Annotated in this window: 55 protein-coding genes and 1 riboswitch (2 of these 56 only partly in view); of the genes, 19 read left to right on the top strand and 36 right to left on the bottom strand. The window is 41.2% G+C overall.

Translation table 11 applies throughout. The features are described 5' to 3' along the window. Window positions 1–385, top strand: partial view of a S8 family peptidase gene (locus AAEM60_RS02225; RefSeq protein WP_299741388.1) — the final stretch only. 578 nt of this gene lie to the left of the window's left edge; 385 of the gene's 963 nt are visible here — the last part of the coding sequence; the start codon falls outside the window, past its left edge; it ends in the stop codon at window positions 383–385. 239 nt (window positions 386–624) lie between these two features. Here AAEM60_RS02225 and AAEM60_RS02220 read toward each other — a convergent pair whose 3' ends face one another. Further along, a complete protein-coding gene (locus AAEM60_RS02220) occupies window positions 625–870 on the bottom strand; it encodes a YkuS family protein (protein ID WP_044339096.1) in 246 nt (81 codons plus the stop codon). A gap of 61 nt (window positions 871–931) precedes the next feature. Beyond that, window positions 932–1087, bottom strand: a complete 156-nt coding sequence (locus AAEM60_RS02215; protein ID WP_172655736.1) for a hypothetical protein — start codon at window positions 1085–1087, stop codon at window positions 932–934. Window positions 1088–1235: 148 nt separating this feature from the next. Here AAEM60_RS02215 and AAEM60_RS02210 point away from each other — a divergent pair, with 148 nt between their 5' ends. Continuing rightward, window positions 1236–1673: a ferritin-like domain-containing protein gene (locus AAEM60_RS02210; RefSeq protein WP_299741387.1), complete on the top strand. Its 438-nt coding sequence runs from the start codon at window positions 1236–1238 to the stop codon at window positions 1671–1673. Between the two features lie 36 nt (window positions 1674–1709). On the opposite strand, the gene AAEM60_RS02205 is transcribed toward AAEM60_RS02210, so the two are convergent. Next, the gene (locus AAEM60_RS02205) at window positions 1710–3971 is read right to left on the bottom strand and encodes an ATP-dependent DNA helicase (protein WP_299741386.1); all 2262 of its coding nucleotides are present in this window, start codon (window positions 3969–3971) and stop codon (window positions 1710–1712) included. 102 nt (window positions 3972–4073) lie between these two features. Between AAEM60_RS02205 and AAEM60_RS02200 the strand changes: the two genes are divergently transcribed. Next, window positions 4074–4673, top strand: coding sequence for a hypothetical protein (locus tag AAEM60_RS02200; RefSeq protein ID WP_299741385.1), 600 nt, complete (start codon window positions 4074–4076; stop codon window positions 4671–4673). A gap of 56 nt (window positions 4674–4729) precedes the next feature. Here AAEM60_RS02200 and AAEM60_RS02195 read toward each other — a convergent pair whose 3' ends face one another. Together AAEM60_RS02195 and AAEM60_RS02190 are read right to left on the bottom strand one after the other, a co-directional pair. Continuing rightward, window positions 4730–6040, bottom strand: a complete 1311-nt coding sequence (locus AAEM60_RS02195; RefSeq protein WP_341357298.1) for an ATP-binding protein — start codon at window positions 6038–6040, stop codon at window positions 4730–4732. 184 nt (window positions 6041–6224) lie between these two features. After that, window positions 6225–7274, bottom strand: coding sequence for a hypothetical protein (locus AAEM60_RS02190; protein WP_341357297.1), 1050 nt, complete (start codon window positions 7272–7274; stop codon window positions 6225–6227). 286 nt (window positions 7275–7560) lie between these two features. On the opposite strand from AAEM60_RS02190, the gene AAEM60_RS02185 reads away from it, so the two are divergent. The 3 genes from AAEM60_RS02185 (at window position 7561) to AAEM60_RS02175 (ending at window position 10197) form a co-directional block, all read left to right on the top strand. Continuing rightward, a complete protein-coding gene (locus AAEM60_RS02185; protein WP_299741382.1) occupies window positions 7561–8502 on the top strand; it encodes a glycerophosphodiester phosphodiesterase in 942 nt (313 codons plus the stop codon). A gap of 180 nt (window positions 8503–8682) precedes the next feature. After that, the gene (locus tag AAEM60_RS02180) at window positions 8683–9009 is read left to right on the top strand and encodes a cyclic-phosphate processing receiver domain-containing protein (protein WP_341357296.1); all 327 of its coding nucleotides are present in this window, start codon (window positions 8683–8685) and stop codon (window positions 9007–9009) included. A 117-nt stretch (window positions 9010–9126) separates the two neighbouring features. After that, on the top strand, window positions 9127–10197 hold the full coding sequence (locus AAEM60_RS02175) for an aromatic acid exporter family protein (protein WP_341357295.1): 1071 nt from the start codon (window positions 9127–9129) through the stop codon (window positions 10195–10197). A gap of 51 nt (window positions 10198–10248) precedes the next feature. Here AAEM60_RS02175 and AAEM60_RS02170 read toward each other — a convergent pair whose 3' ends face one another. Continuing rightward, entirely contained in the window at window positions 10249–11415 is a 1167-nt protein-coding gene (locus AAEM60_RS02170; protein WP_341357294.1) for an acyl-CoA dehydrogenase family protein, read from the bottom strand. Window positions 11416–12247: 832 nt separating this feature from the next. Continuing rightward, the gene (locus tag AAEM60_RS02165; RefSeq protein WP_299742618.1) at window positions 12248–13657 is read right to left on the bottom strand and encodes an alanine/glycine:cation symporter family protein; all 1410 of its coding nucleotides are present in this window, start codon (window positions 13655–13657) and stop codon (window positions 12248–12250) included. A 226-nt stretch (window positions 13658–13883) separates the two neighbouring features. On the opposite strand from AAEM60_RS02165, the gene AAEM60_RS02160 reads away from it, so the two are divergent. Beyond that, on the top strand, window positions 13884–14132 hold the full coding sequence (locus AAEM60_RS02160) for an alpha/beta-type small acid-soluble spore protein (RefSeq protein WP_299741379.1): 249 nt from the start codon (window positions 13884–13886) through the stop codon (window positions 14130–14132). A 28-nt stretch (window positions 14133–14160) separates the two neighbouring features. Here AAEM60_RS02160 and AAEM60_RS02155 read toward each other — a convergent pair whose 3' ends face one another. Further along, the gene (locus tag AAEM60_RS02155) at window positions 14161–14817 is read right to left on the bottom strand and encodes a uracil-DNA glycosylase (protein WP_299742615.1); all 657 of its coding nucleotides are present in this window, start codon (window positions 14815–14817) and stop codon (window positions 14161–14163) included. A gap of 127 nt (window positions 14818–14944) precedes the next feature. On the opposite strand from AAEM60_RS02155, the gene AAEM60_RS02150 reads away from it, so the two are divergent. After that, window positions 14945–15367, top strand: a complete 423-nt coding sequence (locus AAEM60_RS02150) for a pyridoxamine 5'-phosphate oxidase family protein (protein ID WP_341357293.1) — start codon at window positions 14945–14947, stop codon at window positions 15365–15367. Window positions 15368–15937: 570 nt separating this feature from the next. Here the strand turns inward: AAEM60_RS02150 and AAEM60_RS02145 are convergent. The 10 genes from AAEM60_RS02145 to AAEM60_RS02100 form a co-directional block, all read right to left on the bottom strand. After that, entirely contained in the window at window positions 15938–17719 is a 1782-nt protein-coding gene (locus tag AAEM60_RS02145) for an ABC transporter ATP-binding protein (protein WP_341357292.1), read from the bottom strand. After that, window positions 17712–19400, bottom strand: a complete 1689-nt coding sequence (locus AAEM60_RS02140) for an ABC transporter ATP-binding protein (protein WP_341357961.1) — start codon at window positions 19398–19400, stop codon at window positions 17712–17714. The genes AAEM60_RS02145 and AAEM60_RS02140 overlap by 8 nt, the downstream gene beginning before the upstream one ends. A 227-nt stretch (window positions 19401–19627) precedes the next feature. Next, window positions 19628–21196 carry a mechanosensitive ion channel gene (locus AAEM60_RS02135; protein ID WP_341357291.1) on the bottom strand — a complete coding sequence of 523 codons (1569 nt, stop codon included), beginning with the start codon at window positions 21194–21196 and terminating at the stop codon, window positions 19628–19630. A gap of 159 nt (window positions 21197–21355) precedes the next feature. After that, window positions 21356–23545 carry a beta-propeller domain-containing protein gene (locus AAEM60_RS02130; RefSeq protein ID WP_341357290.1) on the bottom strand — a complete coding sequence of 730 codons (2190 nt, stop codon included), beginning with the start codon at window positions 23543–23545 and terminating at the stop codon, window positions 21356–21358. 160 nt (window positions 23546–23705) lie between these two features. Beyond that, complete coding sequence (locus AAEM60_RS02125; RefSeq protein ID WP_299741374.1) at window positions 23706–24161, bottom strand: threonine/serine exporter family protein; 456 nt, start codon at window positions 24159–24161, stop codon at window positions 23706–23708. A 46-nt stretch (window positions 24162–24207) separates the two neighbouring features. Further along, entirely contained in the window at window positions 24208–24957 is a 750-nt protein-coding gene (locus tag AAEM60_RS02120; RefSeq protein WP_044339230.1) for a threonine/serine exporter family protein, read from the bottom strand. Window positions 24958–25083: 126 nt separating this feature from the next. Continuing rightward, window positions 25084–25731 carry a VTT domain-containing protein gene (locus tag AAEM60_RS02115; RefSeq protein WP_299741373.1) on the bottom strand — a complete coding sequence of 216 codons (648 nt, stop codon included), beginning with the start codon at window positions 25729–25731 and terminating at the stop codon, window positions 25084–25086. 148 nt (window positions 25732–25879) lie between these two features. Beyond that, window positions 25880–26476, bottom strand: a complete 597-nt coding sequence (gene thiT, locus AAEM60_RS02110) for an energy-coupled thiamine transporter ThiT (protein WP_299741372.1) — start codon at window positions 26474–26476, stop codon at window positions 25880–25882. A gap of 69 nt (window positions 26477–26545) precedes the next feature. Next, window positions 26546–26644: riboswitch (TPP riboswitch) on the bottom strand. An 83-nt stretch (window positions 26645–26727) separates the two neighbouring features. Then, the gene (locus AAEM60_RS02105) at window positions 26728–27027 is read right to left on the bottom strand and encodes a hypothetical protein (RefSeq protein ID WP_299741371.1); all 300 of its coding nucleotides are present in this window, start codon (window positions 27025–27027) and stop codon (window positions 26728–26730) included. Between the two features lie 230 nt (window positions 27028–27257). Then, complete coding sequence (locus AAEM60_RS02100; protein WP_299741370.1) at window positions 27258–27584, bottom strand: thioredoxin family protein; 327 nt, start codon at window positions 27582–27584, stop codon at window positions 27258–27260. Window positions 27585–27716: 132 nt separating this feature from the next. On the opposite strand from AAEM60_RS02100, the gene AAEM60_RS02095 reads away from it, so the two are divergent. Beyond that, complete coding sequence (locus AAEM60_RS02095) at window positions 27717–28040, top strand: general stress protein (RefSeq protein WP_299741369.1); 324 nt, start codon at window positions 27717–27719, stop codon at window positions 28038–28040. A 36-nt stretch (window positions 28041–28076) separates the two neighbouring features. Here the strand turns inward: AAEM60_RS02095 and AAEM60_RS02090 are convergent, their stop codons facing one another. After that, entirely contained in the window at window positions 28077–28619 is a 543-nt protein-coding gene (locus AAEM60_RS02090; protein WP_299741368.1) for a histidine phosphatase family protein, read from the bottom strand. Window positions 28620–28698: 79 nt separating this feature from the next. Beyond that, the gene (locus tag AAEM60_RS02085) at window positions 28699–29514 is read right to left on the bottom strand and encodes a ZIP family metal transporter (protein WP_299741367.1); all 816 of its coding nucleotides are present in this window, start codon (window positions 29512–29514) and stop codon (window positions 28699–28701) included. A 316-nt stretch (window positions 29515–29830) separates the two neighbouring features. Between AAEM60_RS02085 and AAEM60_RS02080 the strand changes: the two genes are divergently transcribed. The 4 genes from AAEM60_RS02080 (at window position 29831) to AAEM60_RS02065 (ending at window position 33613) form a co-directional block, all read left to right on the top strand. After that, a complete protein-coding gene (locus tag AAEM60_RS02080; RefSeq protein ID WP_299741366.1) occupies window positions 29831–30226 on the top strand; it encodes a GntR family transcriptional regulator in 396 nt (131 codons plus the stop codon). Further along, a complete protein-coding gene (locus AAEM60_RS02075; RefSeq protein WP_299741365.1) occupies window positions 30213–31115 on the top strand; it encodes an ABC transporter ATP-binding protein in 903 nt (300 codons plus the stop codon). The genes AAEM60_RS02080 and AAEM60_RS02075 overlap by 14 nt, the downstream gene beginning before the upstream one ends. Then, entirely contained in the window at window positions 31087–33060 is a 1974-nt protein-coding gene (locus AAEM60_RS02070; protein ID WP_299741364.1) for a DUF6449 domain-containing protein, read from the top strand. Before AAEM60_RS02075 ends, AAEM60_RS02070 begins: the two co-directional genes overlap by 29 nt. A 64-nt stretch (window positions 33061–33124) precedes the next feature. Beyond that, entirely contained in the window at window positions 33125–33613 is a 489-nt protein-coding gene (locus AAEM60_RS02065; protein ID WP_299741363.1) for an RNA polymerase sigma factor, read from the top strand. Between the two features lie 202 nt (window positions 33614–33815). Here AAEM60_RS02065 and AAEM60_RS02060 read toward each other — a convergent pair whose 3' ends face one another. From AAEM60_RS02060 to AAEM60_RS02050, 3 genes are all read right to left on the bottom strand, one after another. After that, window positions 33816–34538 (bottom strand): amino acid ABC transporter ATP-binding protein, encoded by a 723-nt coding sequence (locus AAEM60_RS02060; RefSeq protein ID WP_299741362.1) that lies wholly within the window; start codon window positions 34536–34538, stop codon window positions 33816–33818. Beyond that, the gene (locus tag AAEM60_RS02055) at window positions 34535–35191 is read right to left on the bottom strand and encodes an amino acid ABC transporter permease (RefSeq protein WP_044339227.1); all 657 of its coding nucleotides are present in this window, start codon (window positions 35189–35191) and stop codon (window positions 34535–34537) included. The genes AAEM60_RS02060 and AAEM60_RS02055 overlap by 4 nt, the downstream gene beginning before the upstream one ends. 158 nt (window positions 35192–35349) lie before the next feature. Beyond that, window positions 35350–36120, bottom strand: a complete 771-nt coding sequence (locus AAEM60_RS02050; protein ID WP_299742602.1) for a basic amino acid ABC transporter substrate-binding protein — start codon at window positions 36118–36120, stop codon at window positions 35350–35352. A 333-nt stretch (window positions 36121–36453) separates the two neighbouring features. Here AAEM60_RS02050 and AAEM60_RS02045 point away from each other — a divergent pair, with 333 nt between their 5' ends. Continuing rightward, entirely contained in the window at window positions 36454–37317 is an 864-nt protein-coding gene (locus AAEM60_RS02045; RefSeq protein WP_299741361.1) for an STAS domain-containing protein, read from the top strand. 725 nt (window positions 37318–38042) lie between these two features. Here the strand turns inward: AAEM60_RS02045 and AAEM60_RS02040 are convergent. Beyond that, window positions 38043–40787: a GTP-binding protein gene (locus AAEM60_RS02040; RefSeq protein ID WP_299741360.1), complete on the bottom strand. Its 2745-nt coding sequence runs from the start codon at window positions 40785–40787 to the stop codon at window positions 38043–38045. 247 nt (window positions 40788–41034) lie between these two features. Further along, window positions 41035–42228 carry an MFS transporter gene (locus tag AAEM60_RS02035; RefSeq protein WP_299741359.1) on the bottom strand — a complete coding sequence of 398 codons (1194 nt, stop codon included), beginning with the start codon at window positions 42226–42228 and terminating at the stop codon, window positions 41035–41037. 537 nt (window positions 42229–42765) lie between these two features. Between AAEM60_RS02035 and pxpB the strand changes: the two genes are divergently transcribed. From pxpB to AAEM60_RS02020, 3 genes are all read left to right on the top strand, one after another. Further along, window positions 42766–43485 carry a 5-oxoprolinase subunit PxpB gene (gene pxpB / locus AAEM60_RS02030; protein ID WP_299741358.1) on the top strand — a complete coding sequence of 240 codons (720 nt, stop codon included), beginning with the start codon at window positions 42766–42768 and terminating at the stop codon, window positions 43483–43485. Further along, on the top strand, window positions 43482–44483 hold the full coding sequence (locus tag AAEM60_RS02025) for a biotin-dependent carboxyltransferase family protein (RefSeq protein ID WP_299741357.1): 1002 nt from the start codon (window positions 43482–43484) through the stop codon (window positions 44481–44483). Before pxpB ends, AAEM60_RS02025 begins: the two co-directional genes overlap by 4 nt. Window positions 44484–44566: 83 nt before the next feature. Continuing rightward, the gene (locus tag AAEM60_RS02020) at window positions 44567–45709 is read left to right on the top strand and encodes an NRAMP family divalent metal transporter (RefSeq protein WP_299742599.1); all 1143 of its coding nucleotides are present in this window, start codon (window positions 44567–44569) and stop codon (window positions 45707–45709) included. Window positions 45710–45930: 221 nt separating this feature from the next. On the opposite strand, the gene AAEM60_RS02015 is transcribed toward AAEM60_RS02020, so the two are convergent. The 10 genes from AAEM60_RS02015 to AAEM60_RS01970 all read right to left on the bottom strand — a co-directional run bounded on the left by AAEM60_RS02015 (window position 45931) and on the right by AAEM60_RS01970 (window position 55979). Beyond that, window positions 45931–47613: a M20/M25/M40 family metallo-hydrolase gene (locus AAEM60_RS02015; RefSeq protein WP_341357289.1), complete on the bottom strand. Its 1683-nt coding sequence runs from the start codon at window positions 47611–47613 to the stop codon at window positions 45931–45933. A 28-nt stretch (window positions 47614–47641) separates the two neighbouring features. Then, on the bottom strand, window positions 47642–49597 hold the full coding sequence (locus AAEM60_RS02010) for a sigma 54-interacting transcriptional regulator (RefSeq protein ID WP_341357288.1): 1956 nt from the start codon (window positions 49595–49597) through the stop codon (window positions 47642–47644). Between the two features lie 144 nt (window positions 49598–49741). After that, window positions 49742–50929 carry a beta-aspartyl-peptidase gene (iadA, locus tag AAEM60_RS02005; protein WP_341357287.1) on the bottom strand — a complete coding sequence of 396 codons (1188 nt, stop codon included), beginning with the start codon at window positions 50927–50929 and terminating at the stop codon, window positions 49742–49744. A 17-nt stretch (window positions 50930–50946) separates the two neighbouring features. Then, window positions 50947–52398, bottom strand: coding sequence for a Na+/H+ antiporter NhaC (gene nhaC / locus AAEM60_RS02000; protein ID WP_341357286.1), 1452 nt, complete (start codon window positions 52396–52398; stop codon window positions 50947–50949). 460 nt (window positions 52399–52858) lie between these two features. Next, window positions 52859–53053, bottom strand: a complete 195-nt coding sequence (locus AAEM60_RS01995; protein ID WP_299741356.1) for a YwbE family protein — start codon at window positions 53051–53053, stop codon at window positions 52859–52861. 36 nt (window positions 53054–53089) lie between these two features. Continuing rightward, a complete protein-coding gene (locus tag AAEM60_RS01990; RefSeq protein WP_299741355.1) occupies window positions 53090–53320 on the bottom strand; it encodes a helix-turn-helix domain-containing protein in 231 nt (76 codons plus the stop codon). A gap of 16 nt (window positions 53321–53336) precedes the next feature. Beyond that, window positions 53337–54713: a 23S rRNA (uracil(1939)-C(5))-methyltransferase RlmD gene (gene rlmD / locus AAEM60_RS01985; protein WP_299741354.1), complete on the bottom strand. Its 1377-nt coding sequence runs from the start codon at window positions 54711–54713 to the stop codon at window positions 53337–53339. Between the two features lie 137 nt (window positions 54714–54850). Continuing rightward, the gene (locus tag AAEM60_RS01980) at window positions 54851–55222 is read right to left on the bottom strand and encodes a hypothetical protein (RefSeq protein ID WP_299741353.1); all 372 of its coding nucleotides are present in this window, start codon (window positions 55220–55222) and stop codon (window positions 54851–54853) included. Next, the gene (locus AAEM60_RS01975) at window positions 55222–55527 is read right to left on the bottom strand and encodes an antibiotic biosynthesis monooxygenase family protein (protein WP_299741352.1); all 306 of its coding nucleotides are present in this window, start codon (window positions 55525–55527) and stop codon (window positions 55222–55224) included. Before AAEM60_RS01975 ends, AAEM60_RS01980 begins: the two co-directional genes overlap by 1 nt. Before the next feature lie 95 nt (window positions 55528–55622). Then, entirely contained in the window at window positions 55623–55979 is a 357-nt protein-coding gene (locus tag AAEM60_RS01970) for a helix-turn-helix domain-containing protein (RefSeq protein WP_341357285.1), read from the bottom strand. Window positions 55980–56175: 196 nt separating this feature from the next. Between AAEM60_RS01970 and AAEM60_RS01965 the strand changes: the two genes are divergently transcribed. Both AAEM60_RS01965 and AAEM60_RS01960 read left to right on the top strand, forming a co-directional pair. Next, the gene (locus tag AAEM60_RS01965; protein WP_341357284.1) at window positions 56176–56970 is read left to right on the top strand and encodes an SDR family oxidoreductase; all 795 of its coding nucleotides are present in this window, start codon (window positions 56176–56178) and stop codon (window positions 56968–56970) included. Between the two features lie 133 nt (window positions 56971–57103). Then, complete coding sequence (locus tag AAEM60_RS01960; RefSeq protein WP_299741349.1) at window positions 57104–57454, top strand: hypothetical protein; 351 nt, start codon at window positions 57104–57106, stop codon at window positions 57452–57454. 49 nt (window positions 57455–57503) lie between these two features. Here AAEM60_RS01960 and AAEM60_RS01955 read toward each other — a convergent pair whose 3' ends face one another. Continuing rightward, window positions 57504–57671 carry the 3' end of a diacylglycerol kinase gene (locus AAEM60_RS01955; RefSeq protein WP_299741348.1) on the bottom strand. 747 nt of this gene lie beyond the right edge of the window, so only the last 168 of its 915 coding nucleotides appear in the window; its start codon lies beyond the right edge, outside the window; the stop codon is at window positions 57504–57506.

Raw genomic sequence — 57671 nt, 5'->3', positions numbered from 1 at the left:
TGCTTGTTACAATGAAGTGATTTCTGTAGGAGCCATCGACCTTCAAAGAAAATCTTCTTACTTTACGAATTCTAATAATGAAGTTGACTTAGTGGCACCTGGTGAACAAATTTTGTCTACCATTCCTGGTGAAAAGTATGCTAAGCTCAGCGGTACCTCCATGTCGGCTCCACACGTGTCCGGCGCATTAGCCCTCATCAAAGAATTGGAGCAAATATCTTTTGACCGTAAACTTTCAGAAACCGAAGTGTATGCACAACTCATTAAACGCACCGTTCCACTCGGATTCCCAAAAACATTGGAAGGAAATGGTCTATTGTTTTTAACAGCACCTGACTTACTGAGAGAGCATTTAAGAAATCAGCCGTTAGCTCAGATTGGGTGATGGACTTTAGACTGGTTGATTTTTGGCTCATTTCTGCCTGAATGAAAAGAACCCCCAGCATAAATGCATTTATGCTGGGGGTTCTTTTCATTCAGGCGACCTTTCAGCTTTGCTCAAAGGCGAGTGAAACGTACGTTTCACTCGAATGAGCCAAAAATCGTGCACTCACTCTTCTTATTACTATACTGAAAAAGAACAGCCATTACTGACTGTTCTTATTGTACTACACAGCTTTTCTACTATTGTAGTCTGCTCTCAACTTGCTGACACACTTCATCAGCACTTAATCCGCTTGCTTCAATAACAGATCCTTGGGTAGCCACGTTTTGAATACCCATTACATTGGAATCCATTCCTGTCACTACGCAGCAGTCACAGCCATTTGCATCTGATTCCTGCTTAAGTTCAACAACGTCATGCCCCTTTTCACGTAAGGCTTGTACAACGTTCTGCAGGGATTGTTCAACACCAATTCTTCTTGTCATGCCTTTACACCTCCTGGTTCTACATATAGGTTTTTCTTTCAGGGAAAAAGATATTCGTCATTTATTTTTTATTTACTTGTTTGCCACTTTTTTTCTGACTTTGACTTTTTGAATTCCCTACCTGGATATCAGATCCGAATTCCACGTCATTCTTGGCTTTTTGCTTAGCCAACTGTTCAGATGTTTGGTCCATACTCTTCTTTCCTTGTTTAGACATTCTCATCCCTCCTCTGACTTTTATAGAATTAGAATCCCCATTTCCAGGCAAAATATTTGAGGAGCATTCGATTCATTTCTGAATGTTTATTTTTTCTCTTGTCTGGGTAAATAGCCTATATAACAACACACAAAAGGGTGGTATTTTAATGGATGAAGCAAAATTAAAAGAGTTAATTGATGGACTAAATGAAGATTTAGCTAATGAGTATGCTGCAGTTATTCTTTATACAAACTACGCTGCTGTTGTGAGCGGTTTATATCGTCAAATACTAAAACCGTTCTTCGAAGAGGAAATTCCTGATGAGCAGGGACATGCTTTATACTTAGCTGAAAAAATTAAAACATTAGGCGGAGATCCTACAACAACTCCGGCTTCTGTTAAGCAAACAGATAATGTGAAGGAAATGTTAGAGGAAGGCCGTAAAGCCGAGGCTGATACAATCGAGCGTTATAAGAAGCGTAAAGAACAAGCAGAAGAATTGGGTCTCGTCGAGCTCAGCATCAAGCTTGACGATATGATTGCAGATGAAACCCATCATCTTGAAGAATTCGATCGCTTACTAAAAGATCCTTCTTTTAACTGATATACGAAAAAAGGCCGCTATATGAGCGGTCTTTTTTCATGTGATGATTTGATAATCCTTCCATTCTTCAAGCAGTAATGACTGATATTTCTGTGACAGATAGCGGTCGTCAATCAATCTGAGGACTCCCGTATCCACCTCTGAACGGATGAGTCTCCCTCCGGATTGAAATACTTTATTTAACCCCGGGTATACATAGGCATAGTCGAATCCATTCAACCCCCGTTCATTAAAATAGTCCTTAATGATTTCATGATCCCTGCTTGGCTGAGGCAGACCTACTCCTACAACAATTACACCCTTTAATCGATCTCCTCTCAGATCGATACCCTCTGAGAAAATCCCTCCCAATACGGCAAATCCAATAACCGGGCGGTCTCTGCCGCTTCGATACTCATTTAGAAATTCCTCTCTGTCCACTTCTTTCATATTAGGCTCCTGAATGATGAAATCTGCATTCATTGCATCCTGATTCATTTCCTCGAAGGCTTCCTGCATATAGGCGTAAGATGAAAAAAAGACTAGATAGTTTCCTTTTTTCTCATTGAACGCTTCTGTAATGGAACGTGTAATCGAGGAAAGGGTACGATCTCTATCCTTAAATCGAGTTGAAATCGGATGGATCCCCACCTGCCATTGTTCTCTTTCAAATGGGGAAGGAATCAGAAACCGATAATCGTCTTCACTTCCACCTAATTGCTGAAAATAATATGAAAAAGGGTGAAGGGTAGCTGAGAAAAAGATCGATGAGTGAAAAGACTTGGTTATATGTTTAATAAGCTTTGAAGGGTCTATGCAAAAGAGCTTCACCTCTATTTCATTAGAGCTTTTAGTAATCACAAAGCGGTGCTCGTCAGAAAAGAGGTTGGCAATCCTCACAAAGCTTAACGCATCAAAGTATAACTGAAGAAAGCCTTCAGACCAATCTCCATCTGCTTCTCCCAAGCATTTTTCTGATGCCTCAACAAAACTTTCCACCGCATCGACTAATTGTGCATCCAGTTCAATCCGCATGTCTCCTTCTTGTTCATTTTTCAAACGGAGAAATTGTTTGTTGACCGTTGTCAAGCTCTGCTTTAACGCAACTTGCTCAGGATACATTCTTTTAATTTCTAAAAAAGCGGATTTTTTCAGGGTTGCTGAATACATTTCCCGTCCCCGGCCAACAAGATTATGTGCTTCATCAATGAGAAGAGTGGTCTTTTTCTTACTTTCTTCGCTTATTCTTTTTAAAGAAACTTTAGGGTCGAAAATGTAGTTATAATCACAGATGACACCGTCTGCCAAATAGGAAAGGTCGATTGAATATTCGAATGGGCACACCTTGTGCTTCCTAGCATACGATTCAACAATTGGACGTGTGATGGTGGTTTCACAGGTCAATATATCAATGAGCGCCCCATTAATTCGATCATAATAGCCATTGGCAAATTCACAATACTCTTTCTGACAAATCGTTTCTTCTTTAAAGCAGATTTTGTCTTTTGCCGTAATCGTAACGGTACGCTGTGACAAACCTTCCCTTTCTAATAGGAGTAGCGCTTCTTCTGCCACCGTACGGGTAATCGTTTTTGCCGTGACATAAAACCATTTCCCGCTCATTGCTTTAATGGTCGGGAATAAGGTTGAAATGGTTTTTCCTGTCCCCGTCGGTGCATTCGCATACAGGGATTTGGATTCAGCGACCGTTTTATAGACAGCACCAGCGAGCTTTTTCTGGCCTTTTCGATACACAGGATACGGAAAGCTTAGGTCTGCAATGCTCTTTAATCGACTATCCTGGTTTGTCAGTAACATGGAAGCAAATGGACTATAGGCAGCCAGGGTCTCGTCAACGATATGCTCCAGCTCTTCAAGGGTGTACGTGCGGATGAATGACTTCGTTTTTTCCGATTCAACCTCTATATACGTGAGCTGTACGCTAATATGGGTGAGCTGCTTTTCTTTCGCCAATAAGTAAGCGTAGCATTCTCCTTGTGCCCAGTGGACACGGGATCCTTCTTCAATCTGGGACAGGGTTCTTGCCGTTGACTTAATTTCTTCGACAATGACTTCTTTATTTTTATAGTGGATTCCATCACACCGGCCTTCAAGTTGATAGAGAATATCCTCAGCCACTCTTTCTCCCTTCAGAAAGACTTCTTTCTCATCACCTTCTTTGTATTCTTTTTGCAGTTTTTGATGTAGCTTTGTTCCGATGGTCATGGAGGAGCGGGCTTGAAACCTGACATCTATGCTCCCTTCTTTATACACAAACTCAACTAATTCCCTGATTGAGATCTTGACGCTTTTCATCATGTGACGTTTCACCTCGGGCTTTCTCACATAAATTATCATTCTAACTTTTTTTCAGTGAACATATATATTAGACAAGCTTTTTTTGGAACGGAGGATTCTGGAATGAAGGCAAGATTCATCTTTTACTGTATAGGATTACTATCGCTATCATTAGGTGTGTCCCTGATTATTAAAGGAGATTTGGGAGCGGCTCCGTGGGATGCACTTGCCGTAGGGGAGTCTACCTTGTTCCACCTTTCGATCGGGACATGCATCTTCATCAATGGATGTATTCTCATCTGTATAAACGCATTGTTATTAAAAGAACCCATTCAATGGTTAGCTGCGCTCTCGATCTTTGTGATTGGAATGATGGTTGATTATTGGATTTCGGTTGGCCTTAAAACACTTGAACCGGTAGGGTTTATTCAACAGTTGTCTCTCGTACTGACTGGCATTTTGCTATTGGGTATCGGAATCTCCATTTACCTTCAAGCCAAGCTTCCTTCAAGTCCGATGGATACCTTCATGGTGGCCATTCATCGCAGGTTCGGTTTGAATTTACGCAATTCACGTTTATTAAACGAAGCAATTGCCATTACGCTTGCCATGGTGTTTCATGGCGCTGTTGGCATTGGAACAGTGATTGTCGCCTGTACATTAGGTTTTATCATTCATATCTTCTATCCTATCATGGAACGTATGTACGGGAAATGGAGATGAAAGATTTTATTTTCCCTTATTTCTTAATTAAATCAAAAAAACACTTAGATGATTTCCTAAGCGTTTTGATTGTTCATATGCGTGTTTGCAAGATGCGAATCAAATTTTGCAACCTTGTCTCTGTTCAAAGGAAGATTGATTGTAACGACCGTTCCCTTATTAACAATGCTAGAATAATGAATATGGCCACCCATGGCTTCAATAATCCTCAGGGACACTGAGGTTCCTAAGCCAGTACCGTGGTCTTTTGTTGTAAAGAATAGTGTTCCAAGTCTGGCGATTTGTTCTTTTGTCATCCCTTTTCCTGTGTCTTCTACCGTAATGACTGCTTGGGTATGGGTGACTTCTAAATTTACGGCTACGTTTCCTTGAGGGGGAGTGGCCTCAATGGCATTCTTAATGATGTTGACGAAAGCCTGCTTTAATTTATTCCGATCCGTTAATAGAAAACCATCCTCTTTCAGGGCAGCATCAAGGTATACACCATCTTTCAGGGCATATGCGTTTAGGAGAACCGTAACATCTGAGAGAACATCTTTCACATTTACTTTCTCTAACTTTTCGAATTCCGGCTTGGCAAAATTCAAGTAATCATTGATGATCTCTTCCGCCCTTCCTAACTCACTTAATACAATCTTCAAATACTCATCATGATCCCCTGTCGCCTGTTTCTTCATTAATTGAAGAAACCCCTTGACGACGGTTAGAGGGTTCCGAACTTCATGAGCAATCGAAGCAGCCAGCTCTCCCAATGTGTTGAGCTTTTCAGATTTCAAAATTTCTTCCCGCAGCAATCGTTTCTCGATCATCCACTCATTGAGCTGTGCTGCAACTCCAACCCCTAACACCTGAATCCCACCGAATATAAGAACATAGATGCCCATTTCTTTATTACCTGAAACAGGAACACCCGAAATGAGAGCGAAGGAAAGAAGAATCCCTAACATCACCAGGGCAGGCCAGAATCCAAGTAACACGGCAAAAGTCACCCGTTTCTTTGGAGGAAACGTCCAGAAGCGGTTTGAAATAAGAAAAGGCAGGGTTCCTGCTAAAAACGCACTGATAAAACCGAAAATGATGGCGTCCCCGCCGTTAATCACCCGAGCGGTTAAAATAAAGATGAGTACAATGACCCCTGCTTTTCGCCCTCCATATAACATCGAAAGAACCAGAGGAATGTAACGGAAATCCCAATACAACCCGAAGCTTTCATAAGCAAAGATCAAGCACATAAACGCGGCGATCCCGTGTAATACACCGATAAAAACAGGAGATTTCCCTAGCCTATGGTTTTCAAGGAGTGAGGTTTGAATAAGAACGGGAGCCAATATAATCAACACATGTAATAATAATTTCTCGATAATCATCGAATTGTCTCCCACTAAATAAAGTCATTACTTTACACATACGACAAATTTCTAGAAAATCCTCTTTCCTCCTACACAAAATTAAGAAAAAAGTAATGGCAAAGGGACGGACCTAAGACATTTCTGCCGAGGCCCGCCCCTATGCGATCTTCATTTACATGAATGGGATCTGGAGGTCCGTCCCTCAGTTCAGTTTCCCTTTGTAGGTTAGGTCAGTTGGTTTGATGTGGTTGTAGTTGCCTTGGAGTATTTTTTGGATGTCTTGGATGGTGTCTTGGATATGGACGGTTTGGCCTTTTGTCTTGGTGAATTCTTCTGCTACGTAGAATGGCTGACTCAAGTAGGCTTCCAATCGCTCTCCTATATGAAAAAGTTCGAGATCTGCTTCAGGTATTTTATCTTTACCAATCGTATTCATGAGGACGCGTATTTCTTTGTAACGCCTTAGTAGTTTCTTTGCTTTCTTGTGAATAGCCGTGTGGCTTGCGTCCAGGGCATCGTCTTCTATTAATATCGATGTAGATTGTACGGGATGTATGGCTGGATAAATGCCCCTGGTAGCCAGATCTATGTCGAAGTAACATAAGGTGTCGAGTGGACCGAACGGATCATCTTCATCGACCGCTTCTCCACTTGGGTCAAACAAAATCGTGGTGATTTCAGGGTAGTTCTCTGCTTCGAATCGTTCTCTTAATTCATATAAGTCCCCTGACACGATAAAAGAACGATCAATATATAGAAGGATGCTCTCTTTGTCCTCAACAAGGGCTACTTCTGCAAAGACATCGTCTATCGTGTGGCATTTCGAATCGACGAATCCTTCAAGATCACTCAACCCGGGAAACGATTTACTTGATGTCAATAAAATCGATTGGTAGCCTTTGTCTTTCAGTACTTTCGTTAATTCTGCCAGTACAACAAATTGACCAACTTGTGATCTGGCCACAAATCCATTCGTACCACCTTGAACAATGGGAGCAAACAAATCAAGTGGTTTAATCCCCGTTTCAATCATACTTAATTTCCCTCCTTGAATAATTAATTCGTCCAGCGTGCAGTTGGCTAAATTCGCTAACGTTACCATCGTTTTCACCTCGGCGCGACCTACAGAAATTTTTCCGGTACACAAGTTCGATACCGTCGCAGCCCTTAGCCCTACCGTTTTGGCAGCTGACGTTAAATTGGGTACACGGCTCCTAAGCAACGATACATTCAACCTTAAATTCTCTTTCATGGTAAATATCCCCTCCTTACTTTAAAGAGTAATCTATTTTACTTCTAAAAGCAATAGTTATTTATCATTCAAACGTAATTTTTTTACTCTTAAAGGTAAATTATATTTCATAAGGCTTTTTTAGAAGGCTGCTTTCGTACACATTGCAGCTATTTTCACAGAAAAAGCAGTCGTTTATTTCCGCTACAGGACGCTCGAACAAATTACCCTAATTTATTGTCCTAAATAAACCAGGTCGTACTTATAATAGAAAATAAGAATCTTCCCGAAAAAAGGATGACAGTTTATGAAAAATACGAATCCCGAAGTCTTAAAACCTTCTAAAAAACAGCGTCAAATCGTCATAACGATGGTCGCTGCTTTCCTTATGATATTTTCTACTTTCGTCTACTGGCTCCCCGTTAATAAAGTGAATCCACCACCATTCCTGCAAAAAGAAAATGGGGAGCCCCTTGTCATCGCTCACCAAGGCGGAAAACTTCTTGCACCCGGTAACACAATCGAAGCATTTCAGACTGCCGTTGATTTAGGAGTGGACGTCATCGAAACGGATATACATATTACGAAAGACGGCCATTTGGTAACGATTCATGATCCAACCGTTGATGCCACAACGGACGGCAGTGGATTTGTTAAAGATTACACGCTGAAGGAGCTTCAGCGACTTGATGCTGCTTACACCTTTCAAGATCTGAATGGTGAATACTCATTCCGCGGAAAGAATGTATACGTTCCTACTCTTGAGGAAGTGTTTCAACGGTTCCCAAACATGAGGGTTAACATTGAAATTAAAGACGACAATCCTGATAAAAGGATGGAGGAAATCGTACAGAAATTATTGAAGCTCATCCAGGAATATGATATGGAAGAAAATGTTCTCATCGCTTCATTCGATCAGAACATTATTAATCTATTTGAATCATACTCAAAAGGTAGAGTGGCCACTCAAGGAGGGAAACAAGAAGCGAAAAAATTCGTCCTCCTTCATACTTTTTTTCTGAGAAACCTTTACAACCCCACTGTCGATGCCTTCCAGCTTCCCCTTCAAGAAAGGAATATTGACTTAACCCGGCCCACATTGATCGAGGGAGCCCATCGTAAAGGCATTCACATTCATTATTGGACGATTAATGACAAAGAAACCATGGAAATGCTCGTAATAAGGGGAGCAGACGGTATAATCACAGATCGCCCTGATTTATTAATGGAAGTACTAAATAGGAGGTGAAAATCCCCTGTAAAAAATAGTCATTTCCCTCTATCATTCAGAAAGCGCATAAAGATTAACCCCCATAAATCAACAAAATAATTACAATTATATTTGTAATAATCATACTATTTACCTATATAGAAAAAAGTCAAACTCTGTTAGGCTTAAATTAAGTCAAATGACGAAAGAAGAATTAATATGACAGTAAATGTATTTTTAGACGATTATCGCCACTGTCCTCAAGGGTACATTCTCGCGAAAGACATCGATGAATGTATTGACCTGCTCCTGAATTTTTCTATCGCTCATCTTTCATTGGATCATGACTTAGAAAGCAAGACCCGTAATGGATTAATGCTCGTACACTATATGGTTGAAAAGCAGCTATTTGCAGAACGGATCACGATTCATTCCGCCAACTCTGTAGCAGGCAAACAAATGTTCAAGTATTTAAAAGAGGCTCAGAGTGAACACAAGATGCCTAAATCAATCAAGATTATTTTACGACCTTTACCTCTAAGATGAGTTATCATATAAAAAAGGACTGTTCCGGGAACAGTTCTTTTTTTGTCCATTTATTTCAATTGGGTTTTTCTTACTTTATAATGAAGGCGACAGCCATTTATAAAAGAGGGTTAAATTATGGAGTTTCTCAAAAAAATTCAATTTGTCGGAGGTAGAATTGCCAAGACCGGTATTGCCGTTTTTTTAACGGCTCTTGTGTGTGAGCTTTTAGATTGGCCAGCGACTTTTGCCGTCATTACAGCCATAGTCACCATCGAGCCCACAGCCGCCAATTCAATCAAGAAAGCATTCATTCGTTTTCCCGCTTCAGCTATAGGAGCACTATTTGCGGTGATCATTGCTTCCACATTCGGGGATCACCCCATTACATATGCACTGGTGGCACTGCTCACAATCATCACCTGCCACAAACTTCATTTAGGGGCAGGCATTCTGGTCGCAACATTAACAGGGATTGCCATGATCCCCACCATACACGATCACTATGTAGCTACCTTTTTCATTCGACTGGGCACGACCACGATCGGGCTGATTGTGTCTACATTAGTGAACTTGTGGATCCTTCCACCAAAATACTCGAAAACGATCACGACCAAGATTCATAATCTCTATTTCAAAACGGGCAATTTATTAGAAAAAAGAGGATCTGAAGTTCTACAGAATCACTCTCTTCACCGGGATACAAAAATGATCTTCAACGATATTTTAAGAGACATAGAATCGACGGACACCCTTTGCGAATATCAAAAGGAAGAATGGAAGCTTCACCGCTCCAGTCGTGAGGAATTGCGTTATTTCCATTATGAGTACAAAAAACTTAACCTTTTAAGGCAGATCCTTTTTCATATTGGGAACTTAATTTACTTACCGGTTCAGTATTCATTCAGTGAGGAAGAGAAAGATCGCATCTTACATGCCACCCAATCGTTAAAAAGCATCATGCATCATCCGTCGTTTCACATACCTGAACAACATTTCACTCTCATGAAAGATCTCCTGGAGGAATTCTGGGAAGATCAAGAGGGGCTTCATACGAAACCTTTTCAGTCCATGAAGCATCATTTTTCCTGTGAAACGGTCATGCTATACGAACTACTATCCATTCATGACCTGATAGAGGAGCTTAGTGAAATACATGTGTTAGAAGCTCAGCATCAAACTGTACTGGAGAAAACGTTACACCCATAGACACTCATAAAGGTATAGACAAATACTGTCTATACCTTTTCTATTGAAATCTTATTTTAATGCGTTATTCGCTAACATTCCAATCACCATATCATCCATGGGCGGATTGTGAAGGCCTGCCCTCACATCACGATAATAACGCTGCATCGGGTTCGAGAGGAACAGACTTTTTGCTCCAACGATCCTCATGGCGATGTCCACAATGTGAAAGGCGCTGTTCGTCACAACATGTTTTACAGAAGCAAGCTCTAAAGCCATATCTTTCCGTTTTTGAGGCTCCATCACCCACTTGTCAGCTACTGAATAGAGAATTTGCCTGGCCTTAAATAGTTCTAATTCTATTTCACCAATTTTCCGTTGAACTTCAGGTACATCCTTGATCGGTCCCGGTAAACTGTTTGGTGAATAGTCCTTCGCAAATTGGATGGCATAGTTGCGTGCTGCAATCGCAACTCCTATATAGCAAGCCGGAATGTGCAGGAGCCATGCTTTAGGAAGATCATTCTTCCCTCTTGGATTTGCACGATCACGTTCTACCAGGGCAGAAGATGGAAGAAGGACATCTGTTAGGACGAGATCATCACTGCCCGTTCCCTTCATGGAAATCGTGTCCCATGTTTCTTCCAAACTTACTCCTTCCAGATCATGATTCACCAAGAAGAATCCTTTTTCTTGGGTGTCACCGATTGTTGCCGATACTAAAGAATAATCCAGAATTCTCGCCATAGAAGTAAAAGATTTCCTGCCGCTTACTTTCCATCCTTCTTCCGTTTTCACTGCTTTGGTTTCGGGAAGTCCTCCACGAGTGGGGCTCCCCGTTGCCGGTTCAGATGCTGCCCGGTTAATAAGAGCATTGTTCACTATAATCTCCTCACAAAGCTCCTTAAACACCCCTTCATCCCACGTCCGGGTTTCCGTCAGTTCCATCAATCCTCCGAGATGCCAGCCAATGGACAAAGCCGTTGCTGCGTCCCCTGTAGCAAGCCTTTCTTGAATCATCACCAGCTCATATAAGCTGATTTCTTCTCCGCCGTACTCTTTAGGAAGAGATAAAGTTCCATATCCCTTTTTCTTCAGGTCATTGAAATTTTCATAAGGAAAGGCATCTTCACGGTCATACGCTTCCCCTCGTTCATCAAACGCATCAGCCAGCCCACCAGCTAAATCAACCAGCTTTCTTTGACGGTCATTCTGTATATACGGTTCATATAAGTCCAATGAAATAGCACCTCCTGATAAAAGTCACGCGTTTACTTCTTCTAATTATCATAATCAATTTAGACGTCTAACTCAAAGATATTGTCTACTAATCTGATGGGAATACATTTTACTATTATCCGTATAATTCTATTTTCATTAAACCAATCTATGAGTAAGGTATCTCGTCATCCTTTAGGAGGAGTCACCGTGGTTCATAAAAGAAATGAACTGTACATACTTTTTTCTGATGCTCGTTTCTTGGGTATTCCTCTTACTAGCAGGAAAAGAGAGCTTAAAAAAATATTTACCTGCCTCTATATTTATGTCATTACTCGTTTATTCAGAAAATGTTTTTGCAGAAAGGGTGAAATGGTGGACCATCACCACCACACCAGGCTTTTCCCGAAAGTGAATGGTATTATGCCTTTTGTGATTGGGGTATTTTTGAGCGGTTCTGTTTGGATCCTCAAATTCACCTATAAAAATTTTTATCTTTATGTGCTTGTTAATTTTCTGGTCGATATGTTCTTTACATACCCATTTTACTCCTTATTCAAAAATCTTGGTGTATGGAACCTGATCCGTTTAAAGCAATACCAGTTAACTGTCCTGTTTTCCATTAAAGCATTGCTTATGTATGTATTTCAGAAATATGTCGGAGAACGGCTTTATTCTAAGATTGAGAGTCCTGTTTCAAAATAATGTGACTGTTTTATGAAAGGCTGTTTCCGTAAACGTTGTTGCTGTAAAAGGTAAGTGCTGGTTGATTTTCGCTACAGGTGCTCGTTTTCGCGAAAAGAACAATAAAAAAAACCTGTTGCCCATACAGGCATCAGGTTTTTTTGGTAGGTTAAGATGCATTTTCTTTATCTTCTACTTTATACTCTTGCTCCCAGAACTCTGCATTCTTGATACCGAGCTTTGTAGAGTTGAAGACTGGGTCAAGACCTTGCTTCTTCTGTTCTTCATAATCCTTGAGTGCTTTTAAAGCAGGTTTGGCCAGGATAAGGATGGCGATTAAGTTCAGCCATACCATGATTCCAAGACCAATATCACCCAACGCCCATGCTAAAGCGGCTTCTCTCACTGCTCCGTAGAATGTAGCAGCAAGCAGAACAAACTTTAAGATGGTCATCGCGACTTTTGAATTCTTACCTCTCAATAGGTAGGCAACATTCGTTTCCGCCATGTAGTAGTAAGCCATAATAGTTGTAAAAGCAAAGAAGAATAATGCAATCGCGACGAATGATGCTCCGAATCCAGGGATGACTGATTCAATCGCTGCCTGTGTATAACCAGGCCCCGCTTCGATGCCTTCTAAATTGTTCGCAAGCATGGTTCCATCAGGTGCTTCTGTGTTGAAGGATCCAGTAAACAAGATCATGAATGCTGTTGCCGAACAAACCAGAAGAGTATCGATGTAAACGGAGAACGCTTGAACCAGACCTTGTTTAGCAGGGTGGGACACTTCAGCTGCCGCTGCAGCATGCGGTCCTGTACCTTGACCTGCTTCGTTGGAATAGATTCCACGTTTCACTCCCCAAGACACAGCCATCCCGATGATTCCACCGAATGCTGAATCAAAGCCGAATGCACTCTTGAAGATAAGAGCAAAAACTGCCGGGATTTCAGTGATATTCATTCCTACAATGATAAGAGATAGAAGAATATAGGCAATCGCCATAAATGGGACTACGTAAGAAGCTACTCCAGCGATCCGTTTGACCCCACCGAAAATGATGACCCCGATTAACACGACAAGACCAATACCCGTTACCGTTGTGCTAAGACCGAATGCATTTTCAAGACCTAATGCGATGGAGTTTGATTGAATTCCAGGCATTAAAATACTCATTGCAAGCAATGTAGCAAGTGAGAATAGCACGGCATACCATTTCCAGCCGATCCCTTTTTCAATGTAATAGGCTGGCCCTCCACGGTATTCCCCATCCTGCTTCACTTTGTAAATTTGAGCAAGTGTGGACTCAATGAAGGCACTGCTTGCGCCGATGAATGCAATCGTCCACATCCAGAATACCGCCCCTGGACCACCGAAAGCGATGGCCGTTGCAGTACCGGCGATGTTCCCTGTCCCGACACGTCCTGATAACGACAGCGCCAAGGCCTGGAATGAAGACACACCTGCTTTGGAGCTACCACCCTTAAACATTTGAACCACCATATCTTTAATCAACCGGACTTGTAAAAACTTCGTTAAAATAGAAAATAATAATCCCACACCCAAACAGAAGTAAATCATGACCGGAGACCAAAGTATTCCTACCAACTTGCCAACTAATTCTTCCACGGCATTTCCCCCTTTTCTTTTTAAAAATAATCTAACTATTAAGAATTATATTTTATTTGACACAAATTAGACAATCTTTTTTTGTGACGAAATTTTCTTAAACGTGGAAAAACCCTTATATGTCAAGACTCTATACTCATAAAAAAATATTTGGGCAATCTAAAAAAGGGGTGATAATATGTCGAAACGAAAACTTCTTGTACCTGAATCCCGAGCTGCAATGGATCAATTAAAAGCCAAAGTTTCCGGTACGCAAGATCCCAAAGAAGCGAAATATGAAATTGCCAGAGAGCAAGGCATTCCTCTTCAAAGAGGATATAACGGAAAATTAACATCGGAGCAAGCAGGAAAAGTTGGCGGAAGGATTGGCGGTAACATGGTGAAGGAACTTGTGAGAATGGCTCAGGAGAATTTAAACAAGAATTAGCGTAAAGGAGGCTGACACTCCATAGATGTCAGCCTCCTTTATTATGACTTCTTCCCAGTATTTCTTTCAACTTATCCAGGTCTTTGTATATTTCTTTTTCTAAAGAGCGATTGTAGAAAATCGATGCAGGATGAAAGGTTGGAAAGATTGAGTAGCTTTCTTCACTCATGATCCACTCATTTGACTGAAGATCTTTCAACCTTCTGACTTTCGATTCAATTAACTGGCCGTGCGCTTGAGAAATGGTATAGCGTTTCCCCAGCAGCCTCTGTAACCCGATATTCCCCAATGTCACAAGCTGTTTTGGCTTAATATGCTGCAGCTCATAATCCAGAATGGGTGCATGTGCCAGCTGTTCCTTCAGATTCGGGGCCCTATTGTACTTCTTCTCTATGATCTCATCCCCTACTTTCTTAGGGACAACTTTATAAGGTCTGCTTCTGACCGACGAGGTAAAATATATATCTTCCCGTGGAACCTCTATATAACGAAAGAACTCATCCAGGACTTTTCCTGCCCGTCCGCTAAATGGCATTCCATTATGAATCTCGGTTTCACCCGGGGCTTCCCCGACAATCATGATCGTCGGCTTCACTGGGCCGCGTCCGTATACAAACCCCTCACAGGGATAGGGCTCCATCCTTTTCTTACAGATATCGACTAATTCTTCCGGTATCACGCTCATCATCCTTAGTTTCATTGTTATTTCCGTTATTCCCGGACAGCACCCCAATTACACATTCCCATGTTTATTTCACCTTAAGAAAAGGAATAGTATGGATATAAATGAACCATTAAAGGAGATGGATTGAGTGTCACAAGCTGAACTGAAACAACAAATCTTAAAAGTGCTCGATGAAAGCAAAGTAGGGACACTGGCAACGGTTAAAAATAATAAGCCTCATTCCCGTTATATGACGTTTTCTCATGATGACCTGACTCTGTATACGCCAACAAGCAAGGAAACACATAAGACAGATGAAATTGAGGACAATCCTAATGTACATATCCTTCTTGGTTACGAAGGAGAGGGGTATGGGGATACTTTCGTGGAAATCGAAGGTCGTGCCTCCATTGAAGAGTCCACTCATTATAAGGAAAAACTTTGGAATGACCATATGAAAAGATGGTTTGAAGGTCCGGACGACCCGAATTACATCGTCTTAAAAATTCAACCCACCGCCATCCGCTTAATGAATGACGATGAGGATTCGCCGCAGTCGCTTGAATTATAATCGAAATTCCCTTGACACGTTTTAATATTGATGTTATATTTATTTATTGTAACCTTGTAACATACATTGAAACGATAGAGAAGATAATTCGTAATTCTATTCTGTTTTGATTTAACAACTTATTCACACTGGATCGGCTTCGGAGCCGTTAGGATGTAAGAGAGGTAGGGCTTACGTCGTTTAGGTATATCAAACGACTCAAGGAATTGCCCGCGGCTGTTTATTATCTGCAAACAACGTTCAAGATATAAATATATTACTTGTGATGTTGCAAGTTACAGAGTTGCCTTTATCCGATTAAGGCAATATCAGAGGGATCGCTAACGGGATGATTAGCCCCTCTACAAGGTAAAAACACCTCAAAAGTGCTGACTTTTGAGGTGTTTTTTTATGTTCTGGGTGAATGCAGTTCGTATCTCTCTCTGTTTCGCAGTCGATTTCCATTTTATTTTCAAAATCTCTACTTTTATTTTCAAATTTCGCATTATATTTTCAATTCCACCGATTTTACTTTCAAATCTAAGAATTTATTTTCAAAACCGGTATTCCCTCGCAAATTCACACAATCCATCAACTGCTCTCCTTCAGCTGACTATGAAACAAACCATGATAGAACCCTTTCTGCTTGAGAAGCTCATCATGAGAGCCCCGTTCAATGATTCTTCCTTGATCAAGGACCAGGATTTGATCAGCCTGTCGGATGGTATTGAGACGGTGGGCCACCACTACGCTCGTTCTTCCCATCATTAATCGTTTAAGAGCTTCCTGAATCTTCAGCTCTGTAATCGTATCGATGCTGCTCGTGGCTTCATCAAGTATAAGAATGGAAGGATTTGAAAGGATCGCTCTTGCAATCGACAATAATTGTTTTTGCCCCTGGCTGATTCCACTGCCATCATGTCTTAATAAAGTAGCGTAGCCCTCTGGCATTTTTTCAATGAAGGAATGGGCATTGGCCAATTTAGCCGCTTCCCTTATTTCTTCATCGCCCGCATCGAGTCTGCCGTAGCGGATATTGTCTGCAATCGTTCCTTGAAACAAGAAGCTATCCTGCAGGACAAATCCCATCTGCTGACGAAGACTCTTTCGTTTAATGCTTTGGATGTTCTGGTCATCTATCTCAATGGTGCCATCATTCAGTTCATAGAAACGGGACAGTAGATTGGTAATCGTCGTTTTACCTGCTCCTGTCGGTCCGACCAATGCAACGGTTTCACCCGGTGTTATGGTGAAGGATACATCCTGAAGCGTTTGATCCCCTTTTTCATACGAGAAGGATACATGCTGAAATTCCACTTTCCCTTCAACGGAATCGATCTCCACGGCATCACCTTCATCCTTGGCCTCTTCCTCTTCGTCTAAAATTTGAAATACTCTCTCTGCACCGGCAATGGCAGATAATAACGTGTTATATTGGTTCGCTAGCTCATTCAACGGACGGGTGAATTGACGGGCATATTCAGCAAAGATCACAATCACTCCAATGGTTATCATGCCATTTAATGCGAAGACCCCTCCGACTCCGGCAATGACGGCAAAACTTAAATTGTTCAACACATTCATAAGCTTCGGAATAAACCCGGAATAGGTATCGGCCCAATACGCGGCCGTTCTCAACCGCTGATTTTTTTCTCCAAAGTCCTTTATGGCAGTGTCCTCACGGGAAAAGGTTTTAATAATACTATGACCTGAAATCGTCTCTTCTATATATCCGTTTAACTCACCGATATTTTGTTGATATTGTTTAAACAAACGTCCTGTCCTTTTCGTAATCCACTTCATACCGAGAACCATCAGAGGTACGATGGTCAACGTGATCAACGTTAGCAACGGACTTAGCAAGAGCATGATCGAGACAGTCCCCACCAACGTCAGGACACTGGAAATGATTTGAATGAACGAGCTATTCAATGTGGCACTCACATTATCAATATCATTTGTCACTCTGCTCATTAACTCCCCATGTTTCCGTTTATCAAAGAATGGGATCGATAGTTGATGCAATTGATGAAAAAGGTCCTTCCGCAAGCGGTAGACCGTATCCTGAGCCACACCGATCATCCAATAATTCTGGAACCATACGGAAAGGGAATGGAAGATGTACACGGCTATTAAACCTAAAACAAGCTCAATCAATCCGGAAGTCTCTTTCGTTACAATGTATTCATCAATCGCTTTCCCTACAAGGAAAGGTCCCAGAAGAGCTGCTGCTGAACTAATGAACACCATTAAAATCACGAGGTACAGGATCACTTTCATTTCGGAAAGGTAGTCCCAAAGACGACGCAGCGTCCCTCTTGCATCTTTCGCTTTATCGTTTTCCCCCAGTTTCTTTCGCATATGCCTAGACATGATGTATTTCCTCCTCTCCGAATTGAGATTGAAAAATCGCCTGATAGAGGGAGGAATCTTCTAATAGGGATGTATGGGTCCCTTCTCCGATTAACACTCCATCTTCAAGGAGCAGAATCGTATCAGATTCCATGGCCGTACTTATTTTCTGTGTAATGATCATCGTCGTACATTCGTATTGCTTCAGAGCTTGGAGTAATTTCGATTCTGTTTTCAAATCCAAAGCACTCGTGCTATCGTCCAGTAATAAAATCTTTGGTTTTCGAATGAGTGCTCTCGCAATCGACAGACGCTGTTTCTGTCCTCCTGAAAGATTGACCCCTTTTTGACCGAGAACTGTGTCATATCCATGAGGAAGATTCAGGATGGTCTCATGGATCTGGGCATCCTTTGCGGCTTGGATCATTTCTTCCCTGGTTGCATCTTCTTTTCCCCAGAGGAGGTTTTCGGATACGGATCCAGAAAACAATACCGCTTCCTGGGGCACGTACCCAATATTTTTCCTTACATGAGCCAAAGGGATGGACCGTATGCATTGACCATCCAGTTCAACAGACCCTTCCGTCGCATCGTACAGGCGGGGAATGAGTTGGAACAGTGATGTTTTGCCGGATCCCGTTGCTCCGAGGATCGAAACCGTTTCGCCAGCCTCCACTTTAAACGATACACCCTCAAGCACCTTGCCGCGGGTTGAAGGGTATTGAAACGACACATCTTTGAATGTAATCTCTCCGTTCACCACAGTGTTTTCCAGTCTGGCACCTTCTCCGTCTTTTAGATCTACCTCTGTTTGGAGAACTTCTTCTACCCGCCCGGCAGAAGCCCTTGCTCTTGAAAAACTTGTAATGATAAATGAGAAAATTGAAAAAACAGAAGAGATTCTCGTAACATAGGTGACGATCGCTACGACTTCTCCAACATTCGCCCCACCTGAGGCAACATCTATACTTCCGAACCACAAAACGGATAAGAGGGCAAGATTCATCACGAGCATCAGAAGAGGCATGATAATTTCCATGAAACGAAGAGCCCGGACAGTCCGATCCTTCAAATCTTCATTTGCACCATGAAATCGGCCTTCTTCATATTTGCTTCGTGTATAAGCTTTAATTAACCTCATCCCGGAGAGGTTTTCCTTCATGACCTCGTTTACTTTGTCGAGACGGGATTGAACTCTTTCAAAAAGGCTCCATCCACGTTTCAGGACCCATATCAGGAACATCCATAAAACCGGAATCACGATTAATAAAATAAGGGCCAGACGGACATTGACGATAAGTGCCATGATCGCTGATCCGACAACAAGCAGCGGGGCTCTTAGCATAATACGTAAGCTCATGAAGATGGTATTCTGCAGCTGCCTTACGTCATTGGTCATCCTGGTGATCAAGGATGACGTCGGAAGCTTATGAAAGCTTGCAAAGGAAAATGACTGAACCTTTTTATATAAGCTTTCCCGTACATCATAGCCAAATCCCTGACTCGTATGAGCGGCGAAAAATGAATTCGTCACGCCTGAAATAAACGCGAGGAGAGACATCCCCACCATGATGAAGCCCCATTTCATCACCACGTCCAAGTCTCCATTCATAATGCCTTCATCAATAATCCGTGCCATAAACAGCGGATTTAATAATTCAACAGCAAGCTCTACCAGCATTAAACTCCAGGCAACCGCCATGGCAACACGGTAAGGCTTTAAAAAACGTATGACCTTCAAATGAACACCCCTCTTACATTAAACTTCCATTATGTATATATATGTATCATCATATCGTTTTTTTATACCGGGTGGTAGTTGGAAGTGTTCATGCAGAAGCTGAAGGTCATTTCCGTAGGATTTATCGAATCCACCATTATCCCCTAACAAAAACCACACGATCTAAAAGAATCGTGTGGTTTTTACACTTATTGATTAAAAGGTGGTGTATCTGTACCACCATTATTAGGTCTGTTCTTTTCTTCTTCAATTTTCCGATCGAGTTTAGATAGATATTTTTGTGCAAAGTCCTTTCCACCCAGACCAAAGGCCAAACCGAAGGCTAGTGCCAGTCCACCCAGAATCAGCATGAATGCAATATTGACGATGGAATCTGCTACTTTTAATTGATCCAAGGCCATAAAGAAGCTCAAGGCAATGATTGCATATTTCGTGATGGTCGAAAGTACTTGGAAGTTATCACTCAATACATTGGATATGATGCTCTTGACCAAGTTACCTAAGTATAAGCCTGCCCCAAGAATGACGATGGCTGCCAATACATGTGGTAAATACGCAAGGACACCCGTTGCCAGAGCGACCAGGAATTCCAATCGCACAATTTCCAGGGCTTCTACAACAAATAGGAAAACAATGATAATTTGAACCACTCTACCTACAAGCCCTGATAGATTCATATAGGATGAGCCCGTTGGTTCATACGGATTCTTATTGACGTTCATACGTCCAATACCCATATTACGTAATAGAGAATTGAATCCTACCCGGTTCAATAAACGGGCAACCATGGCTCCAACCCATTTACCAACCCAGATTCCTGCAAGAATGAGTAGAATTGCAATCGCAATATTCGGAAGCATCACAAGGACCTGATTCAGCATGTTAATCGCCGGTTCTGAAATCCCGCGAATGTCCAGCTGATCCAATGCAGAAATGGTAACCGGAATCATAATGAGCACGAATATGATCGTACCAATGACCGATGAAACCGTTGTTCCTTGAAAGAGCTTGCCAATGCCGAATCGTTCAGCGACTCTCTCTGTTCCAATCGCCTGTAAAAAGTTCGTGACGATATCCCGGACGATTTTGGCTACAAACCAGCCAACAAGGAGAATGATAGCTGCGGCAAACAGTTTAGGAATAAACCCTAGGAAGTTTTGGAGCATTTCCGTGAAAGGCCCTGAAACCCCTGTGATATTAAGAGCTGCTAACACTCCCGGTAAGAATATGAGAAGCACGAGATAGAATACAATTCTAGCAGCCGTATAGACGTATCGATGGACATCATTTTCATCTTTTGCTAATTTAGATCTTACCAGCGTGCTTTTAACTGCAGGTCTCGTACCCAGTTTCTCAATCAATACCTTCAGTACAGATGCAACAATCCATGCAAATAATAGAATGAGTGCTGCTTTTAATACATTCGGAATCGCTGCCGCCATCGTACTCAACATACCGACTAAAGGTGAAGCAATGAAGTTCAAGTCAAGCATATTGAAGAAGGCAATAAACACAAACACAAGCAGAATAAAGTACACAATTTTACTAATGACTTTCTCCGATGTCCATTTCCGTTCTCCGTTCCTGCTGCCAAAATAAAGGTTATCATCGATCTTCACCCGTTTTAAAATTCCGTAAACGGCTTTTTCAACAGCCTTAGCAATGATCCATCCGATCAAAAACACTAATAGAGCTAATAACAGATCAGGAAGCTTCCCTAAGTACCCGTACCATTCTTGCGTTATATCATTGTTCATTCGATGTTCTCCCTTCAATTATGGAAATTGTATAATGCTAATAGTTATCTACCCAAAGATTTTTTTTCAAAACCTGACAAAAAAAGATAGTCTATTTGATTCACCAAGGAGTCTTAAGTAATAGAAAACCCTTAAGGCAAAGCGCCTTAAGGGTTTTCATCACGGGAGGTCAATCGCGTTTTCTTTAATGAAATCATCTAAAGAGTAAGCAGTCACTCTCTTATGTGATACTGTATACAGCTGATCATCAATATATAGGAGTCTTTGAATCTGGTCTTCCCACTGTTCGTAATATTCTTTGTGTTTGTTTTCTTCTTCTGTGAGCTGAGACTTTAAGACGATTCCTTTTTCAGGTGTGATTTCATACAGGATTGCGCCTTGATAGTCAAAATCCAGTTCATGCCGGCTTCCTTCTTTTTCATGATAAACAGAAATGGGAAAGCCATATAGATTTCGTGAAGGTTCATGAAGCAGTGCTTTGTGATCGTCCAACAAATATGAGTGAGTACCCTGTCCCCCTATTATTTCAGTATCCGTCTCCTTTGGCTGCTGAAAGTCTGTAATATCGAATAATGAGATCTTCATTCCTTGTCGAACGATTCTGGGTTCCTCATTGGTTGCTTTGTCATCGTGCACCACTTTCGTATCAAACCCAAACCCGATGAGGTGATGTTCGTCAATGGGGTGAAGATAGGTGCTAAAACCCGGAATCTTCAGCTCCCCCAGAACCTTTGGAGCTTTCGGATCTGCCGTATCGATGACAAAAAGGGGATCGACTTGTTTAAAGGTCACCATATATGCCTTATCTCCCATAAACCTGACAGAATAGATTTGTTCTCCCCTGGCTAAATCCGTTACTTCCCCAACATTCTTCATGTTTTCATCCAAAATATAGAGAGCATTGGATGAAGGGGAGTCACTGTTCCACACCTCCCCTTTTGTCGTTGCAATCCGAAAGTAACCTTTATGTTCATCCATGGAAAATTGATTTAACACCCTTCCTTCTACCTGACCTGATGAAGCATATTCAATCTTTCCATCACTTACGGAAAATTTATAAATCTCCGTGTTTGAAGAGGTCCATTTTTTCATAGCATCTTCATTGTATTTTTCTACAGCCACATAAAGATTATTTTTAGACATATACACTTTATCGCCGCTTCCAAGATAGGATTGAACGTTTAGAGAAGCCTTTGGATCTTCCATATTCATTCCCGTCAATAAGGTATAGTTTGGGGACTGGGACTGTGGAAAGTACTTAATATCTTCTATTGGAAGTGGTGTCGTTTCACCACCTGTTAAACTATCTTTCACACGGGGTCTCAGATCAGGATTCCCCCCCTGTTCAAGCATCCAGTAGTTTGGATACAGATTCGAAATCAAATATACAGTGGAATCAATCTTCCTGGACGTTACATATTGACCTTCAAGCTCAACATGCCTGAGAAGGGATGGTTTGGCTTTGTCCGAGATATCATAAAGAAGCGCAACGGTCGTTCCGTCTACAGGCATAGTGGAAGCAATTGACTCTTGTTTACCCTCTTGAAAATGGACAGGCGACCAGCTATTCCCGATGACGAGCAGCTTATCCTTCTGTAGAAACAGATGATGCGGCTGCATATTTTCTTTATAGCTGGTAGAGGATACCACTTTCATTTCTTTCACAGGATTTGCCTTTGTAATCAGCAGCCTGCGGTCGGTTAATTGGTAAATATAGCTTCCATCGGTCTTCACGATATCCCCTTCGTCAACTCCTTTAACCTGATTATTCGTTTCAGAAAAATTGGATTCCGATTGAGACGACTCCCCAGCTGCACTATCTTCCGATGATTTGGACTCCATATTCCCTTCTCTTCCGAACAGAGAAAACTCCGTATCTTCCTTATTTTTCTTTAACATTCGTTTAAAATAGTTCGTTAGTTCTTCCTTGGATTGAATACTGGGTAGTTTAGAGGTGACAGAAAAGGGTATTTCTGTATCTCCATCATAAGAAAAACCCCATTTGGTTTTCACTTTAGGAGAAATATGAAGTGTATACTGGTGTGGATCAGAAGGATATCCTTCTGGCGGTGCTTGAATTTGCAGTGTCTTTCGATTTTCATCCACCTTCAAGGAGACATTGATCCTCTCTCCATTGGAGTCTTCTACATAAATGTTCTGGGGCGTCACCGTTTCCTTATTCAGGGCCGTTGAAAATTGCAGATTCCATGAGTTATTCTCCATCACGAGAAGGTCGCCCTCCATCTTCCCCTCGGCCTTCACGACAGGTCTTTGACTATACACAAACGTTCCAAGTGCCACCAGCAACATAATACCAGCAATGATGAGCAGATACGATTTCTTACTCATGCTATGACCCTCCTATATGTTCTATTTGTTGATTAGACGTCAGGAGAGAGAAAATGTTACATGGGGTGTGAGTTTGCAGGGGATTCATTACGCCCGACTTTGTTCCTATTCTCTGCTGAAGCCAATAAAAAAAGACCCCACAAAAGTAAGGTCCGTCCCTCTATCTCATTCGCCTTGCACTTACGTTCAGCCGAGCGTTTCGGATGACTTGGTTGATGACTTCTGAGAAGATGAGTCCGATGGCGATGGAGCCTGAAATCATAAAAGCTTTAGCTGCCAGGTTGATGGCGGCATTGTAATCGTTTTGAACAAAATTTCTCATGGCATCGTACGCCAGTCCTCCAGGTACAAGAGGTATAATGCCGGCTACAGAGAAGATGATGACCGGGGTTTTATACATTTTCGCAAACACCTGACTGATCACGGCCACGACAAAGGATGCAAGTAACGTCGCAAGTACCGCATCGGCGTCGTTTAAACTCATTACTATGTAGATGATCCAGCCTAACATTCCAACAATTCCGCATTTGAAAAGGGACTGCTTTGGAGCATTGAAGATAATCCCGAATGCAGCAGCGGAGATGAAGCTGGTCACTAATTGTTCTATGATGAGCATTCCCTTTTCACCTCATTCTTTTTTCCTAATACTAAACAAAGTCACCCTACGTCAGAGTGAAAACTACGGCAATACCCGTCCCGATGGCAAACGCCGTTAAAAAAGCTTCTGCTCCCTTCGATAAACCCGACACCAAATGCCCTGCCATTAAGTCCCGGACGGCATTGGTAATGAGGAGCCCGGGAACCAGAGGCATCACTGATCCAATAATAATCTTATCCAGCTCCTGTCCGACTCCAAGCTGGACGAACCCATAGGAAAGCATTCCGATAATAAAGGAAGCGAGAAACTCGGCGAAGAATTTAATGGGCACAAGTCGATGAAAATAGATCAGGCTCGTAAACCCGACTCCACCAGCGAAAAGCGCAGGAATGAAGTCATTCCACATTCCCTGGAACATGATGAGAAAACATCCGCTTGCAATCGAAGCGGCCAATACCTGAATCACAAAGGAGTAAGAAAGATCAGATTGATCAAGCTTTTCCAAAGCATTGTATGCTTCTTCAAGGGTGAGATGCCCCTTACTGATTTGCCTTGAAATACTATTCACTAGGGTTACTTTTTCAAGATCGGTAGACCGTTCGTTTATTCGAATAAGCTTCGTTTTCGTTGGTTCAGACGTTTCAATCGAGAAGATGATCCCTGTTGGTGTAACATAGCTGTGAGATTCTGAAATCCCATAAGAAGCGGCGATCCGCATCATCGTATCCTCTACGCGATACGTTTCTGCACCACTTTGCAGCATGATCTTACCCGCCAGCAAACTTACCTCCATAATGTCATATCTTCTTATCATTTTTGCTTCCAATATAGATCTCTCCACACGTGCTATTTTTTGAATAGGTCTAGTTTATAGGAAAGAATGGGTGTAAGCAATGAGGAAGGGGATGATTTTACGAAGATTTAATCTGCGTAGAGGGTTTTAGGATTGAGTTTTTTTGTAACTTGACGAAAATTTTTCAGTCTCCGAATCTTTACTAATCATCCTTCTATTCCCTTTTCTCTTCCTTTTAAAGAGAATGTACAAAACAGTTACCAGCACAAATCCTGTTAGAACCAACAGTTGATATTCTTCTACCAACCCCAAGATCACTTCTCTATCACCATCATAGAACTTGCCTATACTTAAGAAAAAAAAGGTAGACGGAGCTATCCCAAGCATAGTAAGGAGAGAATACACTTTCAAATCCATTTTTGCCATGCCTGCCATGAAGGGGATGATATTTCCTAAATGAAGGGGACTTGCAATTGCTACGCTCCAGATTCCGTAACGGTTGAACTTTTCCTGAGCTTCTTTGAGCTTCTTCCGTTTTTCAGGTTTCAACCTTGCCTCAAGCTTCGCACCTAATTTTGAACTGATAAAATAAGGAATATAGCTACCCGCTGTATAAAGAAAGCTTCCTATTAGAGAAAGCACTCCTATCTCCATCCACGTTAATTCTAAAATAAATCCCATTGTTACGATGAAAAAAGTGCCCACAAAAGGGAAAGCACTTCCTTCAATAAATAGAGAAAGCAATACACCCCATATCCCCCACTCTGCCGAATAATTTGCCATGATTTCTTCCATCGAGGTCACTCCTATATGAACGAATAACTTAAGTATAAAAAAATCACCAACATGCAAACAGAAGCCGTAGAAGTAAATACTTCTAAGACCTGGGATGTATTTTCATAGAAAAAAGACCAGCCTCTTTATAGTGACCGGTCCAAATAACTTAGGATGCCTTTCGGTTGCTTTCTTGAGGAGATACCCTTACTTTGATCAATCTTGGCACTGTGTTGAGTACGATCAGCAGAGCGATTGAACAAAGAAGAGCTGAGCCCAACATGGTGATTCCGTTTGCTGCTAATGAAAAAAGTAGCGGCGACATGCCTTTTGGCGCATATTCTGCAAAGAAGACATATCCTGCGATGAAGTGCCAAAAATATCGACCCAGACTACCTAAAAACGTAGCAGCCACTACCCACATGACCGCTCTAGTTCGACGGTTACTTCTTACTGAGGATTGGATCTTACCGGAAAAGAATCCGGCAAGACCGATAAAGGCAAAGGCGATGAAATATTCAATTACCATTTGCACTGGAGTCGCAATCCAAGCGTCACCCAAGGCAATCTGCAATAGGCCCCATACAAATCCAGCCAGTATACCAGCCTTCCATCCTCTTCGATATGACAATAGAAAAATAGGAACCATTGCTATCGAAATGGAGATACTGGGTGATAGCTTAATAGAAGGAAGCATATCAAGGATAACGGCGAATGCCGCCATCAATGAGGCTTCAAGTAAAACGACAAGACGCATGTTTTTCATAAAAGAATCCCCCTTGTAAGATGAAACGAAACCATAAGGGGGCTGAATGTAAAAGGAAAAATAAGCCATGCTGCTTACTATCCACATCCCTACGCTAGTACTAACTAACAGGTTCAGAGGGTCAGAACAGATTGTTCACTCTCAGCTTTCGCTCCCCTTGTGGTAACGTTTATAAAGTTGTTTGGTTTTATTATACATGAAGAATGAAATGATAAAAGATAGAGAGGTTCACTCTTTAACTTCGCTATTGATTAAGGTGACTCATTAAGAGGATCGTGAAGTATGATGACGGGCATTGACTTAGGGGTAACCATGAATCCATAGACTTTTCCGTCCTTGTCCTTATACGCTACAGAATAATCTCCAAACTGGGGTGAGAATTCGACGTTCTGGTATTCGAGGTCCAGATCTTGATACTTCAGGCTGATATACAGGTTAGTGGCAATTCTTGCTGTCAAGTGTTGTACACTGGAAATCCGGTTGGCTACTATTATGAGGATGATTGCTAAACCAAGTAACATGACTTTCTTTGTCCTGGACAATCTGATCATTCATCAAGCCCCCTTTTATTTCTTCATGACTACTATACTCGTATACTCTCTATTATATACCTATTCACCGAACCATGACAAAAGAGCTACTTTTTTAGCAGCTCTTTTTCATTGTCTATAATCCCCAACTTAAAACAGCTCTCGATTTTTAATTTTCACAGTATTAAACAACCGTTTAATACTGTAAACTTTGACAAACCAACAACTTTCACGCTTAATCAAACGTTTGTTTAGTTGTCTAACATCTTCACCAGACGGGACATTTGGGTATGTAACTCATCGATTGGAACGAATCGGGCCTTCCTGAACATTTCTTTTCCATCTACAAATACGATGACCACCGGCACAGTAAAGATAGAGAACCCACCAGCTATTTCCGGTATTTCCCCTGCATCGGCATGAATGGACTTTACATCTTGAAACTCTTCCAGCACCCCTTTCACTTGGGGCAGTAGAGCGTGACAAACAGAGCAATTGGGTCTGGATATGTATAGTAACACCATCTTTTCTCCTGCCAGAGTAGCATTGATAGTTTCTAAAGAATGAACTTCTTCCATATCTAACCGTCTCCCTTCTTTCATTACACACACTAGTAATATGTATACCCACCTATTCAAAGGTTTACTAATAGGAACCCGCGGGAAAAGATAAACGAAGACAAAATAATTTGAAAAATGGAGGAGATTGAATTGAAACCGACTGTTAAGGAATTTTATGACGATAAGGAATTAATTACAGAAGTTGAAAAGCTTTCTTCTCAAGGTATCGACAAACACAATCTTTATGTATTATCCCATGATGATGACCGGACGGACAGAGTCGCTGATCGGGCTGACGCCAATGAGATCGGTGTTAAGGAAACAGGCATCGGGACTGCAGTAGGGAACATGATTCTGAATAAAGGCGACGAACTCCGAAACAAGCTGATGGAAGTTGGATTTTCCCACGCAGAAGCGGATCAGTACGAAGGAAAGCTCGATGAAGGAAAGATATTATTGATTGTTAAGAACTGACCTTATAGAACAATGACTTAGGATGATTCCCCGGAATCATCCTTTTTTGTCTTGAAAAACATATAGCTTCCCGTTTGCTGGTCTTCTAAACTTAGGGCCATTAAACCCTCGTTTAATCAGCTCTTTTCTCATAAACATCATAATCCCGCCATGCCCAACAATGAGAACGTCCTCACCCTCATGTATGATCGCTTCGACAATCCTGTTGATTCTTTTAAGGATTTCATTCTTACTTTCAGGCTGAGAACGATGATTAAACCACCAGGCTACCCGGATCATAAACAAATGTAAAAACAGAGGAAGCTTTCTCTTGTAATTGAATAAGGGAGATAGTCTGATTTCACGTAGTTCCTTCAACGATACGATATCCCCGGCATAGACTTTTCGAGCAGTTACTTCTGCCCTGGTTAAGTCACTTGCGTAGCACTTCTTCCATTCAATATCATGAAGATCAACCTCATTCTCTTCTACATCAGACTCATCGTACTCTTCTACCCACTTCATTAGTTCTTCGGATGTTACAAATCTTTCAGGGTATCCTCTTTTTACTTTAAAATGCCTTACGAGACCAATCTTCACATTTTCACCCCCTTCACTACCATTATACTATTTTTGGAAATAAAAAAAGCATGCGACCTAAGTCGCATGCTTACTTTTATTAACCCAACGATACGTCCAGAATCATCATTACAACAAATCCCAACATGAGTCCCAATGTGGCCAAGTCTGTACTTCCAGAGGATTGAGACTCTGGGATCAGCTCTTCCACTACTACGAAAATCATTGCCCCTGCAGCAAAAGCAAGTGCGTAAGGAAGCAATGGCTGCACTAATAGGACAGCAGCTGCACCAACTACGGCAGCAATGGGCTCAACGATAGCTGAAAGCTGACCATAGTTGAAGGACCTCAGACGTGACATCCCTTCTCCGCGCAATGGAATAGAAAGGGCCGCCCCTTCAGGCATATTCTGAATACCAATTCCGATCGCGAGCCCGATCGCCCCTACCAATGTTGCGTCACCAAGTCCCATTGACGCTGCCCCAAAAGCCACACCGATGGCTAAACCTTCGGGAATGTTATGAAGGGTAATCGCAAGAAATAGTAAGGTTGATTTTTTAAATTTAGTCGGAGGTCCCTCCGCTTTTTCTGCTGAGTTCCCTAAGTGTAAATGAGGTACGACAAAATCTAATAGTCGAATGAAAAGGCCGCCAAGCAAAAAACCGATTGCAGGAGCGAGCCACGGAATCTGACCGTTTTGTTCACTGAACTCTATTGATGGAGCAAGAAGTGACCAAAACGATGCTGCTATCATGACACCTGCAGCAAACCCAAGCATCATGTTCAGAGTATGCTTTTCTATTTTGGTAAAGAAAAAAACCGTCGCGGCCCCCAGTGCGGTTAATCCCCATGTCAATGTACCGCCAAAAAGTGCCTGGACGGCTGGGTTGAATCCACTTAACCAATCTAAGAACATAACCGACCCTCTCCTCCGATCAAAAATTTTAATACCACCATTTTGCATCAAGGAAACTTTCTTTGTCAAAGGAAATGTCATCTTTACCATGCTTTATCACTTTTCTATATATATGTTATTCATCTCAGTTTGTGTTTGTATCATTCTTTTTACTCCCAAACCTGGAGTCCTTATTCACAAAAGTCAAAGTGAATACCACACTTACCAGCTTTTCAAGAATATTTTCATTTCCCCTCTTCCCAAACTGGTAGAACTTGTTATATACTTTAACTGTATTAAGACACATAGTACACTTTATACGGTTGGGAGGGTGGATATGTTTGAGCTTGATTTAAGAAGTCGAAAGCCCATATATGAACAATTAGTCGAGAAATTAAAAGAGTTGATCATTAATGAGGTGTTGAAGCCTGACGAACAATTGCCTTCCGTTCGTGCATTGGCCCAACAGCTGACCATAAATCCAAACACAATCCAAAAAGCTTATAGGGAACTAGAAACTCAAAGGTTTATTTATTCGGTGAAAGGACGGGGTAGCTTTGTTAATCCTTCAAGTCACATTCAAAATGCGGAGAAAATTATGAAAGTAAAGGAAGAGTTGTCTAAACTTTTGTCTGAAGCTCTTTATTTAGGGATTACGCCTGAAGACTTAAAGCAGATGATTGCTGACATCGAGGCATCGGCAGGAGGGAATCAATCTGATGATAGAGATTAAATCATTAAGTAAATCCTTTGAAGGTACTACAATTATTCATGACGTTTCGTTCTCTGTTCAAAAAGGATCGATTTATGGACTGCTCGGATCGAATGGGGCAGGAAAAACGACACTACTCAAAACCATTGCGGGAGTGTTAAAGCCGGATAGCGGGAACGTTCTCTTAAGAGACCAAGCGATCTTTGAGAATATCAAAACGAAAGAAACCCTGTTTTTCATTCCTGATCAACCCTTTTTCTTCGCTCACTATACCTTGAATCAAATGGCAAAATTTTATCAAAACACCTATAGTCGCTGGAATGAACATCAGTATCAATCTCTAACCGGCCTATTTGAGGTAAACCCTCATAAAAAGCTTCATAAATTTTCGAAAGGCGTCCAGCGTCAAGCAGCCTTCATTCTAGGATTATCCACTCAGCCGGATGTGCTCATTCTGGATGAGCCCCTTGATGGATTGGATCCTGTCGTTCGTAAGAAAGTAAAAAGCGTGCTGATCACAGAAGTTGCCAATCGGGAGATGACGATCCTTATTTCCTCTCACAACCTTCGTGAAGTGGAGGATGTTTGTGATCATATCGGAATTTTGCATCAAGGAAGATTTCTATTGGAGAAAGAGCTTGATGATTTGAAATCCGGGATTCATAAAGTTCAGTTGGCCTTTAAAGGCGAAATGCCGCAGAAGCTCTTTACCGAACTTGACCTTCTGCACGAAGAGACCAGGGGAAGCGTATCCCTCTGCATCGTTCGAGGGGATGAACAACAGGTAAGAAGCAAGATCCAACCTTATCATCCAGTTATTTTCGATATGTTACCGTTGACCCTTGAAGAAATTTTTGTTTATGAAATGGAGGACGTCGGATATGCCATCCAAAACATCATGGATCAATAAGGAAGTCATCCTTCAAAGCCTTAGGAATGTTGGATGGGTAGGGATCGTTTATTTTATCGGACTTCTCTTTTCGTTGCCGGTTGACATTATCGGTAAACTTTCCAACGACAATCAACCCTATCCGATTGCCATTTACGAGAACCTGTTTAAAATGCAATACCCGATTCAAATGGGTTTGATGCTGTTCGTTCCGGTCATCTTATCCCTTTTCCTTTTCCGTTATTTACATGTAAAGCAGGCTGCAGACTTCATGCATAGCCTTCCGCTGACACGCAGCAAATTGTTTTATCATTTTACCGTTACAGGAATCGTCATCCTCATCATGCCAATTGTACTGAATACAGCGATTTTACTTTCCTTTTATTCATTTACGGATCTTCAGCAATTCATTGATGTTCAAGACATTTTAGTCTGGTGCGGCATCACGATCCTAATGAACATCCTTCTGTTCACAGCCGCTACCTTTGTGGGCATGATAACGGGACTAACAGCTGTACAGGGAGTAATGACTTACATCCTGCTCCTATTACCGGCTGGAATGTTTATGCTCGTATGCTTTAGCTTGAAAAATCTTTTATATGGATTTCCAGAGGATTATTTTTTCAATATCAAAATCGAACAATATTCCCCTGTCATCAAGGCCGTATATCTTGAGAATAAAATCTTTTCCGGATTAGATGTAACACTGTTCATAGCTATCACTCTCCTACTCTATGTTTTATCGTATGTATTATATAAAACGAGAAAAGTAGAAGCAGCGTCACTTGCTATTGTATTCCCTGTCCTCCGACCCCTATTCAAATATGGAGTCGCATTCTGTTTCATGCTGGTCGGCGGTATGTACTTCAATGGAATCTATCAAGAGACGGGATGGACCTTATTCGGCTATTTCATCGGTTCATTCATAGGCTATTATCTTGCAGAAATGGTTTTACAAAAACATTGGAGAGTGTTCCGTCATTGGAAGGGCTTTGCCGGGTTTGCCGTGTCCATCTCTCTTATCGGTTTATTCATTCAGTTCGATTTATTTCAATATGAAAAGAAGATTCCTGATTTAAAGGGCATAGAAAAGGTCCATATCAGCAACAGCTATTATTCCCTGAGGGACAATCCAGATAGCCTTATCAAGGATCACTTTATAAACGACCCTCAAACCATTAAAGCCGTCCTGAACCTTCATAAGGAAATCGTCAACAATCAGGATCGTACCGTTACAGACGAGGATAGCGAACAGGTCTTCCTTTATTACAAAATGCATAATGGAAGCAAGCTAGTGAGAAACTATCGGATAAATATAGAAGAGATTAAATCACATTATACTGCTTTATATAAAATGAAGAGTTTTAAAGAAACAACAGAAGAAATCTTCTCCGTAGATCCAAACAGTGTAGACAAGCTGTCGATTTATGCTGACATGGGCGGGCGAAAGCAGATATCTATTATCGATACGAAACAGATCAAGGAAGCCATCAATCTATTAAAAGAAGAAACATATAATGGTACATTTGAAGACCGGGACAAAGTAAACCTCTACAACGTCGAATTTCTCCTATCAGAGAATCGATGGATCAATGTTGGAGTGAAAAATAACTATAAGAATTTTGAAACTTGGTTGCAGAACAACGGGTATCTAGATGATATTAAAGTCACTTCATCGGATATTGAGTGGATGTATGTGATCGATCAAAAGAATTACAGGAATCGTCTATATAACGTCATGGACCAACAACAAGCGGCACTTGAGTTAAAGAAGGAAGGTAAAGGGATTGAAATTACGGATTCCAAACACATCGAAGGAATCATGAATGAGTTCGTCTACCATTCCATAACAAACGAATATATGGTCATCATTAAGTATAAAAACCATGGATATGTGGAGATACGTGGATTGGAAGAAAAGGATGCTCCTCCTTTTTTAATAAAGGAAATGAATGATTTAGAATAGAAAGTCGAGGTTAAATCCTATGGACACACTTCAGCTACCCTCATCTCCCCCCTCATTTGAGGAGATGTATGAACAATTTCACAAGCTGATTTATCATATTGCTTATAACTTAACGAAAAACACTTACTTATCACAGGACATCGTCCAGGAAACATTTCTTAAAGCGTACATCAAAATCGATACTTTACTGGATTCGACCAAAACGAAGTCCTGGCTCACTTCTATCGCAAGATGTACAGCAATCGATTTCATCCGAAAAGAATCGAAACGCAATGAAGTCTATATGGAAAATGATGAAGAGGTTCAATCAATACAGGATTATAACCCTCTGGAAATGGAAATTGAAGCACAGTTTCTTAAGTACAGCATCCAGGAAAACATTAAGAGGCTGCCACTTTCTCAGCAGGAAGTCATGTCATTGAAAGTGACACAGGATCTTAGTGATGGGGAGATTGCTTTAAAGCTGAACCTCACTCCTTCCACCGTCAAAACCCGTTTTCACCGGGCAAGAAAGCAGCTGCACTCGATCATTTATGTAGAACATACCGCATAGAAAAAGGAGCCTTGTTGAGAAGGCTCCTTTTGTTGTGGAATTCAGGATTTGAAAATAAATGTTGAAAGTTGAAAACAAATACACTGAAATTGAAAATAAATCCAGTATTTTGAAAACAAATCATCTAAAGTTGAAAATAAATGTTTTTCAACTTTGGACATGACCTCTAAATTTAGAACGCTTCCCCTTCATTTGACTCAAATTATAACACTTTACTTAAAAACGCTTGAGTTCTTTCATGTTTGGGGTTCCCGAAGAGTTCAGACGGTCTGTTTTCTTCCACGATGTACCCTCCGTCCATAAAGATGACACGGTCCCCGACTTCTCTCGCAAACCCCATTTCATGGGTGACCACGACCATGGTCATGCCCTCTTTCGCAAGCTGTTTCATTACCTCCAGCACCTCTCCTACCATTTCTGGATCAAGGGCTGAAGTAGGCTCATCGAACAGCATGATCTCAGGCTCCATGGCCAAGGCCCGTGCAATGGCCACCCGTTGCTTCTGCCCGCCTGATAAGGAGTCCGGGTACACATACGCTTTTTCCCTGAGTCCCACCTTATCAAGTAACTCTAATGCCTTCTTCTCCGCCCTATCCTTTTGCCACTTTCTTACCTTCATCGGTGAGAGCATAATGTTCTGGATCACGGTTTTATGAGGGAAAAGATTAAATTGCTGAAAAACCATTCCCACATCCGTACGTACTTTATTGATATCTGTTTGTTTGGCCGTTATATCCCGGTCTTTAATATAAACATGACCATCGGTAATCGATTCTAAAAGGTTCAAACAACGCAGAAACGTTGATTTTCCTGAACCTGAAGGCCCTATTACTACAACCACTTCTTGCGGTTTGATATTGACGTTAATATCTTTCAATACTTCCAATTCTCCAAAGGATTTCTTAAGGTTCACTGCTTTAATCATTCGGTTGCCATCCTCCGCTCAATATAGTTTAGTAGATACGTAAGAGATAGAGTAAGGATTAAATAGATAATAGCGACTGCTAAATACGGTTCCCATACACGATAATACTGCCCCTGCATGGCACGCCCCCAGTACATAAGCTCAGGAGCTGCGATAACCGCTGCCAGGGAAGAGTCTTTCAGTAACACGATAAACTCATTTCCAAGTGGAGGAATCATCCGCTTAAATGCTTGAGGGATAATGATATGCCTCATCGCCTGGATATTGGTCATCCCCAATGACCTGGCAGCTTCCATCTGCCCCCGGTCAATGGACTGAATACCCCCGCGGAATATTTCGGCGATATATGCCGTGGCATTCAACGATAGTGCCACTAACGCAGACACGGCCGGATTAATCTCCGTCATGATCATTGGCATCACACCAAAATGAATGAGAAGAATCTGTACAAATAATGGAGTACCTCTAAAAAAGTTTATGTACCAAATGAAAGGCGTTCGAACGAGCAGGTAGGGAGAAATCCTGAATATCCCCATCAGCAGTCCGAAGATTAAACCTAAAAAGATAGCTCCCACGGATAAACCGATTGTTAATAATGCTCCCTTTAGAAAAAAAGGCAGGTATTCCCCAATTATGTCCCATCTGAAATCCAGCATATAATAACTCCTTTTGTCTCGGTAGCAGCTTTAGCCACTTTCCTTTTCAATAGTAGTAAATAGACTCATATAAAAGGGGCAGGTGAAGAAGGAAAAATCTTCTTTAAAATCTATAAAGAAGATCTTCCATACCTTTCACTACGCCCCTTGTTCCCTTATTCTGCTTGTTCTAATAAAGCGTCAGTGTTCGGCTCTGTACCAAACCATTCTTTATAAATCTCAGCATATGTTCCATTTTCAATCACTTCTTTTACCGCTTTATCAAATTCAGATTTCAACTCACTGTCTTTCGGAAACATTAAGCCATAAAATTCAGATTCGAAGTTTTCCGGATCTTCTACTGTGTTGAAATTGTCATCCGGATTGTTTTTCACATATTCATTTACAACCGTATTATCGGTTACAACAGCATCTACTTGACCTTGCTTTAATGCCGTAATGGCTACTACATTGTTTTCGTATTTAGAAATATCAGAGCTGTTTTGCCCAACAATCTTCTCTGCTGCCGCCTGACCGGTCGTTCCATTCTGAACCCCGATCTTTAGCCCTTTTAGGTCATCTGCACTCTTGATATCCACACCTTCACCAAACATGATCATGTGTGTGGATTCGAAGTAAGGATTGGAAAAATCAAACGTTTCTTTACGATCATCATTAATCGTGATTCCGGAGATGCCCATATCTACTTCCTTGCCGCCTTGTACTGCTGCAAACAGTGGATCCCATCCAATGTTCTTCACTTCATACTCATATCCGGCTTCTTTCATGACAGCCTCTAAAAAATCGATATCAAATCCGACAATTTCCCCTTTATCCATATACTCAAATGGAGCAAAGGCCGCATCGGTACCCACTACAAGCTTCTCTTTTTTATCTTCGCCTGAGCTCGCTTCTTCGCTTCCGCAGGCAGTCATTATCCCTGCCATCCCTATCATCAATACTAGAAATAATCCTCTTACTTTCTTCTTCATCGTAGTCCCCCTAAAATAGTTTGTATTTTCTAATAATTATAATTATACATATATTTTACTAGAAAACCAATAAATATTATAAGATTACTAGTATTCAGACTAATTCGTATCTACTATTATGGATTTTTTTGCATATTTTTTCGCATATCAAAAGAAGTGCCTTCTCCTCTTTTATATTTATTTGCATAATTAAAGAAGTATTTTATTTATTTGTTTTACCTTTAACATTGACAGTCTCCTCTATAGGTTTCAGAATAAGAGTATAAGCCAAGTTTAAAGGGAGAGTTTATGGATACACATTCGTCCGATTTATATGAATACTTAGTTGATCATGCTTTAGATTTCACTGAAGACTGGTTGAAGTTCCAGAATATTAAATCCGGATCTCACTATTCGCCTGATTCTTCGCCAGAGGTACTCAACAAAATAAAAGAACAAAACTCTAATTATGTGAAGATCATCGCCAAGTGTCTGTTACTTTCTCAAACAGAGTCAAAGGAATTGATTTCTAACTGGACTTCACAAACAGCTGCAGATCGAAGTAAATCCAGTACGACTCTCGATGAGGTTGTTCGTAACTCAGGTGTGTTCAGAAGAGTGTATTGGACGTATGTCGAAAAGTTTGTAGAAGAATCGAACGTAAACATCCAGTTGAAAGAAGTATTTGAGTGGGAACGAAAGATCAACTTCGCATTGGATTATGTGCTGGAAACATTTACTTCCACGTTCCTGAATATATTAATGGATCGACTACAAGCACAGTCTACCCTGATTAAGGAATTAAGTACTCCGGTCATTTCTTTAACTTCAGAGGTAGGACTTCTGCCTATCATCGGAGATATTGATACGACGCGCGCCCGTACGATATTAGAATCAACCCTTCAACAAAGTGCCGATGCCCATTTATCCATGTTGATCATTGACTTATCAGGTGTGGTATTGGTTGATACCATGGTCGCTCAGCAAATCTTCCACCTTATCGACGCCTTAAATCTACTTGGAGTAAAATCCGTCATCACCGGCATCCGTCCCGAGGTAGCTCAGACAGCCATTCATCTTGGATTAGATTTCTCTACCATTCACACTAAAAATTCTCTTGAACGGATTATTGCCGAAGTGATTCAGGAAAATAGCGAATTCTTGCAAGTTTAGAAAGGTAATAAATAAAACGCTCTTTCTTTAAAGTTTGTGGCTATTGTAGAGAAGAAAGTAATAGTTGATTTCCGCTCCAGGATGCTCGCTTTCCGCGGGGGCTGGCGGTGAGCCTCCTCGGCTGCGCCTCCGGGGCCTCACCTGTCCAGCTCCAGCGGCTAGCCCCTCGAGGTCATAAGCTAAATGGTCCAAGAAGGCAAAGAACGCCTTCCCGGTCCATTCATCTTATGCTTGTCGGGGCTGAGCAAGCCGCCTCCGCATTTCGGACTGTCCAGCTATTCCCGCAGGAGTCGATCATCCTTCCGCTCCAATCAACTTTCTGAGCATGTATCCTTAATGAAAATCAATATAAGTAAGAACTTTAGAAAACAACCTTATTTAAGGGTAGAGATTGTTTTCCCTTTTCTGAAAGAAGAATTGTTTTTTCTAGTTACATGGTCTTCTTGCGCAAGTTGAAGCTCTGTCACAAATATTCTGTTAAAGATGGTGAGGGGAACTGCGCAGACTCCGGCGGATTTTGGGCTTAGCCGAGACCCCGTTCGGCTAAGCTGAGGAGGCTTGGCCGAACGCTAGCTGCAAGCGGAGCAGTTCCCCCTCACCATCCAGCACACACTAATTGACAGAGCCTTGCAGAACGCATGGTAAAAAGAAACAATTTTTGGGAAAAGAGCCAAATAAAAAGACTGATTCTAAAAGGGGAATGCCCTTCGAATCAGTCTTTTTCCTTATGAATAATGATGAGAAGCTTTATAGCTGGCTTTCACCATGTACTCTTGCTGAAGCAGTTTCACTTCGAATAGAGTGATCGGATCGAAATATCGTTCCGGATCGGCTTTCATTTTCTTTAGTGTTTCTTCGTCTGATGCAATATCTGTTTCTGTATCTTTAATCGTGATTTCCAGTTGATTAAATGGCTCAGCGAAGAAAGAGTGAACATCCTGCTGCAGTGATTTTTCGAACAAATCAAACTGAAGGAAGAATTTATTAACAACAGATGCCGTGATATCCTGATAATCTTCGTTCTCTAAATAGCGTTTATATTGGTTGTAGAGTAAGGACTTATTCTGAGGTAAAACACCTAACAGCTTCCCTGCACTCTTTAATAAGAACTGTGCCGGTTTAAATCGCAATAAGATATTCTCTTTATCAATCTGCGCTCTCGTTCCCATTCGGCTTACATCCCGACGCCAGTCGTCTATTACTTGAAAATCACATTGTAAAACGACTTTATCCTTACCGAATAGCTCGTTGAAGGTTTCACTCATTTCATTCAAATAATTCTGGCTGTCTTGAAGCTCCTCTTTCGAGAAGGCAAGCCACTCCTCAAGGGATTTGACATAACGAGGCATGAGATCTTCTTGTATATAGGCTTGAATACGGGTATTCATGGCTTCATTCAATTCCGTATGAATCTGTCTGAAATCACTTTCTTCACTGATCAGATCAGAGCAGCCACTAAGGATACCAGGGATCTTCTCAGAGATTTCCTTTTTCATGGCTTCTTTCTTTTGATAGAAGGAATCCTTAATGACGGAGACTTTATCGCCTTGCATGTCACCCAGGTAGTTTTCAAAGCCATTCAAACGCGACAGGATATCTTCATTCTTCTCGATTGTATCTTTCAACTCATTTTCACGATTCTTACGCTTTGAGTAAAGATCTCTTAATGTTTTTCTGACTAGATAAAATAGTTTGGCCCCACGTTCCGCTTTGAGCGCATTTCCATTCACCCTATACTGTTCCTTTAGAAATGCCTGAACATCCTGTCGTTGCAGATGAACGGCTTCCAGGGATGAATACGGTAATACCTCTGCGTCCGGGAACCATTCCCGGGCTTTGTTTCGGGCTGATTCGATGATCTCTTCTGTACGGTCAGAATGAGATACTTTGTCCATCTTATTTAATAAGAAATGAACGTTCACAGGCTGGCCGATTTCCGTTAATTTTCTTAAGGTTTGTCTGTCCTCTGCATTAAACGGGGCATCAGCATTCAATACATACAGTAATCCATCAGCTACAGGATAAAAGGCTGTCAGATCATCAAGATGCCTTTTGCCTGTTTGAACGTCAATGATGGCACTTCTATTTTTCTTAAGAAACTCAGACGGAAGCCTATATTCTACAAATGCTTCTCTTTGCATCAGTTCTTCAAAATCAGCGATGCTCTCTACTTTGTGAACTCCATGATCGTGAATCTCCTTTACTTCTACCTGCTGATCATGATAACTATAAATGATGGTGGAGTCTTCAGCCTCACCGACGCTCTCACCTAAAACGGATTGAACGAAGGAAGACTTTCCGCTTGAGCCACTCCCTGCGATTAATAAGTGGTGTTCACTCAGATCCATTAACTGCTCCGCAATCCATTTAGTTTTGTACCCTACAGGAGCTTCATTTCGTTCTGACCAATCAATAATTTTATTTAAGAAAAGGATAATGTCTTCAAAGCGTGCTTGATAGGAGTCCCCTTCCAGCAGGATCGTTTCCGCCTCTTCCGTCACCATCGGTTCAATGCTGTACGAGAATACATCGTTCCAGGCTAAAACGGCAGCTGCCGGGAAAAGTGGTTGATGATCCCTGCTCACTTTGAGCCAATTGCTCAGCATGCTTGGCATAAAATTTTCCAGGTCTTTCACTAAGTAGTTGCCTTCAAGGAATCCTACGTATGCTTCCTGGAATTGGGATAGGATGTCCTCCCATGATTCGTTGGGGAGTATTTCCACATATTCAAAGATTGTATTTACCGTCAGCATCCATTCAATATGGGCGACCGGATTGCTTCTGTAGCTTGTCCATAGAGAAGTCACGAGACCTTTGAATTGTTTACGATCCTTTTCATAAACCGCAATCAATAAATCGTAGAAATAGGTAGGCGCAAAGGAGGTCGTGTAACCTTGATCACCATATTCCCTCAGAATCATGAACCAAGCGGGATCCTGGGTCCGGATCGATTCCTGAACCGCCAGTTCCACGGCTTTATTCCAGTCCTCTTGTTCTTCATAAAAAGTCCGGGCGAGTTCAGTTACGTTAGGATAGTCCGGATCAATCGTCAATGCTTTCTCAATCGTACGATAGGCTGACTTGATCTTGTTCCGTTCGATATAAAGGGAGAATAGCTGAAGGGAAACTTCCAACGTTAAAATCGTGCTTTCCGATTGGATAGCTGTATATACATCCTCCGCTGAAGATAACATCCCCAGCTCATAGTAAGAATCCGCGATATTCTTCTTTGCCCAAGGTTCTAATTCGTTCTGTATGCTTTCCCATTTGAATATAGCCGCTTCATAGTCCTTGCTATGAAAATAGACCTCACCCTGAGCATAGCGAATGAACGTTAAATCATACGGTTCATTTTGCTGCTCTTCTACAAAAGCTTGACCAAGAACTTCAATTGGATGACGGTTCGTGTCATAGTCTACTAAAAAAGTTCCATAGAATGACTTTTCCATTAGTAATTTTTCTTCTGTCATAATGTCCTCCGTTATATGTGGATCTCCTTATTAAAGAAACCTCACAGACTAGTCTATTTCTATCATTCTAACAGAATTTCATTGGGATAAAATTTCATTTCCTTTTCAATTTCCGATTGATACTTTCTGCCGTGATTCATAGGAATCACATCCATTACAGAAGAAAGGACTATCCGTTACTAAAGGCGGCAAACACCTTCAAAAACAGATAGTCCTTTCTACTTACCACCAATATTCAGTCATCAAACTACGCTGATGTCTGGTGAACAAACTTTTTTTGTTTGCGCCCTTCCAGTATCGCTACGACTAAAGCAATGAGCAAGAATAGGCTTGATATCTGGAATAAGACACCCGTCTCAACATATTGAGCCAGCACTCCGAATACTAATCCGCTTAAGCCGATCCCAAGATCAATGGAGGAGAAAAACATACCATTTGCCACTCCCCTTCTATTGTCCGGGGTTAACGACAGTGTCCAGGATTGGAGTGTTGGAATAAGTGAACCAAACCCAACTCCAAACAAAATACCTGATACGACGATTAGGAAATCTGAATGAGCATAGGATAATACCCACATGCCGATAAAGGTAATCACGATACAAAAGAGCACAAGACCTTTAGGTCCACGTTCATCGAACCATTTCCCGGCGATCGGTCTTGATAGGGAAGCCATGATCGCATTACATAAATAGAATAAAAAGATATGCTGTATTCCACGCTCTTCTCCAAAGATGACGATAAACGTTACGATCGATCCGTATCCAAAGGTCACCATAATTGTAATAAACGCAGGGAACCAGCTGGATTTTTCAACTAAAGAGCCAAGATATGAGAACTTCAGGTCTTCCTTTTTCGTTTCTTTGACGACTTGAGGTGTTCGGTAATGAACGATTCCTAACAAAATAATCGCGATGACACCCAGAGCACTGGAAGTTATGATCAGATTCGTAAACGTCGTTACCTGGAATAAATAAATTCCGAGACTCGGAGCTATGATCATTCCAATCGTAATCGACAATCCGTAATACCCCATCCCTTCACCCAGACGGGATTTCGGTACCACATCCACTGCTGCCGTCCCATTAACCGTTGTAGACCATCCCCACGCCAATCCGTGTACAAACCTGAATAAAAGAAAGATGAAGACCACACTGGACAATGGATAAATAACCGTTATCAATAATAACGAGATCCCTCCTATTAAAACGAGAGGTTTCCTGTCTCTATATTCCAACATAAATCCAATAAAAGGCCGACTTAAAACAGCACCTATGGAAAATAACGTCGTTACTAATCCAATTTCCAAACCTGAAGCCCCTATCGACTTTATATAAGGAGGAAGTGTCGGAATCAGCATCTGAAATGACATAAACACAAACAAGTTTCCTACCATTAACATAATAAAAGACCTCGTCCATAAAGGATCCTTTACCTTATCCATAAGAAAACCTCCTTCCACCATCTATCAATAATCCTCACAATACATTCAGGAGGATAATATTTCGGATTACTAAATAATAGCACATAAAACACAATTGCGATACGTTTATAATCGATGAAAACATGCTAGTTTTTTACAAATATTGCGAAGTGGAAATTGAAGGATTTTATGATTGAATTCAAGTATTTAAAGGGATAGTAGTACTAACTGTTTTTTTGGCTCATTCCGGGTAGAGAAGAAGAGCCGATAGAGCAAATTCATTTGCTCCTCCCCCGGCCTTTCAGCGCACGCTGAAAGGCGAGTGAAACGTTCGTTTCACTCGAATGAGCCAAAAAAACAAATGCAGAATACCCCTCCCTCCACATACCATGATTCTTGGAAGAACCAACTAATTCCCAACCTTTTATTGAAAACACAAAGAATTATACTATAATAACAACATGGCTTAAATTTCTGAATAATCATATTTGTACGCCTACTCATACATAATTATTTTATATTTTTTATAATCATACAATCACGAATGGAGGTAGTTCTTTGAATTTTACGTTACGACCATTGGGCGATCATGCCGTCGTTATACAATTAGGAGATTCAATTCAGCAAGAAACACACGAAAAGGTTAAAGTCGTCACCGCCTTTTTTGAAACCCGGAAAATCGACTGGCTAGTTGAATACATACCCGCATTTACAACCGTCACACTTTATTACGACCCAATCAAAATCATAGAATCTCAAAAACCTTTTCAGAGTACATTACCGTACACAATTGTCTGTTCAGAAATTGAACATATGCTTTCCCAACTTACAATCAGTGAACAATCAGATTCCCGAATCATCGACATTCCCGTCTGCTACGGTAGAGAATTCGGACCGGACCTTGAAGAAGTCGCGAACCACAATCACATGTCTACCGAAGAAGTCATCGCGAAACATTCCAATGGTGACTACCTCGTATACATGATTGGATTCGCCCCGGGATTCCCTTATATCGGAGGCATGTCCCCGGATATTGCGACACCGAGAAGAGAATCCCCCCGCCTCAAGATCCCGGCTGGCTCAGTTGGGATTGCCGGAAAACAAACAGGCGTTTACCCGATTGAAACACCTGGAGGGTGGCAGCTGATTGGCCGAACCCCCTTAAAATTATTCAAACCAAATAACGGCGACTCACCAAGCTTACTAAAAGCAGGTGATCGAATTCGTTTTACCCCCATTTCATTTGAAGAATATAAAGCATTGGAGGAGGAACAATGATTAATGTAATGAAATCGGGCCTCCTTTCAACGATTCAGGACCTTGGAAGGTATGGCTATCAAAAATATGGCGTCATCGTGAGTGGAAGTATGGATCCACTTGCCCATAAAATCTCTAACCTGCTGGTAGGGAATGATGAGAACGAGGCCACTCTTGAAATGACACTTATGGGTCCAATGCTTGAGTTCCAGGAAACCTCCCTCATTTCGATTTGTGGAGGAGACTTATCTCCAACCATAGACGGGAAGCCGGTTCCTTTAAGGAGATCACTATTGATCAAAGCTGGAAGCGTTCTTAAATTCGGGGCATGCAAAAGCGGCTGCCGCAGTTACCTTGCGATTGCAGGTGGATTCAATGTAGCAACCGTCATGAACAGCAAATCAACTTACGTAAGAGCCGGGATTGGAGGATTGAATGGTCGTTCCTTAAAAGAAGGTGACAACCTGAAAGCCGGGACGCTTTCGAAGGAATCTGAAAATATGATCGACTATTTACTTCCCTATTTAGAGGACAATGATTTCACGGAAATTGATTGGTCGATTTCTTCTGAATTCATCTCGGCTTATCAACAGAAGAAAATCATTCGAGTGATGACCGGGGCCGAGTACGATTTATTTTCAGCAGAAAGCCGGGAACACTTTTTCAATGAACCCTTTAAAGTGTCTGCTCAATCAGATCGCATGGGCTACCGTCTGGAAGGTCCGTCCCTCCATCTCGAGAAGGATTTTGATATGATTTCAGAAGCGGTTGCCTTTGGAACCATTCAGGTTCCTTCGAATGGGAAGCCTATTGTTCTGTTAGCGGACCGGCAAACGACGGGAGGCTATCCAAGAATCGGTCAAATCGCATCAGTGGATCTTCCACTGATTGCACAGGCAAAGCCTGGAGAAGAGTTGACCTTTACGATGATTTCTCATGAAAAAGCACAGGAACTCTACATAGATCGCGAACGACAACTTAGGCATTTAAAACAAGGAATTTCCTTGAAATTCAACTAAGCAGCTATTCACATGACAGCAAAGGAGCGAACTTATTGAAGAAAAAATCAAATTTCAGCGTATTGTTAGGGGCTGCGTTCTTAATGGCCACATCCGCCATCGGACCAGGCTTCCTGACTCAAACAACCGTATTTACTCAAACCTTGGCGGCAAGCTTTGGTTTCGTCATCCTTGTTTCAATTCTCATTGATATTGGTGCCCAGCTTAATATATGGCGCATCATAGCCATTTCTGAAAAAAGGGCTCAGGATATTGCCAACGATGTCTTGCCGGGATTAGGCTACTTTCTTGCCATCCTAATTGTGCTGGGCGGATTGGCCTTTAACATTGGAAATATTGCGGGAGCTGGATTGGGTACGAATGTCCTGTTTGGTATTTCCCCTGAAATGGGCGCATTATTCAGTGGAATTGTCGCTGTAGGAATCTTCCTGGTGAAAGAAGCCGGTAGATTAATGGACAAGTTCGCCCAGATCCTCGGGTTACTCATGATTATCCTTACGGTATACGTGATGTTTACAGCAAATCCTCCTGTAGGAGAAGCCGTTACGAAAACATTCGCCCCAGACACCATTGATTTCCTGGCCATCATTACGCTGGTAGGCGGAACCGTTGGTGGATATATCACATTCGCCGGTGGTCACCGGTTATTAGAAGCCGGAATAACAGGGAAACAGGCAATTCCTGAGATCACGAAAAGCTCAGTATCTGCCATCGGTATCGCGTCCATCATGCGAATCTTCCTTTTCCTTGCTGCTTTAGGGATTGTGTCACAAGGTCTGCAATTGGACCCTTCCAACCCGCCAGCCTCCGTATTCCAACTGGCTGCAGGAGATATAGGTTACAAGATGTTCGGGATCGTCATGTGGTCCGCTGCTGTTTCATCCGTTGTGGGCGCTGCCTATACATCAGTGTCCTTCATTCGGACGTTCAGCCCGCTTCTCGAGAAATATCATAAGTGGCTAATCGTTGGATTCATTACCGTTTCAACACTAGTATTCGTCCTTGTAGGTAAGCCTGTCGCGATTTTAATCCTTGTTGGTGCACTTAACGGATTGATTTTGCCCATAGCATTAGGTGTTATGCTTATCGCCGCTCATAAAACCAAAATCGTCGGTGATTACAAGCACCCGATCTGGATGACCATTTTCGGGGCCCTCATTGTCGTGGCCATGTCTTACATGGGTGTATACTCGTTAATCAAGGGCATTCCTCAATTGTTTAGTTAAATGTAGAAGACGGACCTCAATTCCATAATGGATCGAGGTCCGTCTTGTTTAGGGATATGATGTAGTAGTCTAGTTTGGTACTTGGAACCCAAATACATACATACCGAAAAAGATGATACAAGAAACAAACCGTCCCTCTACTCTTCAAAATTGATTTACTCATAAATATGACAGAAAGGTCGAGGGTCACAACTTTCCACTCGCACTCTTCTCTTTTACTCTCATCCCGTCTCAATCGTATGCCCTTCAATATCAACTAACATTGCAATGGATGTGTGACGAATCAGGCGAGGGAGAACGTTAAACGTATATGGTTTATAAACGCGCTCTGTCCATTTGTGTCCGTCTTTTCCGTATACTCCCATATTTATGGAAGGAATGTTTAAATCCCTTATTTCTTGGATTGGCAATGGGAATGTCTTACTCATTTCTGGAAAGTTCTCTACAAGTGATGCAATTTCTTCATCCGTTTCATGAATGGATAAGAAACTTCCGTCTGCTAAGTATGGAAAGAATTGTTTTAACTCAAATTCCTCACCTGTTTGGCGGGACACGGTTTCCATAGATTCTTTTACAATTCTCGCTAAGTTCCAATCACGTTCATTTTCCTCATCTAAATAATTGTGCGGCAAATATGGAGGTGCATAAAAAATAATGACTCTTGGCTTTTTATCGGGATCTAGCTGTTGAAGTGCCTCTACCATTTTAAATGATAGTTGCCTTACATCCAGCCCTTCATTTTCTAAAAGAGCTTCTTTCATCACCTCGTCTACATCAATTCCTTTTAACATCAACTCTTCAATAAACTCTGCTAAACTGGTCACTTCCACTTTCCAGGAATGGTACTTTGGAGGCAAACCTGTTCGTTTTATAAACTCTTGGTAGTTGTAGTATAAATTAGCTTCAACTTCTCGACATGCTTCTCCTGCAACCGTCCTTAGTTTATCCATCACTTCTTTGGCCGTTGCCTCATAAATAAAATAGTTAAAGTATAAAAAGCTTCTTTTTGCTGTTTGTACATTATAAACGTCTTTCTCATCTTTCTGATGAAGACAAGATGGGGGCAAAATTAACTCGCCGGGGATATTTTCTGCTAATTCGATGTTGTTATTTATCCTCCGATTAATTTCTGATGAAATGTACGTCGGATCAATTCCCGACAGCGTATCCCCGACATGCGTTTCTCGTCCAAAAATATAAAAGCTTGGCATCAACTTACCTGCTGCCCCTGTATAAATATACCGATTCGTATCGCCGTCATAGAGCGGTGTAATAAAATCTGTATTTATGGCTACAATATAATCCAGTTGTTTTTCCACTTGTAATCTCTTCAATTCCGTAAGTGACGCAATCACACCTTTATGTTGACTTTCTTCATCGGGATTTGCCATGAATAAAAGGTTGCCAGGAAGCTTGCCTGGATTTTGAGAAAAATGGAGAATGTTCATTAAGTGAACAGCAATTCCGCTTTGCATATCGACCGACCCCCGGCCAAATAGCCAATCACCTGATTGTGCATCTTTTTTTACATCTTGATCGAATTCATATTGCTTAAAGTATTTTTCTAACTCATCTGAATGAAATGCATAAGGCTTTAAGCTCCCAAAATCCTCAATTCCCACTGTATCCATATGAGCGTGATACACAACGGTTTTGTTAGAGGTAGAATAGCCTTTAACAAACGCAAACACATTCTTTCTACCAGCCGAATCATTTGGAATGGGCTGTTCCCACACATGTGAAGGATTCTTTTGAAAATAAGGAAATGTAAGGAGTACCTGTTTAATAAAATCAGCAACGTGAACTTCCCCTTCTGTTCCATTAATGCTGCTGATTTCGATCAATTTACGCGTAACTGCTTCAATTTGATCGTTCATCGTCATATCTTTAATTAGTTCATACATGATTGCTCACCTTCCGCAATATATCGAATTATGTTACGAAAAACTTTTTTAATTCATCTTTTCCTTTTTCAGTTATCACGCATCCTCGTACTCCTCTATTTACTTCTATCAATTGTTTTTCCTTTAACTGTTCAAGTATTCGCTTGACTTTACTCTCTCCGATTTTCAGCCCTCTATTTAAAAGCTCTTGTACAATTTTCCGTCGTCCAATTCCTGATGTTTCGTCAATGATAAGCAGGACCTCTTCTTCTTTAGTGAAAATTGGATTGACGCATTCTTTTTCTATTAGATTTCCTTCCTTTAAAATATAGAAGGGTAAGTCATCCAGTGAAATCTTTTTTCGGGATGACTTCACATTCACCATGTATTCGACAATGTTTACTAATTCTCTAACATTCCCCGGCCATGGATGAGAAAGGAAAAAATTAATCACCTCAGCCTCCATATACTCATGCACGTGATAAATCTCTTCCCCTGAAAGATGGGTTAAATAATGTTGCATAAGTGGCAATATATCTTCTGGACGCTTTCTAAGTGGTATAGTATCTAGTGGAAGAACGTTCAGTCGATAGTATAAATCTTCACGAAACATACCTTCCTTCACTTTTTCTTCCAAATTTAAGTTTGTTGCAGCAATGATTCGCACATCGATTGGCACTTGTTCATTTCCACCCACACGACGAATTACTCCTTCTTGCAGCACTCTGAGTAGTTTAACTTGTAAATCTAATGGAGCATCGCCAATTTCATCCATAAAAATGGTGCCTCGATGCGCTTCTTCAAACAAGCCCCGTTTTCCGCCTTTTTTTGCCCCAGTAAACGCTCCTTCTTCGTAGCCGAATAATTCACTTTCTAGAATAGAAGAAGATAAAGCTGCGAAGTTAACCGCAACAAATGGTAAGTCGTAACGCAACGAATCGTTGTGTATTGCCTGTGCCAATAGTTCCTTACCTGTCCCACTCTCACCTTGGATAAGAATAGTCGAGTCACGTTTTGCCATCCTTTGAGCAAGCTCCACCAGTTGCATCATTTGATGATTACGTGAATACAGGTGTGAAAAGCTATAGCGGGCTACAAATTTTTTATGATTCACCTTCGTCCGAACCACTTTATCTAGCTTCTTCAATGTGTCGTAATTTTCAAACTCCATTAAATAGCAAAGAACATCTCCTGTTTTCTTCACTGGATCCACTGAGACAATATATGTATGATCATTTAAGACACATACCGTATCTTCATGTTCTTGTGCAAAACGTAAATCAAACTCAGATCCCAGTAATTTCAATACATTAGTTCCCAGTAATGACTGCCCTTCAAAAATCCATTTCATTTTTTCATTTGTATAGGTAACACTTCCATCTTTATCACAAAATAAAAGCGCTTTTGGAAATTTATCAAAAATCGTAGAAAGTAACAAATTCGAATCATCCAACTTTTGATTTAAGTGCCACAAATGTCTGGTTAACTCTATAACATCCCTAACAAACTCAGAAGACGCAAGAACACCCGAATCTCGCAGTATACCAAACTCAAACATAATCTCTGTTATCGTTGTAATATCTACTTGCCGATTTCCAATATCAATAATATGATTGATGCCATTTGGAACTAAGTGTACTTCCCCCGGTGTCACTGCCACATTACATTCTTTGAAGGAATTGATGCCGGGATAGTAAGGAAAAAAGTTTAACGATTGAAAGCCGTGACTTTTGAGTTGTTCAATCGCTTCAAAACAACTCTCTTCCGTATCATTTACTAGCAATACATTTGTTTGCTCCTTTAAAGAGAAGACTTGATTAATTTTCTCATAGCTCAACGCTCTTCTCGCAATGATCACTTTTTTAGCACCTTGAACGTATTTTGAACTATACTGAAAGACAATATCACCTGTAATTAAAACGACTTGATTATCAAATTGTTGATTTAATCCCTTTTCGATTGAATAGCCTTTAATTTGTACGTGATTTCCAATGTATCGCTTCACTTGTTCGAGCACACTTCGGAGCGTATTCTCTCCTAGCGATATGACGATTAACTCTCTCACCTTTATCCCCTCTTTCATCTTCCAGAAAATTCGATTTTATCTCCTTATTATGAGAGAGGTCATAAAAAAGTGTCAATGACTCTACTAGATGCGAGATTGAATACCTATTGAATGTTCAAATGTACCTTTACGAAGTAGCTGACCATTTCTCATAAACGCGGTTCCATTAATAAATACATCGCGAACTGTCAATTGTTTATCCAGAAGAACAACATCAGCATAGGCATTTTCGCCAAGCTGACCTCTGTCCGGATACAAACCCAGTCCTTTGGCAGGGTTAACTGTAAAAGGTAAAAGCGCTTTTTCTAAAGATATTCCTTCGTGAAGAACAAGTTCTTTTAACGTTTCCAGATTTGGCTCGAAGCCCGCTACACCTAGACCCGTTAGTTGCCCCTCTTCATTAAAGACAGGGAGACTGCCATTTGCGTCAGAACTTACTGTAATCTGGTTCAGGTCCACGCCATGCTCACGCAAGTAAGAGATTGTTTTTGCAGGTGTATACACTTTATCTCCTTTCACAAGATTGATATTGGATGTAACATCAATTAATCCTCCTCTCCTGGCAAACTCAACAGAGGCATCTAACAACCTTTCGTTTCGGTTAATGTGAGTCGGACTAAACAAACTAATTGGTAAATCGGTTTCTTTTAGTATCTGATAGATTGACTCGTACAATCCTTTTCCATCCCCCATATGCAAGTGAACAAACCCTGGCTTTTTAGCAAGCATCGATGCTACCCGTACATGTGCCGCCATTCTTTTTAACTCTTCAGTTGTTACATAGGAAGATCGGTGGTCTTCAATGGCTAATTTCAACCCTAATACTTCGTCAATAAATAAAATATCATCTCTTACTTCGCCTGTGATTGTGGTTGGAGGATAGCCATACCCTCCCGTTAAAATATATGCATTCATTCCTTCTTCTTTTAAAGATTTTGCTTTAGCTAACAAACTTTTCGAATTCCTTGCAAGGTCGTTTGTTCCTAGTAGCCCCACAACGGTCGTAATACCATTCTGAACAAGGCTACTCAATTGTACTTCAGGCGTACTTGTTGAAAAACCACCCTCTCCACCACCGCCTGTAATATGAACATGGCGATCAATAAGGCCCGGCACGCAATAGGTATCGCTTCCATCAATTACTGGAACTTCGATTCCTGTTATTGTTATTTCATCGTCTATTTTCACAAGTCGATTTCCTGATAATAGTACATCTTTTTTTCCCAGGTATGTTGGTGTATATAGTTCTGTCTGTTTTATAAGTGTAAACATGATGATTCTCCTATTCTTTAAGACTTGACGTCTATTTCTTCCTTTTTATTCACTTTACTTAATGAACCATGGATTTTTTCAATTGAAAAACCTGTATAACCAAAGATGATGGCAAAAATAAAACCGACGTAACACATCACTGCCCACGGTAAGTACTCAAGAACAGGTACGCCAAGTGTACTGGACATATATACCCCTGCCATGGACCAAGGAACAATTGGAACAACAACTGTACCGGAATCCTCTAATGTTCTTGATAAGTTCTTCGCATGAAGCCCTCTCTCTTCATAAACCTTTTTGAAGAGTTCTCCTGGGATTAAAATGGATAAGTATGAACTTCCCGTTGTAACCGCCATTGTGATACAAGATAAAACTGTTGCTAAAACAAGACTTCCAGTTGTTTTGGCTTTCTCATTAATTTTTTCTAGTACAACCTCTAAGCATCCAATTTTACTGATGATCCCAGCGAATGCAAAGGCACAAAAGGCAATGAGTGTTGTTCCCATCATCGCATTCATACCCCCACGATTTAATAATCGCTGTACATCTTCTGATATCGTTCCTGGATCAATTCCTGTTCCTGCTGCCATGGTTACATTAAATCCTTGGACTGTTGAGATAAAAGCGTTCTCTAGAGAGATCCCTTGAAAAAATACTGCTAGTGAAATAGCCGTTATACACGAAAGTAGCATGACCGGAATGGTCGGATATTTTAAAACAGAGCCAGCCAGTACAATGACGACCGGAATAAGGAGTAACACATGCCAATCAAACATAGTCGTTAATGTCGACATCATTACCTCTAACTTTTCAGGGTTAGAAACTGTTCCTTCTTGTGCCATGTTTCCTGCAAAGAAGTATACAATGATCCCAACCACTGCAGCTGGTACGGACGTATAAAGCATATGTCTAATATGTTCATATAGATTACTTCCCGCTGCTGCGGGGGCTAAATTTGTTGTATCTGATAGTGGTGATAACTTATCTCCAAAATAAGCACCTGCGACGACTGCCCCTGCTGTTATAGGTAGTGAAACCCCTTGGGCGATTGCAATACCCATAACTGCTACACCAATCGTACCGGCTGAACCCCAAGATGTACCTGTAAACGTTGAGATAATAGCTGTAACAATGAACGCTGTAATAATCAAGTAACTAGGATCGATTAGTTTAATTCCATAGTAGATCATCATAGGAATTGTACCTGCCGACATCCATGTTCCAATTAAAATCCCGACTGTAATTAAGATTAGAATGGCCGGCATCGCTTTTGTTGTCTTTTCAACAATACCATCCAGCATCTCATCCCAGCTTACCCCTAATTTTTTCCCAATTAATGCCGCAATGATTGCAGCGATAATAAGAAGCGGTTCAGCTTTTAAATGAAACACCCCATACCCGATTCCTAATAATAGAAGCATCGCTATAATAGGAATAACAGCTTGTAAGAAATTTGGTTTTCTTTTCATACTTTTTCCCCCTCATCTTAATAAAAATTGTTTCTTCCATTAACTTGCAAGTTTCGTGCCAACTATCTTTATTTATGTATAACTCCCTCTATCTCTTATTGTTTCAAGTGTTACACCACTCTTATATTTTTAAAAATATAAAATATTCAGTATTCTAATGGTATTAATTCCTCCCGTTATCCCATTAAATGACCTTTTCCATCCCACTATAAATTCCATTATTCAAAAAACATCAAGTATTATATTTAGAATAAGATGAGATGTGTCATACGCTAAACTCTTGTTGAAACACCCTAGATATAGGCGCTTTTGTGTTGTGTTCATGAAAAAAATATCTCTCTGAAGTGCGCCTGATCCTAGATAATTAAAAAGCGGCCTTAGACCTTAGTAATACAGGGCTAAAACCGCTTCATTTTATTATTTGTTAATTCACTGTTTACTTGACAGAAAGCAGCTCACACTACTGAATAATATTCTTCACTCGCCCGACTTGTCCATCTTCTAAACGGACTTTAATACCGTGGGGATGATTCGGTGAGTTGGTTAAAATATCTTTTACAACCCCACGTGTCAGTTTGTTTGTTCTTTGGTCTTTTTTCAGGACGATATCCACTTCAAGACCTTGTTTGATATTGGAACGCTGTTGTCCGCTCATTGTATTTCCCCGTTTCATTAGGTAATTTCCAAAAGGCTAGTCTTCATCCTTCACATCGATATCTTCCGGAATCGGTTCACTTAGATATTCAGCAAGCTGACGCTTCATTTTTTCCATCTGCTCCAGATGCTGATTGAATTGGTCCCGGTATAATAAATATTGATTTCCGTCGTGGACCGCCCGAATTTTATTTTGCTGAATGAGGCTCTCAATATACGTTTCCGGCAGTGACAGATATTCGGCTGTTTCTTTAATTGTGAGATACATCGGCTTTCTTCCTCGCTTATTCTACTAACTCAATCTTCGCAACGGCTTCACAGTGCATCGTTTGCGGAAACATATCAACAGGCTGGACCTCTTTTGTTTTATACCCGCCATCTTCTAATATTCTAAGGTCTCGTGCAAGTGTACCGGGGTTACAGGATACATAGACGACCTTCTTCGGCTTCATGGCCAGGATCGTATTTAGAAGTGCTTCATCACACCCCTTACGTGGAGGGTCCACGACAAGGACGTCAGCTCTGATCCCTTCTTTATACCAATCAGGAATGACCACCTCGGCAGGTCCTGCTTTAAACTCTACATTGGTCATTTCATTTAACTCGGCATTTTGCTTCGCATCTTCTATCGCCTGCGGGACAATTTCAACCCCGTACACTTTCTTCGCTTTTTGGGCAAGGAATAGAGAGATCGTTCCAATTCCGCAATACGCATCGATGACGGTTTCTTCTCCTTGTAAATCAGCGTATTCCAATGCTTTATCATAGAGAACCTTCGTTTGCTCAGGGTTCACCTGATAGAAGGATCTGGCGGAAATCGCAAATTTCACGTCTCCGATGTAATCATAGATCACTTCTTCCCCCCATAGAACCCGAGTGGTATCCCCCATAATCACGTTCGTTTTCTTAGGATTCACATTATGAACAACCGATTTCAATCCTTCAATATTCTCAACAAGCTCCTCTACAATCCGATTCTTATGAGGGAGCTCAGGCGTCCTTGTTACCAATACGACCATCACCTCTCCAGTCGTATACGCCGTCCGGGTCATAATGTGACGCAATATCCCCTTATGATTCTTCTCATCATAGGGACGGACCTCCAGTTTCTCGCATATATTCTTCACATGCTGAATCACTTCATCATTTTTTTCATACTGGATGATACATTTGTCCATATCGATGATTTCATGGCTTCGTTTTTGATAGAAGCCCGCTACAAAGCGCCCTTCCTTTTCCCCTACAGGCACTTGGGCTTTGTTACGATAACGCCACGGTTCTTCCATCCCCATTACCGGATGGACATGAATGTCTCCAAGCTTTCCGATACGCTGCATGACATCACGAACATTTTTTTCTTTTGCTTGCAGCTGTCCTTCATAGGTCATGTGCTGAATCTGGCAGCCGCCGCATTCTTTGTAGATCGGACATGGAGGCTCCTGGCGAAACGGACTTTCCTTGGTGCGCTCTGTCAGCCGCCCAAATCCATAGCCTTTACTCGTTTTCACCACTTTAACCTTGCCTTCCTCACCTGGTAGTGCATTGGGAACGAATAATGGGTATCCGTCCACCTTCGTCACCCCATTCCCGTCATGGGTCAGATCTTCAAATACTGCTTCATCTATATAATCATTTTTTTGAACTGGCGCTTTTTTACTCACGAATATCTTCCTTTACGAATTCCTTTTTAAGACTCTACTGATTGTACCATAAATGGATGTGGAGAATGAAATGGATGAAGGTCCGCCCCTCTCTATGTAAAAAAGCAACGAACGCGGTGGTTCGATGCTTTTATCGTTTAGGATGATGGCATGTTTCTGCGATCTGCCTCTTGAATGGACTCTATTGCTTCGTTCAGATAAAGCTTGAATTCTTCGCCTTTTTCAATATCGCACTCTTTAAGCGATTCGTTGATACAATTGAAGTTATCAATGAGATGATCAGATTTCATGCCTCTGCTCACCAGCACGCTGTTGAGCCAAAGGGCATAGTCAGAAAAAACCTTTGATTCACCAACATCAGATGCCGATTCCAGATAGTTGAAATGGTGAATATTATCTTCATAGCATTTCTTTCGTCCGACTTCGCCGTACTTTTCATCTAATTCAGGATATCGTTCGTACAGCTTTGCCACCGCTTCTTCTATGACACTCTTATACTTACTTTCCATTAGTACGCCACCACCTTAAAGCGATGAATGGAAGGGATAATCGAAGCAAGCTCCTGATCAGGGTACTTTTTCTCCAATTCGTGAATCCGTTTATAGTCTTCACTTTGCACCCACGTCATAAAATGTTCCTTCGTATCCCATTCCATATGAACCGTGATTTCTCCCGGTTTTTTCTCATTTTGCAAGAGCAGGAATCGTTGAAACCCTTCCGCCTTGTCGACTATTCCTGAACGGGAATGGTAGATTGAAATCACCTCATCAGCCTTCTCATCAGGAACTACAAATGTTGAATGTACAATATACATTGAATTCACCCTTCCAGTGGCACTGTTGTCCGACATGCTTTTTATCCACTGTAACATAGTCGTGGAGTGGTGGGGAATACAAAATTTAACAGGAGTTATCGATTGAGAATACTTTCTTCTAAGACGTCATATTTATTTTCATAATTTTTTTCGATATGCTTATCTCCCCATACACAGAGTGCGTCCAAAGCGTCCTTCAAAGTCCAACCGTACTCTGTCCGGGAATACTCCACTTTCGGTGGAACCTGGTGATAGACCTTTCTCTGGATCAATCCATCTTCATCTAATTCCTTCAATTGCTGTATAAGCATCTTCTGTGAGATTCCACTCATTAATTTCTTAAGTTCGCTTGTTCTTCTCGTTCCAAGAATCAAGTGGCACATAATGACCACCTTCCATTTTCCACCAATAATATCCAAAGTCGCTTCTATCGGTAAATGATACTTCTTCATTTGGACCTCCTAAGATGAATTTTCAATATGAAATAAAGGATTTTATTAAAAGTTACCGCTTAGTACCTATATCACCGGTAAGTATCAATATCACTGGAAAGTGCGTACTTTTCAAGTCTGGCAGCGTGTTGCATACTTATGTTGCTAGCGGGAAAGAGCTCAAATAATAAAATGCTTTGAAAGTGAGATGTTTGAAATGAATTTAAGTTTAAAAGATAAATTAGTGCTTGTTACAGGTTCTACATCAGGAATAGGAAAAGCAACCGCCATCAGTTTCTTAAAAGAAGGAGCTAAAGTCATTATCAATGGGCGCACGGACTCTACAGTCGATGCTACCGTAAAAGAGTTGTCCTACTTTGGGACCGTTTATGGCATCCGTGCAGATGTTTCGAAGAAAGATGAGTCAGACGAATTAATTTCGAGAGTAAACGAACTAGGAGATCTGGATGTACTTGTAAACAACACCGGCGTCTTCACAGTAAAACCTTTTGAAGAAGTCACGGATGAAGAATGGCTTGAATATTATCAGATCAACGTCATGAGTGCCGTTCGCCTCTCACGGGCATTCCTTGGAAAAATGATGGACCGCAATGCAGGCCGTATCATTACGATTGCAAGTGAAGCAGGAATTAAACCGTATCCTGAGCTTATTCCGTATGGTGTTTCTAAGACTGCTCTTATCACGTTATCCAGAGGTCTTGCTGAGGTGGCAAAAGGAACAAATGTAACTGTCAACTCTGTTCTGCCGGGACCAACATGGACAGAAGGATTCGGCACATTCATCACAGACTTAGCGAATGAAAACGGTCAGGATCTGGACATATTTATCAGTGAATATTTTAAAAACGATCAACCAACTTCCCTTTTACAACGCTATGCAACAGTGGAGGAAGTGGCTGATACAATTGTTTTCCTGGCTTCCGAGAAAGCTTCCGCCATCAACGGTGCAGCTCAACGTGTCGAAGGCGGCATCATCCAGAGTATTCTATAAGACCTATTCTTTTAACAGGTTCATGTAATTCTTCATTTTACTAGATTTGATGTTAAAACTTACCTCGTTTTATCCGATGAACAAAGGGTAAAATGGTATGTGCAACAATTCTAGAAAGAGAAGGTAGATAAATATGAACCCAGACTTCTTAGTAAACCTTATCCTCGTAGGAAATGTTTTTCTTGGAGTATTATTCGCTCTCAAGTCAAGAAGATGGTGGCTACCCTACACCCTGATTGCAGTCACTTTTTTAACCTTGACCTTTGGTTTTGGGATTTCCCTCTTACTAAATAAAGAATCCATCCTTGCTTATTTATTTGTGTTTGTGGTGGGACAACTCATTTGGGTCTTTACATTTGTGATTGTGGCCCACATTCTGTCTTGGATTGTGAGAAAAGTTCCTTTCCGTCATAAACAACAGATTGGATGGGGTTTTCTAATTGGTTTCCCATTGTCTTTTAGTGTGTTTTTGTTCGTTAACTAGAGAATCAAATATACAAAAAAGGAATGCCACCACGGCATTCCTTTTATCATTATTCAGCTTTATCTTCAGGGCGAATCTTATCAAGAGGGACAAATACTTGCAAATGGCGGTAAAGGTTTTCGAATTCTGCTGGAAGGACACCTCCCAGCTCACCATCTACATTCAGCTGTACTTTTTCTTTTGCTTTGATTTTAATTCGATTGGCTTGGGTGTAAAT

The sequence above is a fragment of the Rossellomorea sp. y25 genome (genome assembly GCF_038049935.1).
Lineage (GTDB): Bacteria > Bacillota > Bacilli > Bacillales > Bacillaceae_B > Rossellomorea.
Note: the sequence above shows the minus strand (reverse complement) of the source record. Positions and strands in the feature narration are given on the sequence as shown.

Excerpts from the sequence above, each read along its gene's own strand:
- AAEM60_RS01995 (WP_299741356.1), bottom strand. The coding sequence starts at position 53,053 with ATGAGCGGACAACAGCGTTCCAATATCAAACAAGGTCTTGAAGTGGAT.
- AAEM60_RS02065 (WP_299741363.1), top strand. The coding sequence starts at position 33,125 with ATGTATGAACAATTTCACAAGCTGATTTATCATATTGCTTATAACTTA.
- AAEM60_RS02015 (WP_341357289.1), bottom strand. The coding sequence starts at position 47,613 with ATGTATGAACTAATTAAAGATATGACGATGAACGATCAAATTGAAGCA.
- AAEM60_RS02140 (WP_341357961.1), bottom strand. The coding sequence starts at position 19,400 with ATGGCGGTTGCCTGGAGTTTAATGCTGGTAGAGCTTGCTGTTGAATTA.
- nhaC (WP_341357286.1), bottom strand. The coding sequence starts at position 52,398 with ATGAAAAGAAAACCAAATTTCTTACAAGCTGTTATTCCTATTATAGCG.
- AAEM60_RS02060 (WP_299741362.1), bottom strand. The coding sequence starts at position 34,538 with ATGATTAAAGCAGTGAACCTTAAGAAATCCTTTGGAGAATTGGAAGTA.
- AAEM60_RS02035 (WP_299741359.1), bottom strand. The coding sequence starts at position 42,228 with ATGGATAAGGTAAAGGATCCTTTATGGACGAGGTCTTTTATTATGTTA.
- AAEM60_RS02040 (WP_299741360.1), bottom strand. The coding sequence starts at position 40,787 with ATGACAGAAGAAAAATTACTAATGGAAAAGTCATTCTATGGAACTTTT.
- AAEM60_RS02155 (WP_299742615.1), bottom strand. The coding sequence starts at position 14,817 with ATGAGCGTGATACCGGAAGAATTAGTCGATATCTGTAAGAAAAGGATG.
- AAEM60_RS02080 (WP_299741366.1), top strand. The coding sequence starts at position 29,831 with ATGTTTGAGCTTGATTTAAGAAGTCGAAAGCCCATATATGAACAATTA.
- iadA (WP_341357287.1), bottom strand. The coding sequence starts at position 50,929 with ATGTTTACACTTATAAAACAGACAGAACTATATACACCAACATACCTG.
- AAEM60_RS02070 (WP_299741364.1), top strand. The coding sequence starts at position 31,087 with ATGCCATCCAAAACATCATGGATCAATAAGGAAGTCATCCTTCAAAGC.
- AAEM60_RS02220 (WP_044339096.1), bottom strand. The coding sequence starts at position 870 with ATGACAAGAAGAATTGGTGTTGAACAATCCCTGCAGAACGTTGTACAA.
- AAEM60_RS02130 (WP_341357290.1), bottom strand. The coding sequence starts at position 23,545 with ATGAGTAAGAAATCGTATCTGCTCATCATTGCTGGTATTATGTTGCTG.
- AAEM60_RS02215 (WP_172655736.1), bottom strand. The coding sequence starts at position 1,087 with ATGTCTAAACAAGGAAAGAAGAGTATGGACCAAACATCTGAACAGTTG.
- AAEM60_RS02075 (WP_299741365.1), top strand. The coding sequence starts at position 30,213 with ATGATAGAGATTAAATCATTAAGTAAATCCTTTGAAGGTACTACAATT.
- AAEM60_RS02200 (WP_299741385.1), top strand. The coding sequence starts at position 4,074 with ATGAAGGCAAGATTCATCTTTTACTGTATAGGATTACTATCGCTATCA.
- AAEM60_RS02190 (WP_341357297.1), bottom strand. The coding sequence starts at position 7,274 with ATGAAAGAGAATTTAAGGTTGAATGTATCGTTGCTTAGGAGCCGTGTA.
- AAEM60_RS02020 (WP_299742599.1), top strand. The coding sequence starts at position 44,567 with ATGGCCACATCCGCCATCGGACCAGGCTTCCTGACTCAAACAACCGTA.
- AAEM60_RS02115 (WP_299741373.1), bottom strand. The coding sequence starts at position 25,731 with ATGGAAGAAATCATGGCAAATTATTCGGCAGAGTGGGGGATATGGGGT.
- AAEM60_RS02125 (WP_299741374.1), bottom strand. The coding sequence starts at position 24,161 with ATGCTCATCATAGAACAATTAGTGACCAGCTTCATCTCCGCTGCTGCA.
- AAEM60_RS01965 (WP_341357284.1), top strand. The coding sequence starts at position 56,176 with ATGAATTTAAGTTTAAAAGATAAATTAGTGCTTGTTACAGGTTCTACA.
- AAEM60_RS02160 (WP_299741379.1), top strand. The coding sequence starts at position 13,884 with ATGTCGAAACGAAAACTTCTTGTACCTGAATCCCGAGCTGCAATGGAT.
- AAEM60_RS02205 (WP_299741386.1), bottom strand. The coding sequence starts at position 3,971 with ATGATGAAAAGCGTCAAGATCTCAATCAGGGAATTAGTTGAGTTTGTG.
- AAEM60_RS02105 (WP_299741371.1), bottom strand. The coding sequence starts at position 27,027 with ATGATCAGATTGTCCAGGACAAAGAAAGTCATGTTACTTGGTTTAGCA.
- AAEM60_RS02180 (WP_341357296.1), top strand. The coding sequence starts at position 8,683 with ATGACAGTAAATGTATTTTTAGACGATTATCGCCACTGTCCTCAAGGG.
- AAEM60_RS01960 (WP_299741349.1), top strand. The coding sequence starts at position 57,104 with ATGAACCCAGACTTCTTAGTAAACCTTATCCTCGTAGGAAATGTTTTT.
- AAEM60_RS02100 (WP_299741370.1), bottom strand. The coding sequence starts at position 27,584 with ATGGAAGAAGTTCATTCTTTAGAAACTATCAATGCTACTCTGGCAGGA.
- AAEM60_RS02210 (WP_299741387.1), top strand. The coding sequence starts at position 1,236 with ATGGATGAAGCAAAATTAAAAGAGTTAATTGATGGACTAAATGAAGAT.
- AAEM60_RS01970 (WP_341357285.1), bottom strand. The coding sequence starts at position 55,979 with ATGAAGAAGTATCATTTACCGATAGAAGCGACTTTGGATATTATTGGT.
- AAEM60_RS02135 (WP_341357291.1), bottom strand. The coding sequence starts at position 21,196 with ATGAACAATGATATAACGCAAGAATGGTACGGGTACTTAGGGAAGCTT.
- AAEM60_RS02120 (WP_044339230.1), bottom strand. The coding sequence starts at position 24,957 with ATGATAAGAAGATATGACATTATGGAGGTAAGTTTGCTGGCGGGTAAG.
- AAEM60_RS02025 (WP_299741357.1), top strand. The coding sequence starts at position 43,482 with ATGATTAATGTAATGAAATCGGGCCTCCTTTCAACGATTCAGGACCTT.
- AAEM60_RS01975 (WP_299741352.1), bottom strand. The coding sequence starts at position 55,527 with ATGTATATTGTACATTCAACATTTGTAGTTCCTGATGAGAAGGCTGAT.
- AAEM60_RS01990 (WP_299741355.1), bottom strand. The coding sequence starts at position 53,320 with ATGTATCTCACAATTAAAGAAACAGCCGAATATCTGTCACTGCCGGAA.
- AAEM60_RS02045 (WP_299741361.1), top strand. The coding sequence starts at position 36,454 with ATGGATACACATTCGTCCGATTTATATGAATACTTAGTTGATCATGCT.
- AAEM60_RS02050 (WP_299742602.1), bottom strand. The coding sequence starts at position 36,120 with ATGGCAGGGATAATGACTGCCTGCGGAAGCGAAGAAGCGAGCTCAGGC.
- AAEM60_RS01980 (WP_299741353.1), bottom strand. The coding sequence starts at position 55,222 with ATGGAAAGTAAGTATAAGAGTGTCATAGAAGAAGCGGTGGCAAAGCTG.
- AAEM60_RS02195 (WP_341357298.1), bottom strand. The coding sequence starts at position 6,040 with ATGATTATCGAGAAATTATTATTACATGTGTTGATTATATTGGCTCCC.
- AAEM60_RS02085 (WP_299741367.1), bottom strand. The coding sequence starts at position 29,514 with ATGTTCTTAGATTGGTTAAGTGGATTCAACCCAGCCGTCCAGGCACTT.
- AAEM60_RS02165 (WP_299742618.1), bottom strand. The coding sequence starts at position 13,657 with ATGATTTACTTCTGTTTGGGTGTGGGATTATTATTTTCTATTTTAACG.
- AAEM60_RS02185 (WP_299741382.1), top strand. The coding sequence starts at position 7,561 with ATGAAAAATACGAATCCCGAAGTCTTAAAACCTTCTAAAAAACAGCGT.
- AAEM60_RS02175 (WP_341357295.1), top strand. The coding sequence starts at position 9,127 with ATGGAGTTTCTCAAAAAAATTCAATTTGTCGGAGGTAGAATTGCCAAG.
- thiT (WP_299741372.1), bottom strand. The coding sequence starts at position 26,476 with ATGAAAAACATGCGTCTTGTCGTTTTACTTGAAGCCTCATTGATGGCG.
- AAEM60_RS02145 (WP_341357292.1), bottom strand. The coding sequence starts at position 17,719 with ATGTCTAGGCATATGCGAAAGAAACTGGGGGAAAACGATAAAGCGAAA.